The 42,530-nt window shown below is 41.8% G+C and carries 36 protein-coding genes (1 of these 36 only partly in view); 12 read left to right on the top strand and 24 right to left on the bottom strand.

Annotated features, from left to right (window positions below; genetic code table 11):
* Nucleotides 1-55: 55 nt before the first annotated feature.
* The 6 genes from C4S61_RS13625 to C4S61_RS13590 all read right to left on the bottom strand — a co-directional run bounded on the left by C4S61_RS13625 (nucleotide 56) and on the right by C4S61_RS13590 (nucleotide 4,890).
* Complete coding sequence (locus C4S61_RS13625) at nucleotides 56-307, bottom strand: hypothetical protein (protein ID WP_103925359.1); 252 nt, start codon at nucleotides 305-307, stop codon at nucleotides 56-58.
* A gap of 90 nt (nucleotides 308-397) precedes the next feature.
* Nucleotides 398-628: a hypothetical protein gene (locus C4S61_RS13620; RefSeq protein WP_146064408.1), complete on the bottom strand. Its 231-nt coding sequence runs from the start codon at nucleotides 626-628 to the stop codon at nucleotides 398-400.
* The gene (locus tag C4S61_RS13615) at nucleotides 604-1,032 is read right to left on the bottom strand and encodes a hypothetical protein (RefSeq protein ID WP_103925357.1); all 429 of its coding nucleotides are present in this window, start codon (nucleotides 1,030-1,032) and stop codon (nucleotides 604-606) included. The genes C4S61_RS13620 and C4S61_RS13615 overlap by 25 nt, the downstream gene beginning before the upstream one ends.
* Nucleotides 1,032-1,778 (bottom strand): hypothetical protein, encoded by a 747-nt coding sequence (locus C4S61_RS13610; protein ID WP_103925356.1) that lies wholly within the window; start codon nucleotides 1,776-1,778, stop codon nucleotides 1,032-1,034. Before C4S61_RS13610 ends, C4S61_RS13615 begins: the two co-directional genes overlap by 1 nt.
* A 2,025-nt stretch (nucleotides 1,779-3,803) precedes the next feature.
* Nucleotides 3,804-4,454: a DUF6266 family protein gene (locus tag C4S61_RS13595; RefSeq protein WP_103925353.1), complete on the bottom strand. Its 651-nt coding sequence runs from the start codon at nucleotides 4,452-4,454 to the stop codon at nucleotides 3,804-3,806.
* A gap of 241 nt (nucleotides 4,455-4,695) precedes the next feature.
* Nucleotides 4,696-4,890 (bottom strand): hypothetical protein, encoded by a 195-nt coding sequence (locus tag C4S61_RS13590; protein ID WP_103925352.1) that lies wholly within the window; start codon nucleotides 4,888-4,890, stop codon nucleotides 4,696-4,698.
* 429 nt (nucleotides 4,891-5,319) lie between these two features.
* On the opposite strand from C4S61_RS13590, the gene C4S61_RS13585 reads away from it, so the two are divergent.
* Nucleotides 5,320-7,908: a thiopeptide-type bacteriocin biosynthesis protein gene (locus C4S61_RS13585; protein ID WP_103925351.1), complete on the top strand. Its 2,589-nt coding sequence runs from the start codon at nucleotides 5,320-5,322 to the stop codon at nucleotides 7,906-7,908.
* Here the strand turns inward: C4S61_RS13585 and C4S61_RS13580 are convergent.
* Both C4S61_RS13580 and C4S61_RS13575 read right to left on the bottom strand, forming a co-directional pair.
* Entirely contained in the window at nucleotides 7,860-8,585 is a 726-nt protein-coding gene (locus C4S61_RS13580; protein WP_103925350.1) for a LytR/AlgR family response regulator transcription factor, read from the bottom strand. The genes C4S61_RS13585 and C4S61_RS13580 overlap by 49 nt on opposite strands.
* Nucleotides 8,551-9,663 carry a histidine kinase gene (locus C4S61_RS13575; protein ID WP_103925349.1) on the bottom strand — a complete coding sequence of 371 codons (1,113 nt, stop codon included), beginning with the start codon at nucleotides 9,661-9,663 and terminating at the stop codon, nucleotides 8,551-8,553. Before C4S61_RS13575 ends, C4S61_RS13580 begins: the two co-directional genes overlap by 35 nt.
* 13 nt (nucleotides 9,664-9,676) lie before the next feature.
* Here C4S61_RS13575 and C4S61_RS21875 point away from each other — a divergent pair, with 13 nt between their 5' ends.
* Nucleotides 9,677-9,820, top strand: coding sequence for a hypothetical protein (locus C4S61_RS21875; protein WP_160111251.1), 144 nt, complete (start codon nucleotides 9,677-9,679; stop codon nucleotides 9,818-9,820).
* Between the two features lie 139 nt (nucleotides 9,821-9,959).
* Here C4S61_RS21875 and C4S61_RS13570 read toward each other — a convergent pair whose 3' ends face one another.
* Nucleotides 9,960-10,196: a hypothetical protein gene (locus C4S61_RS13570; protein WP_146064407.1), complete on the bottom strand. Its 237-nt coding sequence runs from the start codon at nucleotides 10,194-10,196 to the stop codon at nucleotides 9,960-9,962.
* A 581-nt stretch (nucleotides 10,197-10,777) separates the two neighbouring features.
* Between C4S61_RS13570 and C4S61_RS13560 the strand changes: the two genes are divergently transcribed.
* On the top strand, nucleotides 10,778-11,185 hold the full coding sequence (locus C4S61_RS13560) for a MauE/DoxX family redox-associated membrane protein (protein WP_103925346.1): 408 nt from the start codon (nucleotides 10,778-10,780) through the stop codon (nucleotides 11,183-11,185).
* A gap of 731 nt (nucleotides 11,186-11,916) precedes the next feature.
* Nucleotides 11,917-12,168, top strand: coding sequence for a DUF6520 family protein (locus C4S61_RS13555; protein WP_103925345.1), 252 nt, complete (start codon nucleotides 11,917-11,919; stop codon nucleotides 12,166-12,168).
* Between the two features lie 43 nt (nucleotides 12,169-12,211).
* Here the strand turns inward: C4S61_RS13555 and C4S61_RS13550 are convergent, their stop codons facing one another.
* The 4 genes from C4S61_RS13550 to C4S61_RS13535 form a co-directional block, all read right to left on the bottom strand.
* Nucleotides 12,212-13,576, bottom strand: coding sequence for a RagB/SusD family nutrient uptake outer membrane protein (locus C4S61_RS13550; protein WP_160111250.1), 1,365 nt, complete (start codon nucleotides 13,574-13,576; stop codon nucleotides 12,212-12,214).
* A gap of 89 nt (nucleotides 13,577-13,665) precedes the next feature.
* On the bottom strand, nucleotides 13,666-16,869 hold the full coding sequence (locus C4S61_RS13545; RefSeq protein ID WP_103925343.1) for a SusC/RagA family TonB-linked outer membrane protein: 3,204 nt from the start codon (nucleotides 16,867-16,869) through the stop codon (nucleotides 13,666-13,668).
* Complete coding sequence (locus C4S61_RS13540; protein WP_103925342.1) at nucleotides 16,862-19,024, bottom strand: TlpA family protein disulfide reductase; 2,163 nt, start codon at nucleotides 19,022-19,024, stop codon at nucleotides 16,862-16,864. Before C4S61_RS13540 ends, C4S61_RS13545 begins: the two co-directional genes overlap by 8 nt.
* 1,205 nt (nucleotides 19,025-20,229) lie before the next feature.
* On the bottom strand, nucleotides 20,230-20,418 hold the full coding sequence (locus tag C4S61_RS13535) for a hypothetical protein (RefSeq protein WP_103925341.1): 189 nt from the start codon (nucleotides 20,416-20,418) through the stop codon (nucleotides 20,230-20,232).
* A gap of 201 nt (nucleotides 20,419-20,619) precedes the next feature.
* On the opposite strand from C4S61_RS13535, the gene C4S61_RS13530 reads away from it, so the two are divergent.
* The 5 genes from C4S61_RS13530 (at nucleotide 20,620) to C4S61_RS13510 (ending at nucleotide 26,217) form a co-directional block, all read left to right on the top strand.
* A complete protein-coding gene (locus tag C4S61_RS13530; protein WP_103925340.1) occupies nucleotides 20,620-21,066 on the top strand; it encodes a helix-turn-helix domain-containing protein in 447 nt (148 codons plus the stop codon).
* 164 nt (nucleotides 21,067-21,230) lie between these two features.
* Nucleotides 21,231-21,518 carry a DUF3892 domain-containing protein gene (locus tag C4S61_RS13525; RefSeq protein WP_103925339.1) on the top strand — a complete coding sequence of 96 codons (288 nt, stop codon included), beginning with the start codon at nucleotides 21,231-21,233 and terminating at the stop codon, nucleotides 21,516-21,518.
* A 138-nt stretch (nucleotides 21,519-21,656) separates the two neighbouring features.
* Nucleotides 21,657-22,715, top strand: a complete 1,059-nt coding sequence (locus C4S61_RS13520; RefSeq protein WP_103925338.1) for a DNA cytosine methyltransferase — start codon at nucleotides 21,657-21,659, stop codon at nucleotides 22,713-22,715.
* Entirely contained in the window at nucleotides 22,706-24,799 is a 2,094-nt protein-coding gene (locus tag C4S61_RS13515; RefSeq protein WP_103925337.1) for an ATP-binding protein, read from the top strand. Before C4S61_RS13520 ends, C4S61_RS13515 begins: the two co-directional genes overlap by 10 nt.
* A gap of 26 nt (nucleotides 24,800-24,825) precedes the next feature.
* A complete protein-coding gene (locus tag C4S61_RS13510; RefSeq protein ID WP_103925336.1) occupies nucleotides 24,826-26,217 on the top strand; it encodes a hypothetical protein in 1,392 nt (463 codons plus the stop codon).
* Between the two features lie 24 nt (nucleotides 26,218-26,241).
* Here C4S61_RS13510 and C4S61_RS13505 read toward each other — a convergent pair whose 3' ends face one another.
* From C4S61_RS13505 to C4S61_RS13480, 6 genes are all read right to left on the bottom strand, one after another.
* The gene (locus C4S61_RS13505) at nucleotides 26,242-26,991 is read right to left on the bottom strand and encodes a hypothetical protein (RefSeq protein WP_103925335.1); all 750 of its coding nucleotides are present in this window, start codon (nucleotides 26,989-26,991) and stop codon (nucleotides 26,242-26,244) included.
* A 104-nt stretch (nucleotides 26,992-27,095) separates the two neighbouring features.
* Nucleotides 27,096-27,359 (bottom strand): hypothetical protein, encoded by a 264-nt coding sequence (locus C4S61_RS13500; RefSeq protein ID WP_103925334.1) that lies wholly within the window; start codon nucleotides 27,357-27,359, stop codon nucleotides 27,096-27,098.
* Between the two features lie 43 nt (nucleotides 27,360-27,402).
* The gene (locus C4S61_RS13495; protein WP_103925333.1) at nucleotides 27,403-28,608 is read right to left on the bottom strand and encodes a type II restriction endonuclease; all 1,206 of its coding nucleotides are present in this window, start codon (nucleotides 28,606-28,608) and stop codon (nucleotides 27,403-27,405) included.
* The gene (dcm, locus tag C4S61_RS13490; protein WP_103925366.1) at nucleotides 28,589-29,812 is read right to left on the bottom strand and encodes a DNA (cytosine-5-)-methyltransferase; all 1,224 of its coding nucleotides are present in this window, start codon (nucleotides 29,810-29,812) and stop codon (nucleotides 28,589-28,591) included. Before dcm ends, C4S61_RS13495 begins: the two co-directional genes overlap by 20 nt.
* A 132-nt stretch (nucleotides 29,813-29,944) precedes the next feature.
* The gene (locus tag C4S61_RS13485) at nucleotides 29,945-30,409 is read right to left on the bottom strand and encodes a very short patch repair endonuclease (RefSeq protein WP_235009985.1); all 465 of its coding nucleotides are present in this window, start codon (nucleotides 30,407-30,409) and stop codon (nucleotides 29,945-29,947) included.
* Nucleotides 30,399-30,605, bottom strand: coding sequence for a helix-turn-helix domain-containing protein (locus C4S61_RS13480; protein ID WP_103925332.1), 207 nt, complete (start codon nucleotides 30,603-30,605; stop codon nucleotides 30,399-30,401). The genes C4S61_RS13485 and C4S61_RS13480 overlap by 11 nt, the downstream gene beginning before the upstream one ends.
* Nucleotides 30,606-31,493: 888 nt before the next feature.
* Here C4S61_RS13480 and C4S61_RS13470 point away from each other — a divergent pair.
* Together C4S61_RS13470 and C4S61_RS13465 are read left to right on the top strand one after the other, a co-directional pair.
* Nucleotides 31,494-33,959 (top strand): TonB-dependent receptor, encoded by a 2,466-nt coding sequence (locus C4S61_RS13470; RefSeq protein WP_235009983.1) that lies wholly within the window; start codon nucleotides 31,494-31,496, stop codon nucleotides 33,957-33,959.
* 15 nt (nucleotides 33,960-33,974) lie between these two features.
* Nucleotides 33,975-35,264, top strand: a complete 1,290-nt coding sequence (locus tag C4S61_RS13465; protein ID WP_103925330.1) for a PepSY-associated TM helix domain-containing protein — start codon at nucleotides 33,975-33,977, stop codon at nucleotides 35,262-35,264.
* Nucleotides 35,265-35,590: 326 nt separating this feature from the next.
* Here C4S61_RS13465 and C4S61_RS13460 read toward each other — a convergent pair whose 3' ends face one another.
* Nucleotides 35,591-37,735: a S9 family peptidase gene (locus tag C4S61_RS13460; protein WP_103925363.1), complete on the bottom strand. Its 2,145-nt coding sequence runs from the start codon at nucleotides 37,733-37,735 to the stop codon at nucleotides 35,591-35,593.
* Nucleotides 37,736-37,937: 202 nt separating this feature from the next.
* Here C4S61_RS13460 and C4S61_RS13455 point away from each other — a divergent pair, with 202 nt between their 5' ends.
* A complete protein-coding gene (locus C4S61_RS13455) occupies nucleotides 37,938-38,924 on the top strand; it encodes a D-alanine--D-alanine ligase (protein ID WP_103925329.1) in 987 nt (328 codons plus the stop codon).
* Nucleotides 38,925-39,051: 127 nt separating this feature from the next.
* On the opposite strand, the gene C4S61_RS21870 is transcribed toward C4S61_RS13455, so the two are convergent.
* The 4 genes from C4S61_RS21870 to C4S61_RS13435 form a co-directional block, all read right to left on the bottom strand.
* A complete protein-coding gene (locus C4S61_RS21870) occupies nucleotides 39,052-39,264 on the bottom strand; it encodes a hypothetical protein (protein WP_160111249.1) in 213 nt (70 codons plus the stop codon).
* A gap of 27 nt (nucleotides 39,265-39,291) precedes the next feature.
* Complete coding sequence (locus C4S61_RS13445; protein WP_103925327.1) at nucleotides 39,292-40,026, bottom strand: MIP/aquaporin family protein; 735 nt, start codon at nucleotides 40,024-40,026, stop codon at nucleotides 39,292-39,294.
* Nucleotides 40,027-40,114: 88 nt separating this feature from the next.
* Nucleotides 40,115-41,614: a glycerol kinase GlpK gene (gene glpK, locus C4S61_RS13440; protein WP_103925326.1), complete on the bottom strand. Its 1,500-nt coding sequence runs from the start codon at nucleotides 41,612-41,614 to the stop codon at nucleotides 40,115-40,117.
* A gap of 44 nt (nucleotides 41,615-41,658) precedes the next feature.
* Nucleotides 41,659-42,530: the 3' portion of a glycerol-3-phosphate dehydrogenase/oxidase gene (locus tag C4S61_RS13435; protein ID WP_103925325.1), read on the bottom strand. The gene runs 727 nt beyond the window's last position; the window shows 872 of its 1,599 coding nt (coding positions 728-1,599); its start codon lies off the right edge, out of view; it ends in the stop codon at nucleotides 41,659-41,661.

Genomic DNA, 42,530 nt, shown 5'->3' with positions numbered 1-42,530 from the left:
AAAAAACCCGGACAAGACTTCCTGCCCGGGTTTAAAGTATTCAGGTTTTATAGACTTACTTCACCGACTGAAGCAACCTTTCCTCCAGCTTGGCCTCATCCACGGTCAGTTGACTGATGGATACCAGGATGGTTCCGGCTGTGACTGCATGACCTGCATAGGTCAGGAGAATGGCGGGAACCGCTCCGGGAGCAGAAATTACTGCGATGCCGACTGCGGCGATGATCAGGCCAGCCTTCTTTAGGAATTGGAAGAAGGGCGGTGTAGGTGCCATCGCACGGGATTTTACTTCTGAGAGTATGTTCATAGTGTATTAGTTAAGAGTTAAAAGATAAATGTTAAGAGTTAAAAGGAATCAGTGGGCAGTCGACCGTTGACCGTTGACCGTCGACCGTTTTCACTGTTCCCACTTCACTTTCTTAATCAGCTGCTTTTTGAGTAAAAGCAACACCTCGGATATCCGGTCGATCTCTCCCCTCATGCTTTCCTGACGGGATTTGATCTCCAGAAAATCCAGCTGCAACTTCCGGAAGTCCTGTACCAGAAACTTCAGAAAGTAGGCGATCACCGAGAGCAGGAGCGAAACTGTCGCTCCCATGATGCTCAGGAGTAGGACGGTACCCGACATGACTCCAAGACATAAGGAACTCCTACCGACATGATCTGCAATTCCACCACCTCTCCCCGCTCCCAAATCGGCCCCAACTCATCCATCAGTTTGAGGAAGGCCAATCGGGTGAAGAGCGGTGTTCCGTCAGCTCTGTATTCGGTGACCGGACAGAGTTCCCCTGCTTCGGGGTTTCGATCCCCAGATTTGGATCGAATCCATCCACTCTTCCCTACCCTGATCCTCCAGCCTTCCTCCTCGGTGTGCACGGGTTCGAGTTCGTACACGCCCTCCTCCAGACAACAGGAATCGGGATTGAAGCAGGATTTGGGAGCTTCGCGGATAAAGCAGAGTTGACGGGTGCCCAGGAAGAGCCTCCCCGGAGTGCCCCGGGGAGTGTATCTTCGCTTTAACAGCAGTCGCATTAGCTTTGACTTACCGTGAGAATCTTTCCTGCATTGTGATCACCGTTGTTCATGTGGTAATCCGTGGTATTGACGTTGAGGTAAAACTCAACACTCAATACAAACAGGAAGTGTGTACCGCTCAACTGTGATTTGTCGATGGAAAGCACAGTAGCTTCTACCGGTGCCGAAACAGGCAGGACAGGAGTCGCCGCCGTGACCGTGGAACGGGTGCCCGAATCGAAATCCAAACCTACACCTGTCGCAGTAATTCGAAAACCCTGTGCACCTACCGGATAGGCAATCTCATCCAGAGGAGTCAGATCCGGAATCTGAACTTGCCAGGAAGCCGGAGAATCCAAGGTTTTGATTTCAAACAGCAGGGTTTTTGACAGGGAAGCGCGGAGATTCAACTCCATTCCTCCCAGTAAATCCCAATTTCCATTTTTCACCTTCCGATCCCCCCGGACACTTACCGCATCTGACTTGAGTACCTTCATCATCTGCTGATTCAGCCGGAGACCAAGGCGCTGATCGCTGACTTTGGAGATCACCGGACGAAGGGCATCTTTTACCAACTTGGTGGAGTTGGCATTGTCGGTGAATTCCCTCATGTTCTCCCGGGTTCGGGCAAATCGGGGATCGTTCAGGATCCGGTTTTTTTCCACCCCTCCTTTTTCCCGGGCAAGGTACCCATCCTTGGTTTTGTAAAAGGAAAGTCTCCCGACCCTCCCTTTCAGTGTAATTATACTCGCTTGTTTTGCCATATTTTTATGGGTTTTGGTGAAACATGCCACCAAGATCAAAGCACATAAACTGATTTTCAACTAAACATGCATTCCTTGCCTGTTTCTGCACTCTTTGCCTCTTCCTGCAGGAAAGTTGGAAGAGTGTTGAGTTGGTCATTTGTTGAATCTTCGAATTGTTGAGAGTTGGAAAGTGGTGAGGTTGAAAGGTGACAAGGTTGGATGACCGATGTGTTAAGAGTTAATTGTTAAGGGTTAATCGTTGAATCGGCGAATCGTTGAATTGCTGAAGGTTCAGGGTTCAGGTTTTGTTGAATTGTTGTATGTTGGGTTTGAAGGTTGGAAAGTTGGAAAATAATGGACACCAAATGGTGAATTTTGAATACCGAATTAGTCCAATTCGGGACCCAGAAAGGGTCCAACTGTGAATAGCCCGGCTGTGAACACCGGGAAAAATAGGAGCACAGGTAGCCAGTGCTGGCCCAGATTGTTGGTTTGGAAGAAGATGTGGATGCCAGCGCAATGGATAGAAGCAGGACAGCGAGGAACCAGGTGCCAAACGAGACCGAATTGCGTTTCGTGGGGACACGAACCGCGGCAGAAAATTCTCGCAAAAACGGTAAGTCGCAAAGAATTAAAAGTCCAGTCCCGATAGGTCCATCGGGGGAGAAGCAAGACAACGGGAAGTCTAATTGGAAGTCACGACCCAGAATGATCCAACCTTTCTTTGTTTGCTGTTTTTATTCGTCCTTTTGGTTTGATCCAAAAGGACCAATCCTGATAGCTATCGGGACTCCTACCGCACAAGTCTGAACGCTGGCCCGCTGCCACGTCGGCCCAGCGCGCCCTCCTCATCCCGATTTTGCCGTGGTTAAAGTCAGATAGGCAGGCTTCGTCTAAGACTGTGGGATGCTTATGGGCATGGTAGTGAAAGTGAGGGAAATCACTGACCACAGAGTGGTCGAACTTTTCAATAGCCCCGGGTGGGAACCCGGGGTAAAAACGTAAACAGGATCCAGCGCTGGCCCAGATTGTTGGTTTGGAAGAAGATGTGGATGCCAGCGCAATGGATAGAAGCAGGACAGCGGGGAACCAGGTGCCAAACGGGACCGAATTGCGTTTCGTGGGGACACGAACCGCGGCAGAAAATTCTCGCAAAAACGGTAAGTCGCAAAGAATTAAAAGTCCAGTCCCGATAGGTCCATCGGGGGAGAAGCAGGACAACGGGAAGTCTAATTGGAAGTCATGACCCGGAATGGGGGAAAATTTTCATTGACCAATTATCAAATTCAATGATCAAGAATGAAGGACTGAAAGGTTGGAAAGCGAAATTAAATTCCGGCTTCTGGAGAAGCAGGACAGCGGGAAAATTGCATCCAAAAAATGACCCTGAAGGGGTCAAACTATGAATAGCCCCGGGTAAGGAGGAACGACGCAACCCGGGGTAAAAACGTAAACAGGATCCAGCGCTGGCCCAGATTGTTGGCTTGGAAGAAGATGGGGATGCCAGCGCAATGAATAGAAGCAGGACAGCGAGGAACCAGGTGCCAAACGGGACCGAATTGCGTTTCGTGGGGACACGAACCGCGGCAGAAAATTCTCGCAAAGACGGTAAGTCGCAAAGAATTAAAAGTCCTGCCCCGATCGAAATATCGGGGGAGATGCAGGACAACGGGAAGTCTTATTGGAAGTCACGACCCAGAATGGGTCATAAGGTATTATCCTGAATTTTGATTACCTCTGAAAAAATTATCAGAGAACCAAGTTTCAAGTTCAGTTTTCAAAGTAAAAGGAAATAGATATAAGGCGTGCCTTAGACCTGCCTTTTGCAGGCAAGTCCGCCTTGTCTGTAGCCTTGGGTAAGAGCAACGGAACCCTAGGTGAAAAAAGAAAAAAAAACCGATCTTCCATTCCAGCTTCAGGAGAAGCAGGACAGGGCAAAATGATCTTCGACTCCTGTCACCCTGACCCAGAGAAGTATTTTGAGATAGCCTTTTGATATTCAACTAATTCCAAATTCATCTAGAACCCTTCCTTTGCAAGATTCTAGGTACCTAGCCGGATACAGACTGAATCTGAAAACCTCCTTTTATTCCTTGGAAGTACCCGATAGAAAGAAATATACAGGTAAGTGCCTTCCAGATTCAATCGAGGGGATAGGGTAAGGGTCTGGTATTGGCTTCTGCGAAAAGCTTCTCCTATAAACTCCTCGGCGATCCCCTGATCCGGATTATACACCACAATCCAGCTGAGGTCAGATTCTCTGGAGTTCCCCTGATTCCCATGGGATTCCCAGTGAAGGCTCGGCTGCCGTGCTCCCAGCCACTTTATTTGAAGCTGCTCGACTGGGGAAACAACCCCTGATGAAATCAATATTGACTCATAATTCACACTGATGCTTCCTTGAATTTCATTTATCGCTGATTTTAGCGTTTGGGAAAGTGCCAGATGAAATCCCTTGCGGGTTGCACTCACAAACTCTCCATATCCTGTGTCCAGTATTTTGTTGAGCGGTCGAAGTGCCGCTGTCGCCAGTTTAAACTTTTGCTGATACAGACGTTGGAGGGCTGTGGGCTGATAACTTTTTTTCCATTGTGGTCTTTCACGGATTACTGTTTTTCCATTGAGTTGATAAATGACCAGATTGCCCAGTTTTCCTGAAATCTGGCCCAAAAAAGGATGATTTGAAGTTGCCATAAGCTGTAGTCAAGGTTTGGTTAATGCATATTTTTAGGTACTCCATAGGCGTCTTATAGCGGCCTTAGTGATGATGCGGTTTGGTTACCGGGTAATTACCGGGATACTATTGCCTGGAACAGTACCCAGACCATAGCCAGACGGTAGGGCGATGGTACAAAGTCCGAACGAAGTATAGGACCCGTATACCTTTGGTATGCCTTTGTCCTGAGGCTGCCTGCCCTTTGGTCTGACTGAGGTATCAATTAAGGTATTCGGATAGCTCCGATTCCGATATACCTGAAAAGGCGGCGAATTCCGCCACCGTCACATATTGCCCTTTCGATTTTTCGGTCAGCTGACGGATTTTTCGGATCACTTCATGGCTGTAGCGCGGGCTGCGACCGGTGATCCGCTGGATGTCTTTAGCATAGATTACACAACGTTTGGTTTGCATCTAGAGTAAGTTTTTCTGATTTAACACCATCTAAATTTTCAAAAAAAGCTTGAGAGTAAATTAGAGGCCCAAGTCCTACTCTACTCCCATCGCCCCTAAAAAGCCTTTCAGCTTTTTCCCGTTTTCGCCGGCGATTTACTCGCTCATCAATCTGTTGATCAACGCAATGCAATTGCTCACCACGAAACTGAGAGATGATAATTAAAAAACAAAACAATGGTGGAATCTATGGATTCTTAGTTGAATTGTGGAAAATATGTACAAACTAACCCTTCAAAAGCACTTAAATAAAACGCTTGTTTTTCAAATCTCTTGGAAGGGAGAACAAGGTAAATAAGAGTCTTTTTTTATCCTTCACCCCTTCCAGAGCTTGTTTACCCCAAGTTCAGGAATTGTCATGTTGTTTTTCGGAATTTAAAAGTAAAAACTATGAGCTTTCTTTTCCGATTACCTCTAATAGATTTTGATCCTCAAGATGAAGCCCAAATCCAGAAGAACTGGGAATGGATATTACGAGCAATCCAATACTCCTCTCCTTCTTTGCTTCAAGAAATAGGACAAGTACCATTTAATTTGCTTAAGCCAGAACTCAAAAATAAAATCATCAAATACCTGATTAGAGGAAGGTACCGATCTACTCCTTTCGGGCTCTGGGCAGGAGTTGGACTTGGCGATTGGGGAAATTTCAATTATTTAAAGACTCCAATTTCCTACAGTAGCCTACAAACTTACAATGGGTCCAAACCAGGAAAGAAAAGCACATTATTACTTTCATACAAGTTGGCACCTGGGTTAATCGAATATTCTGATCAGGTTCAGTATTGGAGCTATTGTAAAAAAGAAGAAGGGTGGCGTAAAAGCTTTTTGGACAAAAACCCTTTGATAAGGACCCTTCTTTCTTATTTCAAAAGGTCTGAAATCTTAGACAGGAAAGGATTTGAATCTTTTTTTGAGGTGAAAAATCAGCAGAAGATTTCCAAAATCTGGAAAATGATTTTGGAATCCGGCATTCTTATTCCGTCAACTTTCCCCAATTGCACCAAACAGGCGAAGGGTATTGATATTCGTATTCAATCTGAGCTCCTCATCAATAAACCGGTCAAAAAGAAGCTCGATACGCTAATTTCGGAAATAGGGAATTTATTTGTTCCGATCGAAAGTGAATTTCTGGTTGAATTCAAAAAGTGGTTTAGGTTTCATTACGACGATAGGTTCGTTCCTATCCCGCTTATCAGCCATAATTTTGATTTTGTTCTGGGATCAAACCAATCCATCTCAGAGAATCAAGAGGGCAGTATTGGATATTGGCCGCTTTTTCATGGAGTGGAAGAAATTGATCTCAGTGGTTATTATGAGCCTGCACCAATTTCACTACGACATGTCCAAATTGTATTCAAACTCCTTGATACAGCAGATATCTTTATAGAAAATATTGTTTGCAATCGGGAGTTTGCCTATTCTGGCAGATTTAGCTTAGACCCTGAAATAAAACAAACCATTGGTAATCAATTAGCGCAAGGGAACCCAGCAGTAGAATTTGCCGATTTGATCTTATATGAATCTTCCAACGCAAATTCAATAGGCCGGCATTCCAATGTATATCATTACAGCATTAATCCATTTGGCACAGGTGTTGGGTCGGATCAATTGGGAACAGATGACCTTCTTTTAGGTCTCAGAGATGGCAAACTTATCCTTTTCAGTAAGCGATTGGGAAAATGCATAGTTCCCGCTATCCAACATCCTCTAAATCCAAATCAGATTACCCATAGTCTTACCAGGCTTTTTTGGGAACTTGGAAATCAGGATCAATTTCGGTTTTTGCCTTACCACTTAGAACCTTTTAAAAAAAGCACCTATTTGCCACGATTGACTTGGAAAGGAAATATTTTACAGGGAAGAAGATGGGTTGTAAATCGGAAAAACTACGATTCTAAAGCTGATTTTTTTGAATTTTTAGCTAATCATAAAATTCCATCCCCAATTGTTGCAGGCAATTTGGATCGAGAACTGGTTCTTGACTGGACTGATTCGATACAGTCAGATTTAATCTGGAAAGAGCTTGGTCGAGCGGAGGAACTCACCCTCTTTGAATGTCCCTGGGTAAATAAATCTGCCTTTAAGAGTCAGTCAAGTGAATCCATTTTCCCTCAAATTATTTATGGAAAAGCCTGTAGCAAATGGGGTATTATGCGTCCTGGATTTCTCAATAGAATCAGTAAACCAAATTTGGACTGGGTTTATTTTCGGATTTTTGTAAGTGAATTTGGACTACAACCCCTTCTTTTCAAAGCCCTTCCAAATCTGATTAGCCGATTGAAACAGGAGTTTCAACTCAATAAGTGGTATTATTTGATTTACCAAAGTCCACAACTTGAGATCAGGTTAAGGATATTCCCTTCCGAGCAGCGAGAAAAATCAGAAATCACAAAAGTTGTTCAAGAAACACTATACCATTCCGGTTGGATGGACCGTATCGTAATGGATACGTATTATCCTGAGACCGAAAAGTACGGGGATAAATCAGGAGAAATATCGGCGTCAGAGTCAATTTTCCACCGTGAGTCCGAATTGATTTTAGGACTGGATAACATCACAAAAAATAATGCTATTCAATTTTGGTGTGAGCAAGCAAGAATTGAATGGGCAGTTAACCGGTTTTCTTTATTAATTGAGAAAGCTGGAAAGGATCCGGAATTTTTTACCTTTTTCCGCAACTGGGTCAAACAAATCCCCGCAAATGACAGAAAATTTCTAAATAAACCTTTTGGAAGAGAGGAAAATCGCCCCCACGATGATCACCTCACCGAATTGGATTTTCGCTTGATTCAGGAAAAAGGAATTGAAGAATTAATGAGAATCATCCCCAATCACATACATCTCTGCTGCAACAGACTTTTCACAGTTGAGTCTGATCCAATGGAGAACAAAGTGATTTATGGTATTTACAAAAAACTAGGTGAAGCAACCTATCGACTCACCCGGATCAAAAATGTATCCAGAAATCTATCTTTATAGTTTGGCCCTATGGGGATAGTTACTCCATTTTCGAGAATCACTTCTTTTGCCATCACTTTCTCAACCATTTCTACATTCACAAGGAACGACCGGTGGATGCGAATAAGATTAGGATAATTGATCGAAGATTCTACAAAAGACAAGGTAGATCGTTGTACGATTTCCCCCTTTGTAGTGATGAAGTGGGTGTAATTGTCGCGTTGCTCAATGTAGTGGACATCGCTAAAAAAAACCCGGGTCAGCCCAAATCGGTCAGGATCCTCCACAAGAAGGAATTGTTTTTGAGCATCTTTTTTCCGTTGTAAATACCCATCCATTCTTTTGGTAACCTTCTCAAGGGTTTGCTTTAACGTCAATATTTTCACTGGCTTTACCAAATATCCAGATACTGAAACTTCAATACTTTGAAGCGCATATTCTTCATGAGCTGAGCAGATGATTACTGGCATTCCGATCTCTTCCATTTGTTCACAGATAAGCAGCCCGTTGATTTGGCCCATCTGAATATCAGTGATGAGCACATCACACATCTCTCTAAGAGCCTTATGAAGCCCTGATATCGGATCAGTTTCCATAAAAACGACCTCATATCCCGGAATACCTGCTATGAAGCCTTCTAATCGGCTTAATGCCAGTGGCTCATCATCGATTAGGCCAATTCGGATTCTCTTCTCCATAGGGTATCATTAAGTTTAAGGAAAACCAGTGGCTGTCTTTTTCAATTTTCAGCGAAAATCCGGGGAAATAGAAATCCAATAAGTTTGTAATAGTTGGAATCCCAAATCCGCTTGGTTTCACTGGAAGCTTGGATTGAATCCTGTTTTTGGTCCTGAAATAAAAACAGGCGTCAGGTGTCATTGCCCCAACCATTCTTGCTTCTATAAATACAGGGTGATGAGGATCCTTGTAATCTCCGTGCTTGAAAATATTATCCACCAAGCTCAAAAGGATCATTTTTGGCATATAAAGCTGATTCAGTTCCAACAAATCCGTACTTATCCTTTTTTTTAAGAAAAGCTGATCTTCGAATCTTACTTTCTGACTATGGAGGTAGGAACAAATTGCCTTTATTTCACCAGACAGCGGATTGAATTTGGTCGGGTCCACATAAGCATATCCCAGAACGTCTGCCATGTTTTCGAGGTCTTGGGCGATTTCAGGTGAGGATTTTAGCGCTTTCGTGGCAAGTCCTCCGATCAGATTCAGTGAAAAATGCGGACTCAGTTGAACGATTTTGTGCTCGATGTGAAGTCTGTCCAGATCGATTTCGGTTTTCCCTTTTTCGAGAAGTGACTTGGATAGAGCATAGAAGCCCCATATCCCCAGCGTGAGGATCAGAAAGGCAATCTGTCTTTCAAGCTCATAGATTAAAAATACACCCAAGGAACCTATATCCACCTCAAAGAAGGAAAAGAGAAAATACTTTATGAGTGAAATCAGTAAAACAGCAACTATCGACGCCCCGAGGATTAATCTCGTGCTGCTTGAATAAAAAATCGAAGGGATCATCCAGAAGAAATAGATCGCGGAAGAAAAAAATCCAAGGATTACCGTAATTAATCCAAACACAAACCCTCTTGAGGGGACACTACTGAATTGGGTCAGAATTCCATCCAGAATCGCATATCCTACCCAAACCACGACCAGAATTTTAATAGGATGAGCTAAGTAGGGTTCCATTTTGTCCCTAAACCACTTTACACGTTTGTTTACCCCTGAAAACTGGATTTCAGGAGGCGTGAATATATTTTTCATAAAAATTACATCTATGATCAACAAAAAGGAAATGAACCAAGTGGACCTGCAGGCAGGTCACACTCCGGTAAGAAAGATGAACCCGATCGGGAAACAAGGCAACCGAATTACAGGAAGCATTTTCAGAGAATGCCTCACCACGATAACTCGGGCTTAGTTGATTTCTCAACAGCAAACGGTACAGGCAAAGTCACAAAAGGCCTGTTTAACTCCTTACTAATTTAACTTATCGTGCAGCAAATGCATTTACCGGGTCGTCAATCCGGCGGGAAGATCCCCATCTCAAACGGATTTCATTAAGAATGGAATCCGTTTTTTATTGGGTTTGACTTCCGGGGAACCAGAGCAAGACTCAGTTCCTCGACGGAGATACCATGAAATTCTGCAAACTCCTGGATGGTCACCAGTTGATGTTTGGCTTTTCCGTAATGCTCCTTCACTTGCTTCAGATTATTGTAAGCGTACGATCTACTCCTTCCGGTAAAATTCATGATATCCTTTGCATAAATTATTCTCCTTTCTAAATAAGACATGAATAAGTACAACAAACAGAATATCCAAGGCAGAAGCAAAAGCCTTGCTTTACCCACCGACGCAATTCTATAGATTGAAAAAATACCTTAATACCAAAAAATGTACCTAATAAACGAAAATCTTAAAATAAATTAATGATTTAGCTAGTTTATTTGTAAATAAATGGCAAAAATCGTTTATGAACGGTAAATTATTGATTATAAACAAATTAAAAAATCAAACATGATTTCAATATCCACCCTATAGATCAAAAGTCTTTGTGACCTTAATCCGAAAGCTTCGTATTCATTGGATAAACTGATTTCGATTGAAGCGGCTATTGCGTTTGCTCTGGTTATAATTTGATTTTTTAAGGCCACATGGCCGCCTGTATCCGGACAGGGAATCTTCGCATGACAGCTGATCATTTTTTCATGTGACAGACACTACAGGGTTCCGGCCTGTCTGGCTCAGGAAGGCTCGATTTCACCCCATAAATCCAGCCTTTTACGTCCCAAAGCAGGGTTGACATGATTTTCTACCAATTAACCAGTTTTTTTTTTTGATTCTCTTTTGATGTTAGCAGAGAAATTAAATCGACATGAAAAAGCTTGATTATCAATTTCCAGCCTTAATTCTGATCTTAATCTGGACTTACACTGGTTTGGAAAAATTCCTTCGATTTAAACAAAGCCAAAAAGCTTTTTACAACCAACCCATGCCGAATGAAATTGAAGAAGTGCTTTCCTATACAGTCCCTGGAGTAGAGTTGCTACTTGCCCTGCTCCTACTCTTTTCAGTGACTCGATGGTGGGGATACCTCGGCAGTGCTTTGCTGCTGACCGTATTTATCACTTATGTGGGACTGATTTGGGTGGGAGCCTTTCCTCGGGTGCCCTGTAACTGTGCCGGAATTATCGAGAGCCTCGGATGGGCAGAACACTTTGTGCTGAATTTGGGGTTGATCGGGATTTCGGTGGTGGGGTTAAGGGTGGAAGTTGGGAGGTAAGGGAGTTAGGGAATATGGGAGAGTAGGCAGTCGCAGTTTTCAGTTGGCGGGGAGTAGGGATTGACCCCATAGGGGTCTAACATCTAAATAGCCAGGGGTTTTAACCCCTGGAATTAAAGCATGCGATTGATCCCAGCGCTGGCGTAGGATCATGAATTGGAATAGAAAAATTGATGCCAGCGCAATGGAAAGGATCTAATGACCAAGGGATTGGGATTGTAAATCCCTGAAAATAAATAGAGCCGAATTGCAATTTCGGCCCAGCGGAGAGTTAGAAGGTTTGGGAGAGTAGACAGTCTCAAGTTTCAGTATCCAGGGATCTCAAATCCAGACCTACCGGGAAATAGAAGTCTTAGGAGTTATCGGATTGCAAATCCTATAGCAGGACCTCGACATTGCAAATGTCGAGGAGCGTGGTCAGAAATTAAACCTTCGAGGTTTTTGAAAACCTCAAAGGTTAAAAAAAATGGAGCAGTGTGGTGGAACACCGCTCCGCAGCCCAAAAGTATTAAGGCAAGGGCCGCAAAAAATGATTTAATAAATTCGTGAATAACACAGTAACAGCGGAAAGAAAAAGACAATAAGAGGTTCATTTCTCTCGATGGCCAGGGTGAGAGACTGGTCAATACCAATGAACCCCGATAGGGAGATGCCGAAAACCCAGAACAGAGTAGGCATTCAATTCCAAACGGTTTGGCCCTTTTTGATTGGTTAAAAAAGGGTCACTGGTTATGATTAAATTTCAAAAACTGCTTCCTGCACTGGCATTGGTGCTGGGAGCAACCTTGGCGATGGCAATGAATTTTGCCAGTCCTGAGGCAAATGGAACATTGAAAGCATTCATCAACAATCAATGGCAACCAATTCCCGAAAACACCCAGTATGTGTGTGATGAAGAGGAAAGCTCTTGTGTGGCCAGATTTGATGAGTTGGATCAGATGATTCCTGGTACCGAAGTTGAGGGTGTCTATACTCCTCTTTAATCGGTTTAAATTTTTGGGCTGGCTGACTGCCAGCCCTTAATTTTTACCGTGGATTTTGAACAATTCCACTTCTATCGATCTCCTCTCTGGGAATCTCCAAGGCATATCTTGGATCATTTACAGGTAAACGGATCTCGCTTCCATTTACCATGCGAGATAATTCTATGGACTCTCCCTGAAGGTTAAGCCTTTTAATATCCCCCCAACGAATCCCTCTTAACACCAGCTCCTTACGCCTTTCGTCCAGAATTTTTTGAAGAAGAACTCCCTGTTCCAGACCTTTCATTTCTTTAAATGTTCCGGTCTTATAGCGCTTAATCAACAATTCATTAAGCACAGTCATAGCTTCTGAATCTTTCCCGATTCGGGCCAGGCATTCTGCCTTATTAAGCAATAATTCATCTACCGCCAATCCACCAAACGGATTTAACAAATAGGAATATTGGCCTCGAAATGCCTTAAATCCAGCCCTATTTGAATAAAATAAACTCAGTCTTAAATCATTTGGATCATATTTTTCAATCAATTCAGGAGCAACAGCAGACCCCGCACTGAAGAAGTAATAAGTTCTAAGGGTCAGCTCACTGTAAAATATTACTTCATCTAGTTTACCCACAAACGGGCGGGCAGGGGAGGCACTTACCGTGTTATAATCAAGCAGCGTGTTTTTTATCGATAAGGCCGAATTTGAAGCACTTAGGCTTCTTTCAAAATCACCCATATATAAATACACTCTGGATAACAATGCATATGAAGCTGCTTTGGAAGGTCGGGTTTTGGCAGGTGCTTGGGTATTCAACAAGGGTAAAGAGTTCTCAAGATCTTCCAAAATTTGATCGAAAGTTTGCTTAAGTGTCGAACGACCCAGCGGTAAATCTATGGCTGGTTCCAGTCTCAGAACCAATCCGGGCGTATTGTCCGCTGTAGCGGAATTATACCCAAGACAAAAGGATCTGGCCAGTGAAAAGAAGGCATAGGCTCGGTAGAATAAAGCTGATCCTTTCAACGCCTTCCAATCCTGCTGATTTTTTTCAATAGAGGGGAAATTTTCCAGCTCAGATAACACCACATTGGCGAACAGGACTTGTTCATAAGGCCTGGACCAATCCGTATTTAATGCAGTATTTATCGGTTCAGGTGACCAAGTATACAACCGAATTAAATCTTCGTCCAATGTCGCTAGTCTTGAATCCAATATCAGCACATCATCTGAACTCGGATCCAATTGCGAGGGCTCCTGATTCATGACTTGCAAATTGTTGTCCAACATAGCCCATAACTCTGCAACTGTTGTAGGCGTAATCAGTGCTTTATCCGGCTTTTCGTCTAAAATACCCGTACAGGAATGATAAAATATACCGGCACACATTACGATCAGAATTCTTAAGATTTTGATTTTATTTTTCATAATACAATTTGAGTAGTAGTGATCAGATAGGCTGTGATAGAGGATCGGTACCAGCCTTAAACATTCCGAAATCCTCATTTCGGGCAGGATTAAAAATCCCATTGCAGTCCTAATGTGAAAGATCTTAGCGGTCTCATCGTCCTAAAATCTGGATCCAATGGATCGTTGGATGCCTTCCAGATCATGCCCAGATTGTTTGCGTAGGCAAAAATCTGCCAATTCCCCCTCTTCCCATTTGAATTGGCATGCGAGTAGCCTAATCGGACATCCTGAAATCTTACGTGGTCCCCTTTTTCAACCAGTACCGAAGAAAAAGAATAGAAGTTATCCCGGAATGTATTTCTTGTCGCTGGCAGGGAAGGAACCTGAGTAGTGAGTTCATCGCCTGGATTTTGCCAACGTAATGAATAGTCCCCATGCCCCTGTTCACCCGATAGGATCGGCAAGTAGCGAACTGAGTTTCTTCGGTAATAGTAGCCTAGACGATAACTGATATTAGCGGAAAGATTCCAGCGCTTCCAAGTAAAAGTGTTCCTAAATGATCCGAAATGGGTGGGTCTGGCCGAACCGTGAAAGGTCAAGTCTTCAGGTGTGGCAGCAGATAAAATGGCAGCATAATCAGAAGATGACTCACCATCCAACAATCCCAATGGATCTCCATTGTCTGGATTAAGTCCGGCAAAAGGGAGACTGTAAATCGCATAAATAGGCCTCCCCTCCAAAGGGAATATCGGAGAAGAAGGGTTTGCTCCTGTCGCCTGACCTAAATAGTTCAATACAGTGGTCTTTACTTCATAATCCAGCACTTTCTCCTGAACATGGGAATGAAAATAATCAATCCTCCAAGCAAGAGCTTTCTTAATCGGTAAGGCTCTAAGCTGAAAATCAAATCCCTTTCCTAGGCTGTTTGCAAAATTGCCGCGGAATTGCTCCACGCCCGTATTGGGTGCAAAAGGAATATCTCCGATCAGGTCATTTCCCTCTTTTCGAAAAACTTCGAATGAACCTCCTAATCGATCATTCCAAAAATCAAAGTCGAACCCGACATTCAAAATTTTAATCTCTTCCCATCTCAGGTTTAGATTTGGTGGATTGGTAAGGTTTGCAACCGGAAATCCGGAATATCGACTTACGCCCACGATCCGCGCGGTGGTCAAAGCAGTGACTCCCTTGTTCACATTTCCATTTACCCCGTAGGTTGTTCTCAATCTCAGAAATGAGACCCATTGGGGAAGTTGCCAGTTTTCTTCAGAAATTGTCCAAGCCAGTCCTGCAGACCAAAGTGGAACGGATCTTTGATTTGCATTGACTCCGAAAAGATTGGAAGCATCTTTTCTTGCACTGGTCGAAACAGTAAATTTGTTCTTGAACGTATAGGCTGCATTTGCGAAATACGAAATGAAATTATCTGCCCCGCCCGATACACCAAGGCCAAAAGGAATTTGAGCTCTTATAGCTGGGTTCTGATATTGAGAAAATAAAGTAACCTGATCTACAGGAACTGTATTCCCTGTCTCGGGACTATACCCATAAGCCCGACTTGACAAACCTTCAAAGTTCAATTGTTTGATCTCATATCCAGCCAGTGAATTCAAAACCCCGGATTTTCCCAAGTCCCCATTCCATCTGACCAAGCCGCGAACCGAATGGCTAACGCTGTTTCTGACACTCCAGTCACGTATAGCTCCCTGAGGGATAGCATAGGACAATGCCCCGCTTTCCCCTCGTTGGGTAAACCGGTTGATTTGATCTCTCACCGCAAAGCTGTTCGGATCATTCACTGTATTGTTCAGACCGGATCCCTTCCAGTACTGGTAATAAACCTCAGCACTCAACTGAGGTAGAATTTTGTATTTCCCGAACAGATTTAATCTAATGTCCTCCAATTCATTGGACCGATCCACCAGCCTCAATTCTTCCAAAGGGTTCAATTCCCATGACAACAATCCATTGGATTCGGCAGTCCTGGCAAAGCCTTCCCTTATTCCGGAGTAAAATGCGGTAGAATTGCCACTGTCATCAACCAAACTACCATAGGCATACAATGGCTGGGCACCGTTAAAGCGGATTCCGGAAGGACCGTTATTTGAACCGGACTGAGTGCTCAAAATATAATTTATCCCTAATCCCAGTTCAAGCTTTCCATCCAGGAGATTGAGATTTTGATTGCTGAGAAGTGTGTATCTGCTGCTTTGGTTCCCTACCAGATTACTTTGATTTTCATCCCAACCTGCCGAAAGGTAATAGCCATACTTTCCTGAATTCCCAATTACGTTGAGGTTATATTGTTGATTCCAGCTGCTTTGATACAAATAATCCCTGTAATCGTTTCTGATATCCAAATTTCGGAAGGACTCTAGTCGCGTCTGAAGTTCGGCATTGGAAAGCAGGCCTTCCCTGTTCTGAATGAGACTTTCCACCACAGGGGTCAGCGGAGTTCTAAACGGAGAGTTTTCCTGGTTCAGGTAAAAGTTCTCACTAAACAACCGCCGCTCCATATCCACTACTTCACTGCTGCTCATTAGAGGTTGATAGAATGGGTCAGGACGCTCCGCCCAAGTGGAGTTGGCCACCAATGTGACCCGGGGACTATCTCCCCTTACCCCTTTCTTGGTTGTAATCACGATGACTCCGTTCCCTGCTCGTGCTCCCCAAATGGAAGCCGCTGCGGCATCCCGTAAAATCGAAATACTTTCCACATCATTCGGGTTGATGTTTTCGATGGGACCATCATAAGGAAAATTATCAATGATGATCAGTGGGGCAGCGTTGGAGAAAATGGTTGATCTACCGCGAATACTAATCGGGTCGGTAGTAGAACCCGTTCGGTTAAATATCAGACCCGGGGTAACATCTTCAAGCCGATCCAAAATAGAAGTACTGATTCGTCGGTTTATCAATTCCCTGTCTAGGCCAACAAAGGAACCGGTTTGTCTTTCTTTGGGAATTTCTTGATACCCGGTGGCAAACACTTCTACGCCTTGAAGTGAAGTCTCTTCCAGTTCCATCAACACAGTCAGGGGATCTGTTGGTAAAATCAAATCCAGCGTTTGACTTTGATACCCAATGAAACTGAAAGTCAGTCTAATTTCCTGATTCGGGGTATTCAGGTTAAACTTTCCCTCCTCATCGGTAATAGCCACCTGATTGGTTCCTCCTATTCTGATTGTGGTACCCGGAAGCGGGATTCGATCTTCTGCGGAGAGTACCACACCCTGAAGCTTTGAATTTTGAGCAAAAGCACCCATTGACACCAAGGCCATAAGGATGCATATCATGAATCGTTTAATCATGGGTTTGGGGATTTATGGTTTTATAAATGAGTTGGGAGAGGGTTTCGGCATCTTGGTGCAATTCTGTGATGGCTACCAGCTTTCCATCTGCACCAATCAATATTGGCCTTGGGGCTGCTGAAATCAGGTAGTTTCTGAAAAATTGATGGGAATATCCTTTCCCCTCAGTATGGAGACGGATCCAGGATTTGGAGTTGTAAAGTTCGCTTTCATTCCCCCGAATCCATTTTTCCGGGTTTCTATCCGCTGACAGGGATACCAAAACGAATCGGTCTTCATTGGCCAGTTTCGATTCCAAAACAGATAACACTTTCTTGTAAAAGCCTGCTGAGGCTGAGCATCCGGTGAAATAGGTGTTTATCAGGATCGTTTTGCCCTTAAAATCTTCCAGCGTAAAGACCTTTCCTTCGCCATCCACAAATTCAAAATCTGTGACATCAGAACCTGGCAAAACCCTATCGATGTAGGAATTGACTTCTTCTTTGATTTCCCCATCTTCTAGGAGATTTGACCAGGCTACCAGTGTCTCTGGCGAAGCAGTACCAAGCTTTAGCTTTTTATAAATATGCTTTGCTAAAACCAAGTCTCTAAGTTCTCTTGGAACCTTTGAAGAGATAAAGTCTTCTACAGCAACATTTTTAGAAAGGGCTGCATAAAGCTGGACAACACTGTAATAGAATTCAATTTTCTTCTCAGGTCTAGCCTCTAAGTCGAGAGAGGCGACTGAGGACTGTACAATCCCGGTGATTTCTTCTAATTCCTTAAGAATCCCTTCCAGTAAAACTTCATCTCCTTTGGAATATCTTGCAAGGGTCTGAAGATGGGTTAAGGCTTTCGTGTAATATGCACTCAAGGTCTCCTGAAGGATAAAATCAAGAATTTGAGCATCTATCAATCCAGAATAAAAAGCCAACAAATGATCCAATTCCTTTCGATATAGGCCACTTTCCATTTCGATTTTCCAAGCCTTGAGCATTTGTTCCACATCGATTTGGATCAGGCTAACCCTTGGTCCAAAGGCTTCTTGAGACGCTTCAAATTGTTCTTGCACTTGGGAATTGGGAAAAAGTGGTTCGTCTTGGGAGGTATGGATTGCTATTCCTTTTTCTTTTTGATGAATAAGGATGAGTTGTTGAATTCGATCTTGCAGTTCATAAAGAAGATGATCCGGTCCAACAAAAGTCTTTTCTCCTTTTTCCAGGTTAAGAAACACTTGAACACTGTCCCCCGGAAAAGTAAGAAAATCGTCCAGTACCCTTTTTTCATTGAGAAAAAGTGAAAGGTATCCGGGTTTCTTGGCGGGAACAGCCAGCCTCGCCCAGCGGGAACCATAAGCGCCATCCCAAAGAGTACCTGGTCTAAATGTCTCTCTGACTTCTTGGAATTTGGGTGCCCGGGCATTTTCATCGATGACCTGTTCCAAAAAAACCAATCTCAATTCGGAAGAATCACGCTTGGAATCCTCCTGTACATAAAGGAGAATTTGACTTTGAGCTGTGTGGGATGTCCTGTCTTTAAAAACCCAATCTTCAATGGCAAATGAATCATCCGAAGAGGTAATTAGATTTTCTGATGAAGAAACATGGTCTAAAAACTTCGGATTAGACTCAACAGGCCCACCATCGAGTTCCAGAAACAAGTATCTTGATTTAATTTCCTGATCATTTTTGGGAGAATTATCAAAGATCGGGAAAGAAGAAAATTGGGAACTCAAAAGAAAAGAAACAGGCGAAGCCGTAAGATGTGAGATATGAGATTCAAGACTTTGAGATTCTGGTATCTTCCGGGCAACTTCTGGTGTGTTTCTGCTAAGAGAGACTGGGACAGGGGTGGAATGGAAGGATTCTCCTTCCATTCCTACCCTTATGTCCTGGTCGCTATCAACTAAACCAAAATTAATATGAGACGGAAGACCGAAAACCGAAGACCGAAGAATAGGTCCACCGTCGACGGTCGACAGACTACTGCTGTGTATTGGAAGCATAGAGATTTCTGCTCCAGATGGATACTTGAGGAAAGTATCGGGAAGGATTGCTCCTCCCCGATTGGGGCTGTCTGACCTATGAAGAAGTTCAGCCCCGGGTGAATCTGCAACTTTGCTCGATGGGATTTCTATGCTGCTACTAAGCAGTAGAATCAGTAGTAGTGTTTTCATGTGTTTACAAATTGAGGTGGATGAGATAAGTCCCGGAAAATCGGGACGAAATACGCTTGGGCGAGATATGCCCTCCTCCGTCGGGCGAAATAGGCTTCCCAACTGTGGCGTTTCTAAGTCGAACAAGGAGGAATTTCAATGGTATTGAAACCAGAAAGTCCGCAATTTTCAGGCATAGCAATGCCAGGAAGCATATGAGTAGGAAATTTTTCATGCTTTTTAGGTGTTAGTAGTCGGATTGAATTGAAGGGTATTTGAGGATGAAGAAGGAAGAAATTGAGATACGCTAGCGCGAAATATGCTGACGCGAGATAAGCTCCCTGCGGTCGAGAAATAGTAGCTATGCTGAGATACGCTAATGCGAAATAGGCTTGCGCGAAATACACTCCTCGTACCTCGGAGTGAGATATTTAGCTACTGCTAGATTTATTCTGAACTTCCAAAATCTCAAATTGAGATTTTAGAGATTCGAACCAATTGCGCTCCCCTATCTCGCAAAGCGTATCTCAATCGTTTTTCGCTTGGCATATCTCTATTCTTATCGCGAAGCGTATCTCAACAAGTATCTCGCGAAGCATATCTCAAGAATTTACCCAATACTCTTCCTCCCTGACCCCGTATGAGCCAAGTCAATACAACTAATGAATAAATAGAATGAATTGTCAGCGCGACCGGCTATTCAGAGCTTGCTGACGTGATTGTGTGGTAACCGATCTGCTCGAGGCTGCGCATCCTCTTGATCGGCAAAAAAGAAAATCAGGTAGGGTTTTTAATCAGATTCTTTTGGATCTGCTTGAAGGAGACCTGGACTCCGATAGGATTGATAATATTGAGGACTTTCATTTCAGTTGAATTTGAAATTGCGGATTTCGGATTGCGGATTTCGGTCTGCTTTCCAAATATCTTGGTACATGGTACTTCGTATTTGGTACATTAGTAATGGTACTTGGTACTTCGTACAACAAGGAAATAAACATTTCCACCGTGCCTTCTCCAAGGCGGCAAAGCAATAGGTTCTCGTCACTGCGATCCGCCTCAGGCGGAGAAGCAGTCTTATCATTATGAGATTGCCTCGTCGGTTTAATCCCCTCAAGAGCTCTTTTTATCGGGAATCAACCTTCTCGCAATGACGTGGTCGTCAATCCCTGATCAATAGTGGTAGTCCGCCGCAGCGAAGCAATCAGAGAGAAAAAGTGTGTTAAGTTTTAAATCGGATTCTTGGGTTTCAGGGGATAGATCCGATCAACACCGGTTAAACCAACTTTCCCTTCAAAGAGATTAATAAGTAAACCACGTAAGGGTCCAAGATTTAAAGCATAAGAAAAATCCACAGCAATTCCAGTCACGAGCGAAGCAACTTTAAAGGAATAATATGTGGTCAGTTCTAAATGCATTTAGATCAATATTTTTAGGACACTCATTGTCAGCAATTAACAGCAATCTGATAACTACGATTATAAATTCTCCTGTGAATAATGTAAATTACCACAGTAAAGCTGGTCAAAACTGCTTAATCCAAAAATGTGAATAATTTATTCGGTAAAAAACCATAGTCTATGGTATCTTACCACAGGTTAAATTTTTAACTTTCTACCATGAGCGAAGCAAAAAAAGACAGAGGTTATGTTCACCATGGAAATAACCTAAAGCGAACAAGAGAAATAATTGGTGTTAAGCAATTGGCATTGGCAGAAGACTGCGGGTGGAGTCAGCAAAAAATGTCGCAATTGGAAAACTCAGAAGAAATCGATGAGGAAACCTTGAAAATTGTGGCAGAAAAACTGGGTGTCACACCAGAGTTTATTAAGAATTTTAACGACGAAAAAACTATTTATTATATTCAAAATCACAATACTTTTAGAGACAATTCTTCAACCCAACATTTTAAGCCGCAAATTAATAACGGTTCTGTCGACCAACTTTTTCAACTGCTAGAAAAGTATCTTCAGGATGATCAGAAGAAGACGGCTCAAATTGAGATGCTGACTAAGACGGTGATTGATTTGGCTGAGGAGGTAAAGAGGATGAAAACTGGGAAGTGAAAGTTTCGGATTTCTTACAATTGGTTCAAAGGATGGGCGAGTTTGCTGAATAAAAATTCAAATTAATACAAAATCAGTGCTTTAAAAATGCGAAAATACCCAGTACTGGGTATTTTTCGTTCCGTTTTATTGCTTTTCTTGTGATCAACCAAATAACCACATCTATGTCAAGCTCACATGAAATTCTCTGCATCAATAAAGATGACAGACAAAACCCACAAGAAAGGATAACCCACATCGGCGGAAAGAACTCTTCCGGAACCCGATGGAAGCTTACCCTTGATGAAGCAATCCGCTCAATAGAAAAAGGAGAGTACGCATTTTATGTCTATCGAGGTGGAAGCAAAGTTGATGTAATTATATCTACCAGTAGGTCTGGCAGAAAATACCTAAAAACAAAAAATGACGGGGAAGAACCAAATAACCTACTCAGTTTGCCTGAATGTACTTAATCCATAACTAAAACGTTTAAATAATAAACAATGAGGGGATTGTTTCTGGGAAAATTGGTCTCTAATCGATTTGTAGTTTTCAAAATCCACATTTGTAAAAATGGTTTTACAGGTTAGCTTTAAGATTATTTTTGTAGAATGAAAAAATTAAAAGCTGTCGATTTCTTCTGTTCTGGAGGCGGGATGAGCTATGGCATGCAGGAAGCTGGAATCCAGATTCTTGCAGGAATAGACTTTGACAAAAACTGCCAAGATACCTATGAAGCCAATATCAAGGACGCTCAATTCATTTTAGCTGATGTATTCGAACTTAGCGAAAACGAATTGGAGCATAAACTTTCTTTACAAAAAAATGACGACGATCTTATCTTAATTGGATGCAGTCCATGTCAGTTTTGGAGCATCATTAATACCGATAAAACCAAATCTGTTAAATCAAAGAATCTACTGGTAGAATTCTCTCGGTTTGTGAAATATTTCAGACCTGGATATGTAGTCGTGGAAAATGTTCCAGGTGTTCTCAGGAGAAACGAAGAAAGCGGACTAAACGAGTTTATTGACTGGTTAAAGGAAAACGGTTATGGCACACCTCATTTTAAAGTTCATAATGTAAATGACTACGGCGTCCCACAAAGTAGAAAAAGATTTACCTTAATTGCCTCCAGAGTTTCCCAAGATGAAATCAAGCCTATTGAAAAAAAGGGCCCAAGGAAATTAGTAAAAGACGTCTTAGGAGTTCTCAATGGATTTCCAATGATAGAAGCCGGACACCGAGATGAAACTGACTTTCTCCATACAGTTCCAAACATCACCGAAATTAACAAAAGACGTTTAAAAAAAATTAAAAAGGACGGAGGTAATAGGCTTGATTTTGCGAACGACCCTGAGCTACAGCTAAATTGCTTTATTGGCAAAGACGATTCTTTTAAAGATACGTTTGGAAGACTATGGTGGAATCGCCCAGCACCCACTATTACCACTAAATTTTCCAGTATTTCAAATGGCAGATTTGTCCATCCATTTGAAGATCGAGCCATATCGATCAGAGAAGGTGCTACTTTACAATCATTTCCTCTTACATACAAATTCAAAGGAACAAGCATCGCCAATATCGCACGAATGATAGGGAATGCCGTTCCACCGAAATATGCGACAGCAATTGGAGAGGCTATAATTCAAAACCATAAGTGGAAGTAAATTTTTCAATATCACCGAGAATTCTATCACATCTTGGAGAAGATCTGATAAAAAATGAGAGCATAGCTTTGTTTGAATTGATAAAAAATTCATATGATGCGTGTGCAGGGCTTTGTATTGTTGAGTTTAACTTTCAAAACGGAAAATTAATATCACTTGCAATTGAGGATGATGGTTTCGGGATGAATAAAGATGTGATCGAAAAAGTATGGCTTGTTGTGGGTACAGATAGTAAAAAGAAGAAACTTGAACCTAATCAATGCAACAGAATACCCTTAGGTGAAAAGGGAATAGGAAGATTAAGTATTCATAAGCTTGGAAGTAAAATTCAATTGGTTTCCAAAACTAAACAAAATGAAGAAATAGAATTGTTTATCGATTGGAATAAATTATACGAAGCTAAAGCTATTAAAGATTTTACTATTGATTTAATTGAAAATACAAAGCCAAAAACCTTTTTAAATTCAACTGGAACGAAAATAATAATTAAAGATCTTAAAACTGATTGGGATAGGCGTCAACTTCGGGAAGTTTATAGAAACATCACTTCCCTAAATAGCCCATTTTCAGATGGAAATGATACATTCCGTGTTCTAGTAAAAAGTAATACTAATGTATTTGAAGGACTACCCGATTTTGAAGATATAAAAAACAATGCTCTTTATTTTGGTCATTGCAAAATGCGAGGTGGGGAAATAGTAGAGTTTAAATATGAATTTAAACCATGGAGCACCCTTGATAGAATTGATTCAGGTAGAAAAATCGAATTGAAAGATCTATTAGCTGAAGATAAAATAATTAAAAAATGGAATTCGGAGACTAGGAAATTTATAGATATCGATCTAAATGAGAGCGAAGTAGGTACAATTGAATTTGATATAGTTATTTTTGATACCGATGCACAAATTTTTAGCTATGTAAATACTGAAAAGGCAGCATTGAAAACTTATTTACGAGAAAACGGAGGAGTGAGAGTCTATAGAGATGGCGTTAGAGTCTATAACTATGGAGAAAGAGATAATGATTGGTTAGGAATTGACTTAAAAAGAGTTCATAGAGTTGGAGGAAACGTTAGTAATAATATAGTAATAGGTTCGGTAAAAATTAAAAGAGACTCAAGCACAGGACTAATTGAAAAAACAAATAGAGAGGGTTTTATTGAAAACGAACATTATTTTGATTTTGTTGAAGCAGTAAACTATGCGCTTTCATTAATTGTGCGTGAGAGAAATACAGATAAAACAATACTCACGAATCTTTATAAAAAACATCGATCTATTGAGCCCGTACTATCAGACTTAAATGAAGTAATGGCAATCGTCGAAAATAAAGTTGATAATAAAGAAATTAAAAATGAGATATTAAAATATCTATATAGAATTAATGACCAATACAAAGAGGTAAAAGAAGTACTCATAAAAAGCGCAAACGCTGGACTTAATTTAGGAATTGTAATTCATGAATTAGAAAAGTTAATTGCTGAGCTTACTGGTTGCATTGAAAGAAATGACAAGGATAAAGCAATTCGAATATCATTATCGTTGGAAAAAATTATCCGAGGATATTCTGCGATGCTTAAAAAGTCAGATATTCGATTAAATAAATTAAGCGAAATTGTTTCAATTGCATTAGATAATTATGAATTTAGATTTTTGGATCATTCCATCAATATTATAACAAATAAAAATTCAACATCGTTAGAAGCATACCTTGCCAAAGCTGAATCAATTTCAGTTTTGACTAATTTATTGGATAATTCGATTTTTTGGTTAAGTTATGCAAGAAAAACTGATAAATATATATCTGTTTACATTACAGATCAAATCAAAGGATACAACTCAATAATTGTTTCCGACAACGGTCCAGGATTTAATTTGCCCTTGGATGTGGCTATAGAGCCTTTTCAAACTGGAAAGCCACACAATATAGGTTCTGGGTTAGGACTTCATGTAGCGAAAGAAATGATGATAGCAATGAAAGGTAAACTATTACTAATTTCAGATGAAAATGAAATTGATTTTCCAACGCCTGTTAGAGATAATAAAGTCACTAAAGCAATTGTTGCTCTCTGTTTTCCAAAATAAAAAAAATAAAGTCAAAAAAAATAGGTATGTTACAGGAATTTATAACGAGTTCATTGGTTATTGACGATGATTTTGAAGAAGTTAAAGATTTAATCTCCTATTTAGAAGATCAAAAAGATATTTGGGTAAAATACTATTCGCCTTCAGAAGTTGAAAAGAAGACAATTCCTTTTAACAATAGGAAAATAATATTTCTTGATTTATATCTTGATGATTCGAGGAGCAGCACAGATAATATTGCGTTAATAAGAAAATATTTTAAGTCTATTATAGGTGAAAATTTTGGCACTTATGGAATTGTTTTATGGACAAAACATATAAACCATTTTGAAGATTTCTGTTCAAAGATTTTTCTAAAAAACAACCCATTTACACTTCCGCTATTTGTCATTCCTTTGGATAAAACAAAATTTAAAAAACAAGGAAACTATCAAGGTGTTTTAACCGAACTAGAAGAAATGCTAGAAAATGATGTTTCATCTTCTTTCTTTGTTGAATGGAATAAAGCAGTAAAAAAAGGGTCAGATAAAACGATATCTACATTATACAATTTATTTGAATCCAATGAAGAAAAAAACAAGCATCTCGAAGCTGTTTTGTTCAATTTAGCATGCAATTATACAGGAATACCAGTAAATATAATTCCTAAAGATAGTTCCGTACAAGCAAAGGATGCAGTTAATACACTCTTAAACCAAGTTAATCCATTTTTACAAAAGGATCTAGTTAAGTCATTGATGGATTCTCTACAAGTTGAAATTTCAAATAACCATAATGACATAAAAGATCTATTTTTAAATCCAAATAAGTTAAAATATGACTCGAGTAACGGGAAAACGAGAGTGTTTTCAAAACTTAATTCTCTGTTACTGTTGGATTTTCAAAATCTGTCACAAGATATAGCGCTCCCTGGAAACATTTATGAGGTATTAGAAAATCAAAATCAAATTTATTTTAAAAGTTTTTACAACAAGGATATCGAAATCAAATTAGAAGATCACAAAGATTTTAAAGAAAAAGGTAAAGATACCGTCGGAAATGAAATTGACGTCCCTAAAGTTATAAAGCGAATTGCTATTGAAGTTACTCCGCCTTGCGATTTCGCAGGAAAAAAGAAACAACTTCAGTCAAGGATTGTAGGAGGTGTAATGTTAGATTACGACAAAAAAATTAAGGATACTTACTTTAAAGGAGAGGCATTTTATTCTTTTTTACATCCAATACAGATAGAAGGAATTGAAAAACCACAAATGGCAATTTTTGATTTTTACAAATTTCAGACAATTAATGAAAGTGACTTGATTAATAAGTGTAAATTCAAAGTAATCATGAAAACTAAAGATAAACTTTTTGCTGATATACTTCAAAAGCTTTCATCTCATACAGCTAGATTAGGTATTGCTGCGTTATATCCTTAAGGCATTCATCTTCAAGCTGAACCTTTATCTGATTTTTTTGAAAATTTCTAAAAATTCAATTGTATTTTTTAATTTTTCTTCAGTTCTAGAGTCTAGAGGTCCTTTATTATAGCTTTCAAAATTGCGTTGTATTCGATTACTCCAATTTTCAAATGCTAAATCATTTAAACCACCTTTAACCAGATTAAATGCAAATTCCTTTTTTGTCAGATATCCGGACTTATAAGGTATCATATGAGGGACACACCAAGGTTCCAGAAAAATTTTTGGACTTTCGCCATTTGCTTCCAAGTAATCAATGATCGACTGATCCACAACAGTTCCAGCCCAATTTTGCGATTCAGCTTTTTCATATGCAGAGATTAGACCCTTTCCATAGACAGAATTAATATTATAATTTTTACCCTTACCATTCAAATAAGAAAAGTCTACTCCTTCGAGTTCGCCATGAACAACCGCTCCCCTTGCTGGGAAAAAATAACAATTAGTCCTCCAATTAAAGATATATGAAACTTCAAGTATTTCTTTCAATGACTCCAGGCCATCGTCTTCCGTCCAAAAAATGATTGTGTCTGAGAAATTGATACAGTTTAAGTTACTTTCCTCTAAATCAGCTATTATTCCATGCCGTGCATCTTTTGTTTTTTCCTTTGCAATAGCCTGTTCAATTTCTCTGAATATGTGGCTCATCCCTTTCTTCTGGGCTAGGACATCATTTTTCTCAATGAATTGCCGAAAGCCGAGGTAGTCAAAATATGCGATAAATTTTTTCATCCTAGGCTAGAACTGCACGAATTAGTTATGGGTTTAAGAAATATTTTCAATTCAATTCAATTCAATTTAGAGTTAAAATCCTCTTGAATCAAAAAATCATTAGTTCAATTTTTGGGATAACTAAAGCCCTTAACTTCTAAAATGCAATATCTTATAGTACTATTATCAACCAATTCAACCACAATATCGGCAGGTAGATGAGGAGGATTACTCGCTAAAATGATTTTAACAATCACTCCTTCAACAATTTCCTTAACTTCATCTGATTTGATTTCACCTACATGAAATCTGAGTGGTTTAAACATTAATTTTTCCAACTCTCCTGCAGAGTAATTCCAAGGATGTTTCAAAATTGGATTGTTTTCCATCAATTGTTAAACTACTTCTTGTATAAGTCAGGCCTATTTTTTATCACTGTCTCTTCTTCACCAAGCCCACAAAATCTTCCAAACACATTAATTCCTTTTGCTGTTCTGCAGAATAGGTAGGTGCAATCGATTTTGGAATCACGAGCTTTACTGCCTGAACACGCATTTCATCCGTTTGATTTCGGCTGATTGCCGGTTCCAAGGTGATCAGGTGCTTGGGGCTGATTCTATCAGCTTCCGGGATTACCTGTCTCCATCTATCCTTAGCGGTGGTCTTTAATCCCAACATGGTCAATTGAGTATTTGGGAACATAGGGTCGAAATACTCCCTTACTCCTGGAAAAAGAAAATCCGGCTTGTTGTTCCGTTCGGTCTTCACACCTCTCGAGTAGCTTATCGAGCTTTGATCGAATATCTCTGCCAAATGATTCTCAAAGGCATATCCTGCCCTTGATTTCCTTTTATTCTGAACTCTCAAAGAGAAGCTGATAAAATCGTCCACATCCAATCCGTCACTTCCAAATCCTTCTTTCAATTTGGCTTGGACTACATACTTTTCAAATGTTCTAAACAACTTTTCCTCCCAAGTCATCCAAGCTATTAAAGTGTCATCCGGCGCCTCAGTTGGAGATATTTTTTCTTTTAAAGTTGTCCGAGCATATTCTGAAAACAAAAAAGTGGAAGGCAATTTTTCACCAAATCTATTGAGCATGTCCTCAAGGTAGTTCGGTTCCTCCTCTTCTATCTCCAACCCCAAAGATGAAACAATCAGTTTACCTGCAAAACCCAAATCAGATTTTTCCGCACTGTAATCCTTGATCAGAAATCTCTTTTCTGATTCCTCAAGTCCAAATAACCATAATAATTGGCTCTCGTGAGTTGAACCTTTGGGACAAACTATCACTAACAAATATCCTTCAGTTGACTTGGCAATTATCACCAAATCCCCTTCCTGAGCCAGCTTGATTGGATTGTTTGGACTGTAGTAAAGTCTGAATTCGGTCCTGGTTGCATGATTTTCCCTAGCGTCATACCATGTTAAATGCCCAGATTCCAAAAGTTCTCCTTCTTCATTATCAGGGAGGTACAAGAACTTTGTATCAAACGTGATACGCTCTGTTCCAAAAATCTCTTTGAACCCTAGAACTCCATTAAACTCATGCTGATTGGATGTTTCGGGATCTGTTTCAACCGCAGAAAGTCTTTTAGCACCCGCGGCAACAAAAAACTTAGATAACGGATTTGACATGTTTATTCTTTTTCAATAAAACTTGGGTTATTGATCTTCCGACATCTTCCATTAAAGGCATCACAACTGAATTCCCAAACTGTTTGTAAGCCTGAGTGTCTGAAACGTAAGATGGAATGACAAAATTTTCAGGATATCCCTGGAGTCTAGCGCATTCCCTCGGGGTCAATCTCCTTGGGTTTTTGCCTTCTTGAGGTATCAGAATTTCGGATCCGTCTTTGTAATACCTCGCACTGAGGGTTCTGGAGATTCCATCGAACTTTACCAGTCCAAAGCCAAAGCCATTTCCTGCAGCTTTATGTTTCAAAGCATACTTCTGCAGGTACTCCCAGAGATTATCGGTCAGAGTATATTTATCATCTACCTCTTTTTCCAGAATATCTTCGATTACCATCGGAGGATTATCGGGCATTTCAGGAAACGTAAACTCCTCATTACCTAGAAATATATCTTTATTAAATCCGACAATAATTATCCTCTCCCGATGCTGGGGTGCATAATATTTGCCATCAAGTACCCGATAATGAATAGTATATCCCAACTCTCTCAAGGTCTCAGAGATCACTTTGAATGTTTTACCTTTATCATGGGAGACCAGATTTTTTACATTTTCCAAAAGGAACGCCTTAGGTCTTTTTTCATTAATGATTCTGGCTATATCAAAAAACAGGGTACCCTGGGTTTCATCCAAAAATCCATGCGTCCTTCCCAATGCATTCTTTTTAGAGACTCCTGCAATAGAAAAAGGCTGGCAAGGAAAACCTCCTACCAAAATATCGTGATCGGGTATTTCTTTTTCGTCTATTTTGGTGATATCACCAAAAGGCACTTCTCCAAAATTGGCCTCATAGGTTTTTTGGGCGTAGTGATTCCATTCGCTGGTAAAAACACATTTGCCCCCTAAATTCTGAAAGGCCATTCTAAAACCTCCTATACCGGCAAAGAGATCAATGAATTTGAATTTCGGATTTTCGGGAGGAGGAAAAGGGATGTCCCATTTGATTGGTAGATATCCCTGATACCAAGGCTCCGCAACCATGTCCAAAATTGTTTCCGCGTATTGTGTTGCACCGGCTTGATAGTACTTGGAAGTACCATTTCCGGCACCATGCAAAAAGTGGGTCAAATAAGCCAATTCGGTCTGTTCTGGCTTTTTGATGTCGATTTTCAATTTTTTCTTTAAATCTGAGTACTTAACGGGCATTTCTGAGCTTAATCTGTAAACAATATATTCAATCAATCAAATATATTGAATTTGGATCAGGGATTTCTCCGACTTTATCACATGCATGATATTTGACATAAGCTGTCGGGAAGGAAATTATCTGTTTCTGTCCTAATTCAGAATTGAAAGCACCTTCCTCAGACAAATACCCAACTCCCCTTTCACCTCAAAATCCCAGAATCTCAATACTCTCCAGCCTTTGGCCTGATAGATTGCATTAACTTCCTGATCACGTTGCATATTGCGCTCGATCTTGGCGATCCAGAATTCCCGGTTGGATTTAATTGCGTTTTTGCGGTTTACCCAATCGTAGCCATGCCAGAAAGCACCATCTACAAAAATGACAAGCTTATATTTTTTCAAACTGATATCCGGTTTGCCGGGAAGTGGTTTCTTGGGTGTTTTATATCGGACACCTACCTGCCAGAGTGCTTTCTTGAGTAGCAGCTCGGGTTTGGTTCCCTTGGAGCGGATCCGGGACATGTTGTAGGAGCGCTGTTCAGTTGTATAGAAACCGTTTTCCTCGCAGAACTGGGCAACGGCTACTTTGGGCAGTATGTAGGGCTTATTCTTCAAAGAAGGTTTTGATCTCAATTTCCAATGCTTGAGCCAGTTTGGCGATAACTTCCAGGGAAACGTTACGCTTTCCCTGCTCTATTCCGGATATATAAGGTCTGTCAAGCCCAGATCGCTCTGCAAGCTGAACTTGTGTCAAATTTCTTCCTTTTCGGAGTTCCGTCAGTTTATTGCCGAATTGTTCTTTTGAATTCATTCTGAAATTTAGAAAATATTTATGTTTACTATTGACAACATTTGGATTTTTAACTGGATTATAGGAGTTCAGTTTGTCAATCCTTTTAACAAAACCATTATGTATGCCAAGCACTTACCGGCTGAATTACCTGGAAACTGGGTAGTTGCTGAAATTGACTAAGTAAATGATTACCTCCTGCCCCCTCTGGGAGTAGTCAAATTATCGTTGGGACTGAGTGAAGTTTGTAACTTCACTCAAATATCCAAACCAATTTATAATTGGCCTATCCACCTATCCCAATTGCTGCCAGCAATAGCTACTTCCTGACGATACATTTCGATTTCGGGAATAGCGAGACCCTGCATTGGTCTACCTCATCCCTTTTTCTCCTCGAAGACAAGGCGATCAAGCAGTGATAAATTGAATATGCTGGTCCATTCCGGGCTGCCCCAGTCATAAACCGTAACATTTTGAAGAAAAGGAAAATCAAGAAATTGCCGAAATACTGGAATCATTTGGTTGGTTAATTATAAGCAATTTGTTGGTATTGAGTTGGTTGCTCAAGAAAGGGAAAAATCTGGAACTAAACAACGCTGCAAGCTGGCTCTCCCGAATCGCTGCGCGTTCGGGACAGGCTCTGTAAGCTGGCTCCTCGCTAAAATGATCCTAAGGGATCATTTTTTTACGCCCGGTCCTCCAGTACTGGGTATTTTTTGGGGTAAAAGAGAAAAAAAGGTGGGGGATGGGCGGGGGAATCAGTTGAAACTGAAAAAAAGCTATAGAATTACCCTAAGAAATTTTTAGCTCATTTTTCTACTAATTAGAAATAATCTAAATAAGATTTGGATCATGAGATTACTGCGCTTTATATTTGCCGCTGTTTATAATCAATCTAAATAAACTCTTATGAATATAGGTTTAAAGACAGTCCTTTTCATCGCTATGATGCTCGCGGGGAATTCAATTTTTGCCCAGGGAGAAAGGATAATGGGTAAGGTGTCCAGTAGCAATGGCACGCCGCTTGAGTTTGTGAACATCAGTGTACGAGGAACCAATCTGGGTGCCATTTCAAATCAGTCAGGGAATTATACCATCCAGGATATCAAAGCAGGAACTTATACGATTACCGCATCTTTCATTGGTTTTAATACTGTAAGCAAAGAGATTACAATTATCCCGGGACAGGTTTCTGAAATAAACTTCGTCCTCTCGGAAAATCTACTTGGACTACAGACGGTAGAAATTACCGGGAGAAGAGAAATAGGCTATGACAACAAGGAAACTTTTTCGGCAACCAAAACCGCTTCACTGATCAAAGACGTGCCGGCCTCAATCAATTTTGTGACCAAGGAGCTAATGCTGGATCAAGTGGCATTCACGGTCAACGATGTTGTCAAAAACGTAGCGGGAGTGAACCAATATAGTTTTTACAATGACATTTCCATCCGTGGATTTCGGGTTCAGGGACAAGGCAACTCCGGCACCTTACTCAATGGGATGAGAACATTTACCAGCTTTTGGAAACCTCAACTGATCCCTCATATTGAGCGAGTGGAAGTAATCAAAGGTCCAGCTTCGGCACTTTTTGGCAATGCCTCACCGGGTGGCTCAATCAACCGAGTGACCAAAAAACCATTGGAAGAATCCAGAAAATCGATTTCTACTACAGTAGGAAGTTTCAATACCCTACGGACCCTAGCGGATTTCACCGGAACTATGACCGAGGATAAAAAACTCCTTTACCGCCTCAATCTTGGCTTTGAAAATTCGGATGGGTTCAGGGACTTACAGTTTAGCCGCAACCTCGTCATCGCACCATCTTTTGCTTTTTTGCCTACGGACAATACCAGCCTCAACTTTGATATTGTCTATCAGGACTCCAAGGGCAGACTGGACCGGGGTCAAGCGGCATTTGGAAACAGAGATCTCTTCTCCACCCCGATTACCAAGTCATTGAGTGCCGTCAATGATTATTTGAATGAAGCCACCATCAACTCTACGGTTTCCCTGCGTCACAACTTTTCGGATCGTGTCAGCTTTAACAGTACTTACCAACTCTCCAGTTATACCGAGGACCTATTGGAACACCGTACTTCCAACAAATTTGCAGCTTTAGGCGATGGAAGCTTTGACAATACCAAGGTTGCTATGCGGGTTTTTTACAGAAAACGATCCTGGAACAATAACTCATTCAATAATTACCTCAATGCTGATTACTCGATTGGAAAGGTTAAAAACACCCTGCTATTGGGATACGACTATTTCCGACAGGAGCAACTTCCTGGGGGATCCCAGCTTGAGGCAAGAACCTACTTACTTGCCAATGGAGGAACAGCAAACGCTTTCAACCCCAGAAATGCAGGAAACTATGTTCTCGATTCAAACGGAAATCCGGTGACCAACGTGGCACATTTCGACCTCACCTCCCCCATTGCCAACGGGCTACAGGACATGAGTAAGTACCTCTACACCCGGGTCACCTACAATCAATACCTTCAGCAGTCCCACGGAATATATATTCAAAATCAATCGGAAATCGGTGCTTTGAAAGTCCTACTAGGCCTCAGGCAGGAATATTTTAAGGACTATCTGAACTTCAACAGTCCCGGCGAGGAACAAATCGAACAACAGGCTCTCCTCCCAAGAGTAGGCTTAGTATACACAGTTAACCCTAATATCAACCTCTACGGCACTTGGGTACAGGGATACCAGCCTCAGGACGGTGCTTCTGTCATCAATCCTGATGCAGGCGGACCTTTTGACCCGCTGACCAGTGAGATGGTTGAAATTGGCACCAAGACCGAATGGTTTCAAAAAAGACTGAGTGCTACGTTATCCCTTTACCAAATCAAAGAAAGAGGGGGATTATACAATGCCAACGACCCCAATAACCCCGAGCGACTGGTTCAACTGGGAGAAGAATTGTCCAAGGGGGTAGAAGTGAATGTCACCGGTAATATTTTACCCAATTGGTCAATTGTCGCAGGATATGCCTTCAATGATGCAACCATCACACAGGCAGACGATGAGGCTGTAATTGGAAGACAAAAGCCAAATGCCCCTAAAAATACCGCTAACCTTTGGTCCAAGTACATTTTTGAACAAGGTTCTTTCAAAGGCCTGGGAATAGGCTTTGGTTATAACTATGTATCTGATCGATTGGGATCGATTGTTACAGCGGATCAGCCGGATATATTTCCTTCCTATGGCATTGTGGATGCAGCGCTGTATTACAAGTTGGATAAGGTTCAGTTTCAAGTCAATGTCAATAACCTGATGAATGACATCCACTGGGTAGGAGGATATGACGTGATCAGAGCCTTCCCCGGTACTCCCCGAAATATCATGACCACTGTATCGTACACCTTCTAAACAAGTCCAAAACCTGTGAAACTGAGTAAAAAGATACTATTTCAGGTCCACAGCTGGATAGGGATCAAGTTAAGCATTCTGTTTTTCATAGTATGCTTTTCAGGTACCCTGGCCACACTGAGCAATGAGATGGATTGGCTTTATTATCCTGGTCTCCGTGCCTCCGGTGAAGGCGAGCGAAAATCCTACAACGAGCTAGCCCGGGCTGTCCAAAATGCCTACCCAAATGGAGAGCTCACCTATTGGTTGATGGAAGACGCTCCTTATCTTAATGATATTGTTTATGTGGAAGACGGAGATCAGCGGTATTATGTATTTGTAGACCCGCTCAAAGGCCAAGTGACCGGAAGCACCACGGTCACTTTTCAGCGTTTTTTCAGGGACTTTCACTATTACCTATTTATGCCATTCAATCAGATCGGCTATTTCATCGTACTGGTTTTTGCCTTCTTCCTGCTTGTATCAATGGTTACCCCCCTGTTTTTTTACAAAAAATGGTGGAATAAGCTTTTTGAATTAAAATCTGAAAAAGGTCCTTTGGTCTTATTTAGAAGTTTACACCGAGTGGTTGGGTTATGGACTGTTCCGTTTGCCCTTCTGATTTCTATTACAGGAATCTGGTACTTTATCGAGCGAACCAACATCGCCAAAGTATCGGATATCTCGAATCCTTCAGCTCCAAAGCTCAAGGAAAAAGAACACACATTTGACCGTTCTATTTCAATTTCCTACCAACTTGACTATGATCAAGCGGCGGATTTAGCGAAAAAGGAAATCCCGGGATTGAGAATAGGAGGAATTGTACCTGGAGGTAGCCTCACTAATCCGATTTATTTCAGAGGAAAAAGTGAGGTACCCTTAGTCAGAAAAAGATCCAACAGGGTCTATATAGACCCGGTAACTCATGAAGTAGTGGGAGTCCAAAAGGCGGAGGAAATCCCTACTACGATGTATCTGAACGATATTGCCGATCCACTCCACTTTGGAAACTGGGGCGGCCTGACCACCAAAATCATTTGGTTTGTGGGTGGGTTGGCCATTTGTGGTCTGATCCTCTCGGGCATCTGGATCGCACTCAAACGTCAGGCTAAGCAGGTAGTCGAAAAAGGCATGAAGGTGTTGGGGATTTGGAAATATCTTAATTGGGCATTGACTCTGTTCATAGTAGGTTATATGTATTACTTCATGATCGCTCGCTATGCACTTCCAATTTCCTCTCTGATCATAGTGAGTTCAATTCTAGTTCTTTTGGGAACTTTAGCTTGGTATATTTTTGACTATCGCTTGAAAAACTCTGTTAAGTAGTGGTTCCTCCCCAAGAACATCCACCGCTTGAAGGTTTAGATAATATAAGAATTGTAGAGAATGGGGTGTGGACAATCTCTCAATCTTATGAAAACCAGTGAAGGAAGGTTTTACCGATGAAACTTACCTGCATTTTAGGATTCTAAAATCAAGATTCAGTCCCTTTTAGAACAGTCATTCTAAAAAATAAAAGATTTTAGTAAAGTAGAGGAATTGAAAATCATAAATCCAATGGATACCTGACTAAAATAACCTCCCAAGTTTATTGTTGACAAAAAACCGCAGAATTTTCATCCTGCGGTTTTTCATTTGGTCAACTTTAGTTTTTACAGCTTCCGCTTCAGAAAATCCGTCATCATGGTATACAGATGCCAAGTGGTATTTCCACCGGATATCCCATGGTTTCGATTTGGATAATAAAATGTCTCAAACTGTTTATCCGCAGCAATCAGCGCATTGACCAAATCGACAGAATTCTGGAAATGGACGTTGTCATCGCCTGTTCCGTGAATAAGCAGGAAATTGCCTTTAAGCATATTCACGTGTGTGATAGGGCTATTGTCGTCATAACCAGACGCATTTAGCTGCGGAGTCTGCAGGTATCGCTCGGTGTAGATCGTATCATAATACCTCCAGGTAGTCACAGGTGCAACAGCAATGGCAGTTTTGAATACCTCATTCCCTTTCATCAGAGCAAGGGATGACATGTAGCCACCGTACGACCAGCCCCAAATTCCGATTCTAGACGCATCCACAAAAGGCATTTTGGCAAAATACTTGGCTCCCTCGATCTGATCGATAGTTTCCAATTTGCCAAGGTTCGCATACGTGGAATGCTTGAAATCCCTGCCTTTGCCACCGGTTCCCCGGTTGTCCACACAGGCCACAATAATCCCCTCAGCGGCCAGTTGCTGATGCCAAAAGTCCCGGGCTCCTCCCCAGGAATTCAGCACATTTTGTGAGCCCGGACCTCCATAGACGTACATCAGCACGGGATATTTCTTGGTTGGGTCAAAGTCGGCCGGCTTGAGGATGTAGCCGTTTAGCTCTGTTCCATCCACAGTCGGAAAGCTGAAAAATTCCTTTTTACCCAAAGCAAAACCTGCCAACTGCTCTCTCAATATTTGATTGTCTTCCAAAACTTTGATCTCCTTTCCGGCTGCATCATTCAAAGTCACTTTCACTGGAGTTTCCGTGGTGGAGTAGTAATCAATAAAGAATTTATAATCCGAACTCATGTTAATCGTATGAGTCCCTTTGGCCGGAGTAAGGAGTTTTTTGCCTTTTCCATCCAGATTGATTACATAGAAATTTCGCTCCAAAGGCGAAGCCTCAGTGGAGATGAAATAAAGCTTCTTTGCCCTCTCATCGATCCCCAGCATGGAACTCACTTCCCAATTTCCGGAGGTAATCTGACGGATCAGACTTCCGTCCATGTTGTGATGATAAATGTGCTTGAAGCCATCTTGCTCGGAAGTTCGGATAAAGGTTTTTCCGTCGCTGAGGTATTGCAAATCATCATTGTAATCCAAATCCACGTAGGTTTTGGACGTCTCGGAGATGATCAGTTTGCTTTCACCGGTAGTTGCATCGGCATGGAAAAGGTCCAATTGGTTTTGCAGACGATTCATCCGGATAAAGGCTAATTGATTTGCGTCTTTGGTCCAATAGATTCGTGGCAAATAAATATCAGTCTCGTTGCCAGCATCTATTTTTTGGGTTTTCCCGGAGGATAAGTCATACACATGAATACTCACGAGCGCATTTTTCTCTCCTGCTTTAGGATACTTAAACTTGTAATCCTGGGGATAAAGTGGCCCCCAGGTCTGCATGTTGAATTCAGGTACCTGTGTTTCATCAAATCGGAGGAATGCGATCTTTTTGCCATCGGGCGACCACTTGAAAGCCTGGGCCATGGAAAATTCCTCCTCATAAACCCAATCTGCAGCACCGTTGATGACCTTATTCCACGCTCCGTCAGTCGTAATTTGTGTTAACTTATTGGTTGCCAACTCGACCAGGTACAGGTTGTTTTCTTTGACAAAAGCCGCTTTGTCATTGTCCGGAGAAAGGGTGGCATAGGAGATTTTTTCACCGTTCATCAACTCCTGCTTTTGGCCGGAGGCCATATCTACCACATAAAAAACTCCCTTGGAGGATCTTCGATAAATTGGCTCCACGTCGGTTGCGATCAGGGCTTTGGACTCGTCGGCATTGAAACTATAGGAAGAAAAATTGACTCCCAATGCTCTTCCATCGAGCAAAACCCCAGCTTCTTCGCCGGTTGCAAGGTTGATTTTCACCACAGTGGAGGTGCCTGATCTTTGCACCAAAGAGCTGTAATACTGCCCGTCTTTCATCCAATTGATACCATAAACGGACTTTTGATTGAACCTGCCTTTTTTGAAGACATCCTCCAAAGTCACTTTCTTCAGACCCTGAGCCTGCGCACTGAGTATCATTCCTATCATCGTGATCCAGGCCAGAGGCAGCACTTTCCAACTTTTAATCATATTCTTGAAATTTGGGGTAAAATTCTTGTGTGAAATCGGAACGAATATATAAAACCTCTAACTAACCCTCCAAGGATTTCGAACCCTTGGAGGGTTTTTTGGAAACCTTTGGAGGGTAAACAGAAAATAAGCTACTTCGTATTGTAATTTTTCCCCTGCTATGAAGAAAACAATTGCCTTGGTGACCGGAGGATTTACCGGTGAATCTGTCATCTCTTTGAAAAGTGCCGCTGTAGTCGAAAAAACAATCGACCGACAGAAATATGACGTGTACAAAATCCTGATTTATCCGGGCGATTGGCACTATGTGAATGTCGGAGGAGAAAAAATCCCCGTAGATCTAAATGATTTCAGTATCAACTTGGGCGACGAAAAAATCACGTTTGACGGCGTGTTCAACATTCTCCACGGTTCTCCAGGGGAGGATGGAAAACTGGCTGGCTACTTCGATATGCTGGGAATTCCCTACACCACTTGCGATCAGTTAACTTCGGCTATCACCATGAACAAGGGCTACACAAAAGCGATTGTCCAGGATATTCCGGAGTTGAATGTGGCTAGGTCCATTCAGCTTTTTGAAAATTTGCAAGAGAATGTTTCTAAAATTCAGGCAGAACTTTCATTACCTCTTTTCATCAAACCAAACAATGGCGGAAGTTCGATAGGAATGAGCAAGGTGAAAACCTGGGAAGAATTGCCTGAAGCACTGGAAAAAGCCTTTGCAGAAGACAAACAGGTTCTGGTAGAAGAGTTTGTCTCAGGAAGGGAATTTTCCATAGGCGTATTCAAGGGGAAAGGACAGATTACCGTTTTGCCGGCAACAGAAATCGTGAGCAGTAAGGAATTTTTTGACTACGAAGCGAAGTATGTCCCTGGAGTCTGTGAGGAAATCACTCCTGGCCGGATGACCCAAGAAGAAGTAGAAAGAGTCCAAAGAATTGTGACTAAAGTCTATGAAAAGCTAAACTGCAAGGGTGCCGTCCGGATCGATTACTTTCTACACCACAAAACCGGCAAATTCTATTTCATCGAAATCAACACCGTGCCGGGACAGACTGAGACAAGTCTAATTTCACAGCAGGTGAGAGCCATCGGGATGGAAGTGAAAGAATTTTACACCGATTTGATAGAGGAGATGTTTGGGTGAGAGGCAAGAAGCGAGAGGCAAGACACAAGAGAGCCCATAATTAATCTTCGGGCTTTTTAATTGGATAAAGAGAATTTTCAAAAATTGAATATTTGCGATTATGATCCCCAAAAAATCTCGATCCTGTTCATTTTTTCCCAAAAACAATTTTTGTTTTGGTATGACGAATCAAATGTTCATCCAAGGTTTGATTGGAAAGCTCCAACAATTCAGCTATTTCAACAGGAAGGGAATCATTCTCCAATTGCTTTTTAAGCTCTTCTAAACCCCCAAGCAATTGCTCACTATCCATTTGATAAGATCCATTTGATAAGATCCATTTTCCTTTTTTCCAGTCCAATACCACTAATTTAAAGCTATTTTTACATCAACTTCCCACTACCAAATACAACATCGCAGCCAGAGCACTTCCGATAATCGGACCTACAATCGGCACCCAGGAATATCCCCAGTCTGAACTTCCTTTTCCTTTGATCGGAAGAATCTGATGCATGATTCTCGGACCCAAGTCCCGCGCGGGATTAATGGCGTACCCGGTGGTACCTCCTAGGGATAAGCCGATGACCCAAACCAGCAATGCAACGGGTAGCGCACCGATTGAACCCAATCCGATTGGTGTACCTGTTGGATCTTCTATTTTTGCACCAGCGATGTAAAGAATCACAAAAATAAGGACAAAGGTCCCGATAACTTCTGATATCAAACTTGTGTTAAAATTTCGGATCGCCGGATCAGTACAGAACGGAGCACGCTTTAATAAAGGGTCTTTTTCCAAATCAAAGTGATCCCGATACATCAACCAAACCAAAAATGAACCAGACATGGCACCTCCAAGTTGAGCGAGGATATATCCCGGTGCAAACGCCCATTCAAACTTCCCCACTATTCCCAAGCCAATGGTCACGGCTGGGTTTAAGTGCGCACCACTGTAGGGTCCTGCCACGACTACTCCACAAAAAACGCCCAAGGCCCAAGCAGTGGTGATGGCGATCAATCCACCGGAATGACCTTTGGTTTGGGGCAAAAGCACATTCGCAACAACTCCTGATCCCATAAGAAGGAGGATTCCGGTTCCGATAAACTCTGCGACAAATGGATTCATGTGTTTGTGATTTGTTTTGTAATTGCCACATCGAATCTCGCATGGGTTATAATCATCCCAGTGGGTGACGTTTTCGTCATGCTCGATTTCATTCTACCCAATTTTTGGATCGTTCTACTGCTTTGTGCCAAAAGTGAATCAGCTTCTCTTGCTTATCTTTTTCCATTTCCGGTTGAAAGCTTCGGTCAGCAGCCCATAGTGCCTGAAGTTCGCCTCGGTCTTTCCAAAATCCAACAGCCAAACCTGCCAGAAAAGCAGCACCGATGGCGGTGGTCTCAATGACTTGGGGTCTTTTGATCTCGCAACCCAACAAATCTGCCTGAAACTGCATCAGGAAATTGTTGGCAGTCGCGCCTCCATCCACTCGAAGCGCTTGGGTCGGTTTGCCGCTGTCTTTTTCCATTGCTTTGAGCACGTCATAAACCTGGTAAGCGATCGCTTCCAAAGCTGCCCGGGTCATGTGCGCAATGGTCGTTCCTCTGGTAATTCCAAAAAATGCCCCCCGCGCATTCTGATCCCAATGCGGAGCCCCCAAACCTGAAAGTGCCGGAACAAAATAAACCCCATCATTGTCGTCCAGAGACATTGCCAGCTTTTCAGTATCGGAAGCTTTTTTGAAAAGTTCAAGTTCATCCCGAAGCCACTGAACTGCAGCTCCTCCAATGAATACAGAACCTTCCAATGCATAGTTGATTTCATTCCCGATTTTCCAAGCTATGGTTGTCAACAATTGATTTTTGGAGCGGACGGCCTCTTTACCAGTATTCATGACGAGAAAGCAACCTGTACCATAAGTAGTTTTTGCCATGCCTGGCTCGATGCAAAGTTGGCCGAAAAGTGCGGCCTGCTGGTCTCCGGCCACTCCTGCAATCGGGATTTTGACACTCAGCACGTCCCCTGCAGTTTGGCAGAAAACCTCGCTGCAAGTTTTGACTTCGGGCAGCATGGATTTTGGTATTGTAAATAGATCCAAAAGCTCCTGGTCCCACTGCTGGGAATGAATGTTGAAAAGCATCGTTCGACTCGCATTGGTGATATCGGTCAGATGGGATTTACCGGCTGTCAGCTTCCAAATCAACCAGGAATCCACGGTACCAAATGCCAGTTCTCCAGCCTCAGCCCGTTCCCGGGCTCCTTTTACATTTTCCAGAATCCATCGGATTTTGGTAGCTGAAAAGTAAGCATCAATGATCAATCCGGTCTTTTCAGCAATCATTTCCGCATGGCCTTTTTCTTTCAGCTCATTGCAAAAAGCCGCTGTGCGTCGATCCTGCCATACAATGGCTTTGTGGATGGGCTTGCCGGTTTTGCGATCCCAGACGATGGTGGTTTCACGTTGGTTGGTGATGCCGATGGCGGCAATCTGATCAGCCCGGATGTCCTTGTCGACCAGGGCTTCGATCATCACGGCAGATTGACTTGTCCAGATCTCATTGGCGTCATGCTCGACCCAGCCTTGATTTGGAAAATGCTGCTTGAATTCTTTTTGGGCAACGGAGACAATCTGGCCCTTCTTGTCAAAAATAATGGCTCTGGAACTGGTGGTTCCTTGGTCCAGGGCCATGAGGTAAGGTTTATTTTGGGTCATTTTGGGTTGAAAGGGTTAAGAGTTAAAAGGTTAAGGGTTAATAGTTAATCGTCAACTGCTTCTGTTTTTGAGAAATTTTGGGGCTTTATCAAATACTTTTCCGCGACTGATCTAAAATCGTGAAGTTCTTTTTCCTGCCAAGTCTCATCCTTTCTAAGTTCAGTTGCCATCAGCCTGACCACTTTTTCGGCTGAATCCAAGGCTGCCTGAGCATCCAAAATCAACATGCGAATCCGTCTGGAAAGCACATCTTCGATTTTAAGTGCCATTTCATTTCGCACTGCCCATGCCACTTCTGCCATAATATTTGGAAAATCGGGATGAATCCGCTCTTCCAGTTGGGGATTGCCTTTGGCCAATTCCTGAATTAAGGCAGCATTTGATCCATAGACGGCCCAGTGACCTTTTGGGATCACCTTGGTAAAGCCATGTAGCAAGATGTCCTTGGAGCGGGATGGATTCATGGTCAATCCAGTAATCTTTGGAAAATACGCCACAGTGTCCTCACCCATCTTTCGGAAAGTTGTCCATTTTCCTCCTGTAAGCGTCACCAATCCACTTTCTGACACTATCACTTTATGCGAACGGGATATTTCCTTGGTTTTGGTACTCCCTTCTTTAGGGCGCGCCAGAGGTCTAAGTCCCGCAAAAACAGACTTGACATCAGCCCGGGTAGGCTTTCGAGTCAAGTACCCGGCTGCCGTTTCCAACACAAAGTCAATTTCTTTTTGCAAAGCTTCGGGTTCGAGTTTAGCTTTTTCCCGAACGGTATCGGTAGTACCGACAACCAGTTTTCCATGCCATGGAACGGCGAATAAAACCCTCCCGTCACGGGTCTTGGGAATCATCAGGGCATCTTTTCCGCCCAAAAAATCCATATCCAAAACCAGGTGGATTCCCTGACTGGGCTGGATGG

Origin of the sequence: Algoriphagus boritolerans DSM 17298 = JCM 18970, from assembly GCF_900108085.1 — a bacterium.
In the GTDB taxonomy this organism is placed as follows: Bacteria; Bacteroidota; Bacteroidia; order Cytophagales; family Cyclobacteriaceae; genus Algoriphagus; species Algoriphagus boritolerans.
The sequence above is the reverse complement of the archived record's forward strand: the minus strand, read 5'-3'. Positions and strand labels throughout refer to the sequence as shown.

Excerpts from the sequence above, each read along its gene's own strand:
- C4S61_RS13625 (WP_103925359.1), bottom strand. The coding sequence starts at position 307 with ATGAACATACTCTCAGAAGTAAAATCCCGTGCGATGGCACCTACACCG.
- C4S61_RS13620 (WP_146064408.1), bottom strand. The coding sequence starts at position 628 with ATGTCGGGTACCGTCCTACTCCTGAGCATCATGGGAGCGACAGTTTCG.
- C4S61_RS13615 (WP_103925357.1), bottom strand. The coding sequence starts at position 1,032 with ATGCGACTGCTGTTAAAGCGAAGATACACTCCCCGGGGCACTCCGGGG.
- C4S61_RS13610 (WP_103925356.1), bottom strand. The coding sequence starts at position 1,778 with ATGGCAAAACAAGCGAGTATAATTACACTGAAAGGGAGGGTCGGGAGA.
- C4S61_RS13595 (WP_103925353.1), bottom strand. The coding sequence starts at position 4,454 with ATGGCAACTTCAAATCATCCTTTTTTGGGCCAGATTTCAGGAAAACTG.
- C4S61_RS13590 (WP_103925352.1), bottom strand. The coding sequence starts at position 4,890 with ATGCAAACCAAACGTTGTGTAATCTATGCTAAAGACATCCAGCGGATC.
- C4S61_RS13585 (WP_103925351.1), top strand. The coding sequence starts at position 5,320 with ATGAGCTTTCTTTTCCGATTACCTCTAATAGATTTTGATCCTCAAGAT.
- C4S61_RS13580 (WP_103925350.1), bottom strand. The coding sequence starts at position 8,585 with ATGGAGAAGAGAATCCGAATTGGCCTAATCGATGATGAGCCACTGGCA.
- C4S61_RS13575 (WP_103925349.1), bottom strand. The coding sequence starts at position 9,663 with ATGAAAAATATATTCACGCCTCCTGAAATCCAGTTTTCAGGGGTAAAC.
- C4S61_RS21875 (WP_160111251.1), top strand. The coding sequence starts at position 9,677 with ATGATCAACAAAAAGGAAATGAACCAAGTGGACCTGCAGGCAGGTCAC.
- C4S61_RS13570 (WP_146064407.1), bottom strand. The coding sequence starts at position 10,196 with ATGTCTTATTTAGAAAGGAGAATAATTTATGCAAAGGATATCATGAAT.
- C4S61_RS13560 (WP_103925346.1), top strand. The coding sequence starts at position 10,778 with ATGAAAAAGCTTGATTATCAATTTCCAGCCTTAATTCTGATCTTAATC.
- C4S61_RS13555 (WP_103925345.1), top strand. The coding sequence starts at position 11,917 with ATGATTAAATTTCAAAAACTGCTTCCTGCACTGGCATTGGTGCTGGGA.
- C4S61_RS13550 (WP_160111250.1), bottom strand. The coding sequence starts at position 13,576 with ATGAAAAATAAAATCAAAATCTTAAGAATTCTGATCGTAATGTGTGCC.
- C4S61_RS13545 (WP_103925343.1), bottom strand. The coding sequence starts at position 16,869 with ATGATTAAACGATTCATGATATGCATCCTTATGGCCTTGGTGTCAATG.
- C4S61_RS13540 (WP_103925342.1), bottom strand. The coding sequence starts at position 19,024 with ATGAAAACACTACTACTGATTCTACTGCTTAGTAGCAGCATAGAAATC.
- C4S61_RS13535 (WP_103925341.1), bottom strand. The coding sequence starts at position 20,418 with ATGCATTTAGAACTGACCACATATTATTCCTTTAAAGTTGCTTCGCTC.
- C4S61_RS13530 (WP_103925340.1), top strand. The coding sequence starts at position 20,620 with ATGAGCGAAGCAAAAAAAGACAGAGGTTATGTTCACCATGGAAATAAC.
- C4S61_RS13525 (WP_103925339.1), top strand. The coding sequence starts at position 21,231 with ATGTCAAGCTCACATGAAATTCTCTGCATCAATAAAGATGACAGACAA.
- C4S61_RS13520 (WP_103925338.1), top strand. The coding sequence starts at position 21,657 with ATGAAAAAATTAAAAGCTGTCGATTTCTTCTGTTCTGGAGGCGGGATG.
- C4S61_RS13510 (WP_103925336.1), top strand. The coding sequence starts at position 24,826 with ATGTTACAGGAATTTATAACGAGTTCATTGGTTATTGACGATGATTTT.
- C4S61_RS13505 (WP_103925335.1), bottom strand. The coding sequence starts at position 26,991 with ATGAAAAAATTTATCGCATATTTTGACTACCTCGGCTTTCGGCAATTC.
- C4S61_RS13500 (WP_103925334.1), bottom strand. The coding sequence starts at position 27,359 with ATGGAAAACAATCCAATTTTGAAACATCCTTGGAATTACTCTGCAGGA.
- C4S61_RS13495 (WP_103925333.1), bottom strand. The coding sequence starts at position 28,608 with ATGTCAAATCCGTTATCTAAGTTTTTTGTTGCCGCGGGTGCTAAAAGA.
- dcm (WP_103925366.1), bottom strand. The coding sequence starts at position 29,812 with ATGCCCGTTAAGTACTCAGATTTAAAGAAAAAATTGAAAATCGACATC.
- C4S61_RS13480 (WP_103925332.1), bottom strand. The coding sequence starts at position 30,605 with ATGAATTCAAAAGAACAATTCGGCAATAAACTGACGGAACTCCGAAAA.
- C4S61_RS13470 (WP_235009983.1), top strand. The coding sequence starts at position 31,494 with ATGAATATAGGTTTAAAGACAGTCCTTTTCATCGCTATGATGCTCGCG.
- C4S61_RS13460 (WP_103925363.1), bottom strand. The coding sequence starts at position 37,735 with ATGATAGGAATGATACTCAGTGCGCAGGCTCAGGGTCTGAAGAAAGTG.
- C4S61_RS13455 (WP_103925329.1), top strand. The coding sequence starts at position 37,938 with ATGAAGAAAACAATTGCCTTGGTGACCGGAGGATTTACCGGTGAATCT.
- C4S61_RS13445 (WP_103925327.1), bottom strand. The coding sequence starts at position 40,026 with ATGAATCCATTTGTCGCAGAGTTTATCGGAACCGGAATCCTCCTTCTT.
- glpK (WP_103925326.1), bottom strand. The coding sequence starts at position 41,614 with ATGACCCAAAATAAACCTTACCTCATGGCCCTGGACCAAGGAACCACC.